Origin of the sequence: uncultured Sphingomonas sp. (assembly GCF_964021865.1) — a bacterium.
GTDB lineage: Bacteria > Pseudomonadota > Alphaproteobacteria > Sphingomonadales > Sphingomonadaceae > Sphingomonas.
On the sequence record NZ_CAXIAM010000020.1, the window covers coordinates 1 to 53,908 of the forward strand.

60 protein-coding genes, 3 tRNA genes and 1 pseudogene (1 of these 64 cut by a window edge) are annotated in these 53,908 nt (G+C 66.5%); 33 read left to right on the forward strand and 31 right to left on the reverse strand.

What is annotated here, in order from left to right:
* Positions 1-2,425, forward strand: a pseudogene (locus AADI75_RS07335) (DNA-directed RNA polymerase subunit beta'); the annotation flags it as partial.
* Positions 2,426-2,646: 221 nt separating this feature from the next.
* Here the strand turns inward: AADI75_RS07335 and AADI75_RS07340 are convergent.
* Genes AADI75_RS07340 through AADI75_RS07355 form a run of 4 tightly spaced genes read right to left on the reverse strand, consistent with a single transcriptional unit; the run spans position 2,647 to position 5,205 of the window.
* The gene (locus AADI75_RS07340; RefSeq protein WP_341208387.1) at positions 2,647-3,372 is read right to left on the reverse strand and encodes a ribonuclease T; all 726 of its coding nucleotides are present in this window, start codon (positions 3,370-3,372) and stop codon (positions 2,647-2,649) included.
* A complete protein-coding gene (locus tag AADI75_RS07345; RefSeq protein WP_341208388.1) occupies positions 3,369-3,872 on the reverse strand; it encodes a hypothetical protein in 504 nt (167 codons plus the stop codon). The genes AADI75_RS07340 and AADI75_RS07345 overlap by 4 nt, the downstream gene beginning before the upstream one ends.
* Entirely contained in the window at positions 3,869-4,714 is an 846-nt protein-coding gene (nadC, locus tag AADI75_RS07350) for a carboxylating nicotinate-nucleotide diphosphorylase (RefSeq protein WP_341208389.1), read from the reverse strand. Before nadC ends, AADI75_RS07345 begins: the two co-directional genes overlap by 4 nt.
* A complete protein-coding gene (locus AADI75_RS07355; protein ID WP_341208390.1) occupies positions 4,711-5,205 on the reverse strand; it encodes an SH3 domain-containing protein in 495 nt (164 codons plus the stop codon). Before AADI75_RS07355 ends, nadC begins: the two co-directional genes overlap by 4 nt.
* 74 nt (positions 5,206-5,279) lie before the next feature.
* Between AADI75_RS07355 and AADI75_RS07360 the strand changes: the two genes are divergently transcribed.
* Complete coding sequence (locus AADI75_RS07360) at positions 5,280-6,278, forward strand: D-glycerate dehydrogenase (RefSeq protein WP_341208391.1); 999 nt, start codon at positions 5,280-5,282, stop codon at positions 6,276-6,278.
* Positions 6,279-6,439: 161 nt separating this feature from the next.
* On the opposite strand, the gene AADI75_RS07365 is transcribed toward AADI75_RS07360, so the two are convergent.
* On the reverse strand, positions 6,440-6,637 hold the full coding sequence (locus AADI75_RS07365) for a hypothetical protein (protein WP_341208392.1): 198 nt from the start codon (positions 6,635-6,637) through the stop codon (positions 6,440-6,442).
* Between the two features lie 185 nt (positions 6,638-6,822).
* Between AADI75_RS07365 and AADI75_RS07370 the strand changes: the two genes are divergently transcribed.
* Both AADI75_RS07370 and AADI75_RS07375 read left to right on the forward strand, forming a co-directional pair.
* Positions 6,823-7,014, forward strand: coding sequence for a hypothetical protein (locus tag AADI75_RS07370; RefSeq protein ID WP_028965436.1), 192 nt, complete (start codon positions 6,823-6,825; stop codon positions 7,012-7,014).
* Between the two features lie 78 nt (positions 7,015-7,092).
* Complete coding sequence (locus AADI75_RS07375; protein WP_341208393.1) at positions 7,093-7,410, forward strand: STY0301 family protein; 318 nt, start codon at positions 7,093-7,095, stop codon at positions 7,408-7,410.
* A 56-nt stretch (positions 7,411-7,466) separates the two neighbouring features.
* On the opposite strand, the gene bla is transcribed toward AADI75_RS07375, so the two are convergent.
* The 4 genes from bla to AADI75_RS07395 all read right to left on the reverse strand — a co-directional run bounded on the left by bla (position 7,467) and on the right by AADI75_RS07395 (position 11,448).
* Positions 7,467-8,327, reverse strand: coding sequence for a class A beta-lactamase (bla, locus tag AADI75_RS07380; protein WP_341208394.1), 861 nt, complete (start codon positions 8,325-8,327; stop codon positions 7,467-7,469).
* A gap of 81 nt (positions 8,328-8,408) precedes the next feature.
* Positions 8,409-8,777, reverse strand: a complete 369-nt coding sequence (locus tag AADI75_RS07385) for a hypothetical protein (protein WP_341208395.1) — start codon at positions 8,775-8,777, stop codon at positions 8,409-8,411.
* Between the two features lie 73 nt (positions 8,778-8,850).
* Positions 8,851-10,254: a nitronate monooxygenase gene (locus AADI75_RS07390; protein ID WP_341208396.1), complete on the reverse strand. Its 1,404-nt coding sequence runs from the start codon at positions 10,252-10,254 to the stop codon at positions 8,851-8,853.
* Positions 10,255-10,329: 75 nt separating this feature from the next.
* Entirely contained in the window at positions 10,330-11,448 is a 1,119-nt protein-coding gene (locus AADI75_RS07395) for a glycosyltransferase (RefSeq protein ID WP_341208397.1), read from the reverse strand.
* Between the two features lie 109 nt (positions 11,449-11,557).
* On the opposite strand from AADI75_RS07395, the gene AADI75_RS07400 reads away from it, so the two are divergent.
* A complete protein-coding gene (locus AADI75_RS07400; protein WP_246346494.1) occupies positions 11,558-11,809 on the forward strand; it encodes a hypothetical protein in 252 nt (83 codons plus the stop codon).
* A 172-nt stretch (positions 11,810-11,981) separates the two neighbouring features.
* On the opposite strand, the gene AADI75_RS07405 is transcribed toward AADI75_RS07400, so the two are convergent.
* From AADI75_RS07405 to AADI75_RS07415, 3 genes are all read right to left on the reverse strand, one after another.
* Positions 11,982-13,112 (reverse strand): glycosidase, encoded by a 1,131-nt coding sequence (locus AADI75_RS07405; RefSeq protein WP_341208398.1) that lies wholly within the window; start codon positions 13,110-13,112, stop codon positions 11,982-11,984.
* Positions 13,112-13,870: an SDR family oxidoreductase gene (locus tag AADI75_RS07410; RefSeq protein WP_341208399.1), complete on the reverse strand. Its 759-nt coding sequence runs from the start codon at positions 13,868-13,870 to the stop codon at positions 13,112-13,114. The genes AADI75_RS07405 and AADI75_RS07410 overlap by 1 nt, the downstream gene beginning before the upstream one ends.
* Positions 13,871-14,051: 181 nt before the next feature.
* Complete coding sequence (locus AADI75_RS07415) at positions 14,052-14,924, reverse strand: alpha/beta hydrolase (protein ID WP_341208400.1); 873 nt, start codon at positions 14,922-14,924, stop codon at positions 14,052-14,054.
* A gap of 38 nt (positions 14,925-14,962) precedes the next feature.
* Here AADI75_RS07415 and AADI75_RS07420 point away from each other — a divergent pair, with 38 nt between their 5' ends.
* The 8 genes from AADI75_RS07420 (at position 14,963) to AADI75_RS07455 (ending at position 22,833) form a co-directional block, all read left to right on the forward strand.
* Positions 14,963-16,321, forward strand: coding sequence for a YdiU family protein (locus AADI75_RS07420; protein ID WP_341208401.1), 1,359 nt, complete (start codon positions 14,963-14,965; stop codon positions 16,319-16,321).
* Positions 16,322-16,368: 47 nt separating this feature from the next.
* A complete protein-coding gene (gene astD / locus AADI75_RS07425) occupies positions 16,369-17,778 on the forward strand; it encodes a succinylglutamate-semialdehyde dehydrogenase (RefSeq protein WP_341208402.1) in 1,410 nt (469 codons plus the stop codon).
* A gap of 23 nt (positions 17,779-17,801) precedes the next feature.
* Positions 17,802-18,716: a DUF808 domain-containing protein gene (locus AADI75_RS07430; RefSeq protein WP_341208403.1), complete on the forward strand. Its 915-nt coding sequence runs from the start codon at positions 17,802-17,804 to the stop codon at positions 18,714-18,716.
* A 145-nt stretch (positions 18,717-18,861) separates the two neighbouring features.
* Positions 18,862-19,650: a uroporphyrinogen-III C-methyltransferase gene (gene cobA, locus AADI75_RS07435; RefSeq protein WP_341208404.1), complete on the forward strand. Its 789-nt coding sequence runs from the start codon at positions 18,862-18,864 to the stop codon at positions 19,648-19,650.
* Entirely contained in the window at positions 19,647-19,943 is a 297-nt protein-coding gene (locus AADI75_RS07440) for a DUF2849 domain-containing protein (RefSeq protein ID WP_341208405.1), read from the forward strand. The genes cobA and AADI75_RS07440 overlap by 4 nt, the downstream gene beginning before the upstream one ends.
* Before the next feature lie 38 nt (positions 19,944-19,981).
* The gene (locus tag AADI75_RS07445; RefSeq protein ID WP_341208406.1) at positions 19,982-21,613 is read left to right on the forward strand and encodes a nitrite/sulfite reductase; all 1,632 of its coding nucleotides are present in this window, start codon (positions 19,982-19,984) and stop codon (positions 21,611-21,613) included.
* Positions 21,606-22,067: a DUF934 domain-containing protein gene (locus AADI75_RS07450; RefSeq protein WP_341208407.1), complete on the forward strand. Its 462-nt coding sequence runs from the start codon at positions 21,606-21,608 to the stop codon at positions 22,065-22,067. The genes AADI75_RS07445 and AADI75_RS07450 overlap by 8 nt, the downstream gene beginning before the upstream one ends.
* On the forward strand, positions 22,060-22,833 hold the full coding sequence (locus tag AADI75_RS07455; RefSeq protein WP_341208408.1) for a phosphoadenylyl-sulfate reductase: 774 nt from the start codon (positions 22,060-22,062) through the stop codon (positions 22,831-22,833). The genes AADI75_RS07450 and AADI75_RS07455 overlap by 8 nt, the downstream gene beginning before the upstream one ends.
* A 130-nt stretch (positions 22,834-22,963) precedes the next feature.
* Here AADI75_RS07455 and AADI75_RS07460 read toward each other — a convergent pair whose 3' ends face one another.
* The 3 genes from AADI75_RS07460 to AADI75_RS07470 are packed head-to-tail and all read right to left on the reverse strand — an operon-like array spanning position 22,964 to position 24,428.
* On the reverse strand, positions 22,964-23,599 hold the full coding sequence (locus tag AADI75_RS07460) for a trimeric intracellular cation channel family protein (protein ID WP_341208409.1): 636 nt from the start codon (positions 23,597-23,599) through the stop codon (positions 22,964-22,966).
* Positions 23,596-23,979, reverse strand: coding sequence for a PaaI family thioesterase (locus AADI75_RS07465; protein WP_341208410.1), 384 nt, complete (start codon positions 23,977-23,979; stop codon positions 23,596-23,598). The genes AADI75_RS07460 and AADI75_RS07465 overlap by 4 nt, the downstream gene beginning before the upstream one ends.
* Complete coding sequence (locus AADI75_RS07470; protein ID WP_341208411.1) at positions 23,976-24,428, reverse strand: PaaI family thioesterase; 453 nt, start codon at positions 24,426-24,428, stop codon at positions 23,976-23,978. The genes AADI75_RS07465 and AADI75_RS07470 overlap by 4 nt, the downstream gene beginning before the upstream one ends.
* Before the next feature lie 464 nt (positions 24,429-24,892).
* On the opposite strand from AADI75_RS07470, the gene AADI75_RS07475 reads away from it, so the two are divergent.
* From AADI75_RS07475 to AADI75_RS07485, 3 genes are all read left to right on the forward strand, one after another.
* Positions 24,893-25,198 (forward strand): glycine zipper 2TM domain-containing protein, encoded by a 306-nt coding sequence (locus AADI75_RS07475; RefSeq protein ID WP_341208412.1) that lies wholly within the window; start codon positions 24,893-24,895, stop codon positions 25,196-25,198.
* Between the two features lie 109 nt (positions 25,199-25,307).
* Complete coding sequence (locus tag AADI75_RS07480) at positions 25,308-25,736, forward strand: OsmC family protein (RefSeq protein ID WP_335310912.1); 429 nt, start codon at positions 25,308-25,310, stop codon at positions 25,734-25,736.
* A 97-nt stretch (positions 25,737-25,833) separates the two neighbouring features.
* Positions 25,834-26,403, forward strand: a complete 570-nt coding sequence (locus tag AADI75_RS07485; RefSeq protein WP_341208413.1) for a glycine zipper 2TM domain-containing protein — start codon at positions 25,834-25,836, stop codon at positions 26,401-26,403.
* 79 nt (positions 26,404-26,482) lie between these two features.
* On the opposite strand, the gene AADI75_RS07490 is transcribed toward AADI75_RS07485, so the two are convergent.
* Complete coding sequence (locus AADI75_RS07490; protein ID WP_335310910.1) at positions 26,483-26,704, reverse strand: hypothetical protein; 222 nt, start codon at positions 26,702-26,704, stop codon at positions 26,483-26,485.
* A gap of 92 nt (positions 26,705-26,796) precedes the next feature.
* Here AADI75_RS07490 and AADI75_RS07495 point away from each other — a divergent pair, with 92 nt between their 5' ends.
* From AADI75_RS07495 to AADI75_RS07505, 3 genes are read left to right on the forward strand one after another with little or no spacing between them, the layout of a single operon-like run.
* Positions 26,797-27,126: a multidrug efflux SMR transporter gene (locus AADI75_RS07495; protein WP_341208414.1), complete on the forward strand. Its 330-nt coding sequence runs from the start codon at positions 26,797-26,799 to the stop codon at positions 27,124-27,126.
* Between the two features lie 36 nt (positions 27,127-27,162).
* Positions 27,163-27,543, forward strand: coding sequence for a fluoride efflux transporter CrcB (crcB, locus tag AADI75_RS07500; protein ID WP_341208415.1), 381 nt, complete (start codon positions 27,163-27,165; stop codon positions 27,541-27,543).
* Positions 27,540-28,628 carry an RluA family pseudouridine synthase gene (locus tag AADI75_RS07505; RefSeq protein ID WP_341208416.1) on the forward strand — a complete coding sequence of 363 codons (1,089 nt, stop codon included), beginning with the start codon at positions 27,540-27,542 and terminating at the stop codon, positions 28,626-28,628. Before crcB ends, AADI75_RS07505 begins: the two co-directional genes overlap by 4 nt.
* A gap of 69 nt (positions 28,629-28,697) precedes the next feature.
* Here the strand turns inward: AADI75_RS07505 and AADI75_RS07510 are convergent, their stop codons facing one another.
* On the reverse strand, positions 28,698-29,411 hold the full coding sequence (locus AADI75_RS07510) for an NAD-dependent deacylase (RefSeq protein WP_341208417.1): 714 nt from the start codon (positions 29,409-29,411) through the stop codon (positions 28,698-28,700).
* A gap of 54 nt (positions 29,412-29,465) precedes the next feature.
* On the opposite strand from AADI75_RS07510, the gene AADI75_RS07515 reads away from it, so the two are divergent.
* Positions 29,466-30,245 (forward strand): TSUP family transporter, encoded by a 780-nt coding sequence (locus AADI75_RS07515; RefSeq protein WP_341208418.1) that lies wholly within the window; start codon positions 29,466-29,468, stop codon positions 30,243-30,245.
* A gap of 4 nt (positions 30,246-30,249) precedes the next feature.
* Here the strand turns inward: AADI75_RS07515 and AADI75_RS07520 are convergent, their stop codons facing one another.
* Positions 30,250-30,825 (reverse strand): L,D-transpeptidase family protein, encoded by a 576-nt coding sequence (locus AADI75_RS07520; protein ID WP_341208419.1) that lies wholly within the window; start codon positions 30,823-30,825, stop codon positions 30,250-30,252.
* Positions 30,826-31,037: 212 nt separating this feature from the next.
* Here AADI75_RS07520 and AADI75_RS07525 point away from each other — a divergent pair, with 212 nt between their 5' ends.
* Positions 31,038-31,778 carry a murein L,D-transpeptidase catalytic domain family protein gene (locus AADI75_RS07525; RefSeq protein ID WP_341208420.1) on the forward strand — a complete coding sequence of 247 codons (741 nt, stop codon included), beginning with the start codon at positions 31,038-31,040 and terminating at the stop codon, positions 31,776-31,778.
* A gap of 158 nt (positions 31,779-31,936) precedes the next feature.
* On the opposite strand, the gene AADI75_RS07530 is transcribed toward AADI75_RS07525, so the two are convergent.
* Positions 31,937-32,239 (reverse strand): chorismate mutase, encoded by a 303-nt coding sequence (locus tag AADI75_RS07530; protein ID WP_341208421.1) that lies wholly within the window; start codon positions 32,237-32,239, stop codon positions 31,937-31,939.
* A 221-nt stretch (positions 32,240-32,460) separates the two neighbouring features.
* Here AADI75_RS07530 and rpsD point away from each other — a divergent pair, with 221 nt between their 5' ends.
* Positions 32,461-33,075 carry a 30S ribosomal protein S4 gene (gene rpsD / locus AADI75_RS07535; protein WP_341208422.1) on the forward strand — a complete coding sequence of 205 codons (615 nt, stop codon included), beginning with the start codon at positions 32,461-32,463 and terminating at the stop codon, positions 33,073-33,075.
* A 114-nt stretch (positions 33,076-33,189) separates the two neighbouring features.
* On the opposite strand, the gene AADI75_RS07540 is transcribed toward rpsD, so the two are convergent.
* Complete coding sequence (locus tag AADI75_RS07540; protein WP_341208423.1) at positions 33,190-34,356, reverse strand: carbohydrate porin; 1,167 nt, start codon at positions 34,354-34,356, stop codon at positions 33,190-33,192.
* Positions 34,357-34,648: 292 nt separating this feature from the next.
* Between AADI75_RS07540 and AADI75_RS07545 the strand changes: the two genes are divergently transcribed.
* Complete coding sequence (locus AADI75_RS07545) at positions 34,649-36,439, forward strand: methyl-accepting chemotaxis protein (protein WP_341208424.1); 1,791 nt, start codon at positions 34,649-34,651, stop codon at positions 36,437-36,439.
* Positions 36,440-36,623: 184 nt separating this feature from the next.
* Here AADI75_RS07545 and AADI75_RS07550 read toward each other — a convergent pair.
* Together AADI75_RS07550 and AADI75_RS07555 are read right to left on the reverse strand one after the other, a co-directional pair.
* A tRNA-Ala gene (locus AADI75_RS07550) sits at positions 36,624-36,699 on the reverse strand.
* Positions 36,700-36,785: 86 nt separating this feature from the next.
* Entirely contained in the window at positions 36,786-37,109 is a 324-nt protein-coding gene (locus AADI75_RS07555; RefSeq protein ID WP_341208442.1) for a TIGR02300 family protein, read from the reverse strand.
* Between the two features lie 99 nt (positions 37,110-37,208).
* Between AADI75_RS07555 and aroA the strand changes: the two genes are divergently transcribed.
* Positions 37,209-38,546, forward strand: coding sequence for a 3-phosphoshikimate 1-carboxyvinyltransferase (gene aroA, locus AADI75_RS07560; protein WP_341208425.1), 1,338 nt, complete (start codon positions 37,209-37,211; stop codon positions 38,544-38,546).
* Positions 38,543-39,166 (forward strand): d(CMP) kinase, encoded by a 624-nt coding sequence (locus AADI75_RS07565; protein ID WP_341208426.1) that lies wholly within the window; start codon positions 38,543-38,545, stop codon positions 39,164-39,166. Before aroA ends, AADI75_RS07565 begins: the two co-directional genes overlap by 4 nt.
* A gap of 265 nt (positions 39,167-39,431) precedes the next feature.
* Here AADI75_RS07565 and AADI75_RS07570 read toward each other — a convergent pair whose 3' ends face one another.
* The gene (locus tag AADI75_RS07570) at positions 39,432-39,737 is read right to left on the reverse strand and encodes a type II toxin-antitoxin system ParD family antitoxin (protein ID WP_341208427.1); all 306 of its coding nucleotides are present in this window, start codon (positions 39,735-39,737) and stop codon (positions 39,432-39,434) included.
* A gap of 232 nt (positions 39,738-39,969) precedes the next feature.
* Here AADI75_RS07570 and rpsA point away from each other — a divergent pair, with 232 nt between their 5' ends.
* From rpsA to AADI75_RS07595, 5 genes are all read left to right on the forward strand, one after another.
* Entirely contained in the window at positions 39,970-41,676 is a 1,707-nt protein-coding gene (gene rpsA / locus AADI75_RS07575; RefSeq protein WP_341208428.1) for a 30S ribosomal protein S1, read from the forward strand.
* Positions 41,677-41,853: 177 nt separating this feature from the next.
* Positions 41,854-42,135 (forward strand): integration host factor subunit beta, encoded by a 282-nt coding sequence (gene ihfB, locus AADI75_RS07580; protein WP_341208429.1) that lies wholly within the window; start codon positions 41,854-41,856, stop codon positions 42,133-42,135.
* 61 nt (positions 42,136-42,196) lie between these two features.
* A tRNA-Leu gene (locus AADI75_RS07585) sits at positions 42,197-42,280 on the forward strand.
* An 83-nt stretch (positions 42,281-42,363) separates the two neighbouring features.
* A complete protein-coding gene (locus AADI75_RS07590; RefSeq protein ID WP_341208430.1) occupies positions 42,364-43,737 on the forward strand; it encodes an ABC transporter substrate-binding protein in 1,374 nt (457 codons plus the stop codon).
* Positions 43,738-43,742: 5 nt separating this feature from the next.
* The gene (locus AADI75_RS07595) at positions 43,743-44,165 is read left to right on the forward strand and encodes a DUF4112 domain-containing protein (RefSeq protein WP_341208431.1); all 423 of its coding nucleotides are present in this window, start codon (positions 43,743-43,745) and stop codon (positions 44,163-44,165) included.
* A gap of 12 nt (positions 44,166-44,177) precedes the next feature.
* On the opposite strand, the gene AADI75_RS07600 is transcribed toward AADI75_RS07595, so the two are convergent.
* The gene (locus AADI75_RS07600) at positions 44,178-45,272 is read right to left on the reverse strand and encodes an anhydro-N-acetylmuramic acid kinase (RefSeq protein ID WP_341208432.1); all 1,095 of its coding nucleotides are present in this window, start codon (positions 45,270-45,272) and stop codon (positions 44,178-44,180) included.
* Positions 45,273-45,366: 94 nt separating this feature from the next.
* Between AADI75_RS07600 and rimO the strand changes: the two genes are divergently transcribed.
* On the forward strand, positions 45,367-46,698 hold the full coding sequence (gene rimO, locus AADI75_RS07605; RefSeq protein ID WP_341208433.1) for a 30S ribosomal protein S12 methylthiotransferase RimO: 1,332 nt from the start codon (positions 45,367-45,369) through the stop codon (positions 46,696-46,698).
* Positions 46,699-46,790: 92 nt separating this feature from the next.
* The gene (locus tag AADI75_RS07610; RefSeq protein WP_341208434.1) at positions 46,791-47,816 is read left to right on the forward strand and encodes a methyl-accepting chemotaxis protein; all 1,026 of its coding nucleotides are present in this window, start codon (positions 46,791-46,793) and stop codon (positions 47,814-47,816) included.
* Positions 47,817-47,833: 17 nt separating this feature from the next.
* Here the strand turns inward: AADI75_RS07610 and AADI75_RS07615 are convergent, their stop codons facing one another.
* The 4 genes from AADI75_RS07615 to AADI75_RS07630 all read right to left on the reverse strand — a co-directional run bounded on the left by AADI75_RS07615 (position 47,834) and on the right by AADI75_RS07630 (position 51,289).
* A complete protein-coding gene (locus tag AADI75_RS07615; RefSeq protein WP_341208435.1) occupies positions 47,834-48,328 on the reverse strand; it encodes a PEPxxWA-CTERM sorting domain-containing protein in 495 nt (164 codons plus the stop codon).
* 126 nt (positions 48,329-48,454) lie between these two features.
* On the reverse strand, positions 48,455-48,958 hold the full coding sequence (locus AADI75_RS07620) for a GAF domain-containing protein (protein ID WP_341208436.1): 504 nt from the start codon (positions 48,956-48,958) through the stop codon (positions 48,455-48,457).
* Between the two features lie 424 nt (positions 48,959-49,382).
* Positions 49,383-49,757, reverse strand: coding sequence for a response regulator (locus AADI75_RS07625; RefSeq protein WP_341208437.1), 375 nt, complete (start codon positions 49,755-49,757; stop codon positions 49,383-49,385).
* Positions 49,754-51,289, reverse strand: coding sequence for a histidine kinase dimerization/phosphoacceptor domain -containing protein (locus AADI75_RS07630; RefSeq protein ID WP_341208438.1), 1,536 nt, complete (start codon positions 51,287-51,289; stop codon positions 49,754-49,756). Before AADI75_RS07630 ends, AADI75_RS07625 begins: the two co-directional genes overlap by 4 nt.
* A 301-nt stretch (positions 51,290-51,590) precedes the next feature.
* Between AADI75_RS07630 and AADI75_RS07635 the strand changes: the two genes are divergently transcribed.
* Positions 51,591-52,217 carry a PAS-domain containing protein gene (locus AADI75_RS07635; protein WP_341208439.1) on the forward strand — a complete coding sequence of 209 codons (627 nt, stop codon included), beginning with the start codon at positions 51,591-51,593 and terminating at the stop codon, positions 52,215-52,217.
* A gap of 319 nt (positions 52,218-52,536) precedes the next feature.
* Here AADI75_RS07635 and AADI75_RS07640 read toward each other — a convergent pair.
* The 3 genes from AADI75_RS07640 to AADI75_RS07650 all read right to left on the reverse strand — a co-directional run.
* A tRNA-Met gene (locus AADI75_RS07640) sits at positions 52,537-52,613 on the reverse strand.
* Positions 52,614-52,672: 59 nt separating this feature from the next.
* Complete coding sequence (locus tag AADI75_RS07645; RefSeq protein WP_341208440.1) at positions 52,673-53,194, reverse strand: 2'-5' RNA ligase family protein; 522 nt, start codon at positions 53,192-53,194, stop codon at positions 52,673-52,675.
* Positions 53,191-53,908: the 3' portion of a potassium transporter Kup gene (locus AADI75_RS07650; RefSeq protein WP_341208441.1), read on the reverse strand. 1,202 nt of this gene lie beyond the right edge of the window; only the last 718 of its 1,920 coding nucleotides appear in the window; the start codon falls outside the window, past its right edge; it ends in the stop codon at positions 53,191-53,193. Before AADI75_RS07650 ends, AADI75_RS07645 begins: the two co-directional genes overlap by 4 nt.

Consider the following 53,908-nt stretch of genomic DNA (forward strand, 5'->3'; position numbering starts at 1 on the left):
GCTGGGCTTCCGTCACGCGTTCCGCGCCGGCATCTCGTTCGGCAAGGACGACATGCTGATCGCGCCGGACAAGGACAAGCTGGTCGACGAGACCCGCGACCTCGTGAAGGACTTCGAGCAGCAATATCAGGACGGCCTGATCACGCAGCAGGAGAAGTACAACAAGGTCATCGACGCCTGGAGCCGTTGCGGCGATCAGGTCGCGAATTCGATGATGAACGAGATCAAGGCGGTGCGCCATTACGAGGACGGCCCGATGGCCGGCCGCGAGCGCGACATCAACTCGATCTACATGATGGCCCACTCGGGTGCGCGTGGGTCCCCTGCGCAGATCAAGCAGCTCGCCGGTATGCGCGGGCTGATGGCCAAGCCGTCGGGCGAGATCATCGAAACGCCGATCATCTCGAACTTCAAGGAAGGTCTGACCGTCCTTGAATACTTCAACTCCACCCACGGCGCGCGTAAGGGCCTCGCGGACACGGCGTTGAAGACCGCCAACTCGGGCTACCTGACCCGCCGTCTCGTCGACGTGTCGCAGGATTGCGTCATCATCGAGGAAGATTGCGGCACCGAGCGCGCGCTGGAGATGAAGGCGATCGTGCAGGGCGGCTCGACGATCGCGTCGCTGGGCGAGCGGATCCTGGGCCGTACCACGGCCGAGGACGTCGTCGATGCGAAGACCGGCAAGGTCGTCATCCCGGTCGGCACGCTGCTCGACGAGCCGATGGTCGCGCAGATCGAGGCGCTGGGCGTGCCGGCGATGAAGATCCGCTCGCCGCTGGTCTGCGAGAGCAAGATCGGCGTCTGCGGCAAGTGCTACGGGCGTGATCTCGCCCGCGGTACGCCGGTCAACATCGGCGAGGCGGTCGGCGTCATCGCGGCGCAGTCGATCGGCGAGCCGGGCACGCAGCTGACGATGCGGACCTTCCACATCGGCGGTGCGGCGCAGCTCAACGAGCAGTCGAACCTCGAGGCGCCCGTCGACGGCACCGTCGAGTTCCGCGACCTGCGCATCATCGAGGACCAGCGCGGTCGTCGCGTGGTGCTCAGCCGCTCGGGCGAGATCGCGATCGTCGACATGGACGGTCGCGAGCTGGCGGTGCACAAGATCCCGTACGGTGCATACGTCATGTTCGATGATGGCCACATCATCAGCAAGGGCGACCGGATGGCCGAATGGGATCCGTTCACCATGCCGGTGATCACCGAAACGGGCGGCACCGTGAAGTTCCAGGATCTGATCGAGGGCAAGACGCTCACCGAGCAGGTCGACGAAGCGACCGGTATCGCACAGCGCGTGGTGATCGAATATCGTGCGACCACCAAGTCGAAGGAGGATCTGCGTCCGCGCATGACCCTGCTCGACGAAGGGTCGGGCGAGGCTGCCCGCTACCTGCTGGCGCCGGGCGCGGTGCTGTCGGTCGAGGACAATGCCACCGTCCATGCCGGTGACGTGCTGGCGCGCGTTGCACGCGAAAGCGCCAAGACCCGCGACATCACCGGCGGTCTGCCGCGCGTCGCCGAACTGTTCGAGGCGCGCATCCCCAAGGAAGCGGCGATCATCGCCAAGATTTCCGGCCGGGTGGTGTTCGGCAAGGACTATAAGGCGAAGCGCAAGATCGGCATCCAGCCCGAGGATGGCGGCGAGGTCGTCGAATATCTGGTGCCGAAGTCGAAGGTGATCGACGTTCAGGAAGGCGACTACGTCAAGCGTGGCGACAACCTGATCGGCGGCAGGCCCGACCCGCACGACATTCTGGAAGTGCTCGGCATCGAGCCGCTGGCCGAATATCTGGTCAGCGAAATCCAGGAAGTCTATCGACTGCAGGGCGTGAAGATCAACGACAAGCACATCGAGACGATCGTTCGTCAGATGCTGCAGAAGGTCGAGATCATCGAGGCCGGCGACACGACGCTGCTGGTCGGCGAGCAGGTCGATCGCGAGGAAATGGACGCGATCAACGAGAAGCTGGAGGACGGTCAGGCACGCGCGGCGGGCAAGCCGATCCTGCTGGGCATCACCAAGGCGTCGCTGCAGACCCGCAGCTTCATCTCGGCGGCGTCGTTCCAGGAGACCACCCGCGTCCTCACCGAGGCAGCGGTCCAGGGCAAGCAGGACACGCTGATGGGCCTGAAGGAAAACGTGATCGTCGGGCGCCTGATCCCGGCGGGCACGGGTGCGGGCATGAACCGTCTGCGCGTGGCGGCCTCGTCGCGCGATGCGGCACTGCGCGTCCAGCAGCGCAAGTTGCAGGAGGCGATGGTGGCCGCGGGTTCGGCCGGCACCGCCGCGCAAACCCGCGCTGCGGAAGAAAAGCGCAGCCCGCGCGAGGACGTCGGCACCGGCAGCGATCCACTCGCCGAGGTCGTCCCTTCGGGCACCGGCACCGACGCCGATGCGGGCGAGTATCTGAACGAGGAGTGATCCTCGCTTCAGGCGCACGCCTGACATGAGAAAGCCGCCGTCCGGGATGCCGGGCGGCGGCTTTTCTCTTTGCGGTGGCTTGGTTTCATGCGGCCGTTCGTGGCGGAACGACTCGCGCGTCCCATCCCGTCGTTCCCGCCGCCGCGGGAAGGACGATTACGCCGAGTTCCAACCGTCAGTGCGAGCGTTGCGAAGCAATGACGGAAACCCGCGGGCTCACATCACCGCAGCGGCGTGATCGTGATCCGCGCCGCCGGGTCCAGCCCGCCCTGATGCCCAGGGCAGCGCACGTAGCGGAACCTTCTGTCGGTGCACAACCACACCTCGTCCAGCGCGCCGTCGCGCGTCCCCGTCACCCGCATCATGTCCGCGCGCATCCCCGGATTGGCGGCGGCGATCTCCGCCGCCAGCCGCCCGGCGGTCAGCGGCGTCTGCGCCAGGCGCGCCATGTCCGGGAAGCGCAGCGCGTGGAACATCGCATTGGATCGGGTGAAATAGCGCTCGGGCGTGTAGCCGGCCATGCACGTCCCGTGCTTGGCCCATTCGTGCTGCATCAACTGCGGCGACGGGGTCGCGCAGACGTGGCGGCGGATCACCTGCCGCGACAGGATCGGCGTTGCGCGGCAATATTGCGGCCAGTCCTTGCCGACCCCGTCCGGCCACAGCCCGTGCAGCACGAAGCCGAAGCGATTGCTGCCCCCGCACTGGAAGCGCGCGGTCGGCCGGTCGCCGCCGGTGCGGCAATATTCGGGGCTCCAGCTGATCGCCAGCGTGTAGCTGCCGATCGGCAGCCGCCGTACCGGCTGGCTGGCGGAAGGCAGATCGGGGCGCGGACGCGGCAGATCGGTCGGGATCGCGCACGACAGCGCCTGCGCCGTCGCGACACCGGGCAGCGCGACGGCGGCCAGCGCGCCCAGCATCATCACCCGCTTCGTCACCATCGTCATGCTTCTTCTTCCTCCGGGTCCAGCCCTTCACCGAACCAAAGCCGCGCATCGGGGCGGAACAGCTGCACCGCCGCGGCGATGCTGAGCGCCAGGATCGCCGCCGACAGCAGCAACGCGGTCACCGGCACCTTGCCGCCCGCCACCACCATCAGGTTAATCGCGAAGCGCACCGCCGCCAGCCCGGTCAGGATCGTCACCACCCACTTCGCGGCAAGGCTGGCGCGCCGCGCGGTGAAATACCAGAGCGTCAGCGTGATCGCACAGCTCAGCACCAACGCGGCGGGCAACAGCCACGTGTAGTTCGCGGTCTTCGGGTCGATCGCCAGCCGGTCGGCGGTCTGCTGCCAGCTGAACGCCCAGCCGATCAGCGAAGCGCCGAACGAGGCCAGATACAGGCGCTCGAACCGCACGATCGACGGCGGCCGGCCGTCCGCCCCGAAATACGCCAGCGGCGACTTCTTCTCCACCGGCGTGGTCGTCTTCTTCTTGCGCTCGCTCATAGCTCTGCAAAGTCCAGCCCGATGTCGGCGGCGGGAGCCGACTGGGTGATCCGCCCGACGCTGACGTAGCGCACGCCGCTGCGCGCAATCGCGCCGATCGTCGCCAGCGTGACCCCGCCCGACGCCTCGGTCGGCACGCGACCGGCGACGATCGTCACCGCCGTTCGCAGCATGTCGGGTCCCATGTTGTCGAGCAAGAGGTGCGTGGCGCCGGCCGCGATCGCCGGCTCGATCTGGTCGAGGCGGTCGACCTCGACGATGATCGTCGCGATCCCGGCCGCCTTCGCCAGCGCCGCCGCGGGCCCGACCCCGCCGGCCACCGCGACGTGATTGTCCTTGATCATCGCCGCGTCCCACAACCCCATGCGATGGTTCTGCGCACCGCCGGTGCGCGTCGCATATTTCTCGAGCCGCCTGAGCCCGGGGATCGTCTTGCGCGTGTCGAGCAGCGTCGCCCCGCTCCCCGCGATCGCATCGACATAGGCGGCGGTCAGCGTCGCGATGCCCGACAGATGCTGGACGGTATTGAGCGCCGAGCGTTCGGCGGTCAGCAGCGCGCGCGCATTGCCCGTGATGCGCATCAGCGCCGTGCCGGGCGCGACCCGGTCGCCGTCCGGCACCAGCATCGTGATCGCCGCGTCGGGATCGAGCCGCCGGAAGAACGCCGCCGCGATCTCCAGCCCGCAGACGGTGATCGCGTCGCGGCTGTCCATCACCGCCTCGAACCGCGCATCGGCCGGGATCACGGCGGCGGAAGTGACGTCACCGCCCTCCCCCAGATCCTCGGCCAGCGTCGCGGCGACGAAGGCGTCCAGATCGAAACCGTCGAGCGTGAACGTCATGGCAGTTGCTCCGTCGGCCCGACGCCCCAGATCCGGTCGGTCTGGATGAACCCCGCCTGCCCCTTCACGTCGAACCGGCACCAGCCGTTGCCGCAGCGTGATACGCGCCCCACCACGCCGGGCTGCACGCGCCAGACGATCGTCGGACCGCCGGGACGGTCGCGCAGCTCGGCCGGCTCGGTCCCGCGCACGATCGCGGTGCGGCGGCTGCTGAGCAGCGCGTTGAGCATCCAGCCTTGCGTCCCGTCCGGGTCCTCGACGCGGCGCCATTCCTTGAACGCCTCCAGCACCCGCACCGGCAAATCGGCGCGGACATAAATCCAGCTCGCCGGAAAGTTGCGCCCCGGTCCTGTGCGCATCCGCGCGCGCGACGCGGCGATCGAGCCGACGAACGGCGGCGTCTTCGCCTCGCCGGCCGCCGCAGCGGGCATGGGGGCGAGCAGCGCCAGCGCCGCCGCGCCCGCCACGATCGTGATAAGGTCCCTGTTCACATCCCCCCTCTAGCCACGGCGACCCTGCCGCATCAACCGTTGACGCATGCGCGCGGCTTCGCCAATCCCGACGCATGGCCGATACGCGACGCTGCGCCCATCCCAAGGTGATCGTGACGCGGGCGCTCCCCAACGTCGTGATGCGGCGGCTGGCCGAATTGTTCGACGTGACGGGCAATGCCGACGACACGCCGCTGTCGCGCGATGCGCTGGCTGCGGCAATGGCCGACTGCGACGTGCTGGTGCCCGCGGTCACCGATACGATCGACGCCGCGCTCATCGCGGGCGCCGGCCCCCGGCTACGGCTGATCGCCAATTTCGGCGCGGGCGTGAACCATATCGACCTGAAGGCGGCGCGCGCGCGCGGGATCATCGTCACCAATACGCCCGGCGTGCTGACCGAGGATACCGCCGACATGACGATGGCGCTGATCGTCTCGGTCCCGCGCCGGCTGGCGGAAGGCGAGAAGCTGGTTCGCTCGGGCGAGTGGAAGGGGTGGAGCCCCGGCGGGATGCTCGGCTATCGTATTGGTGGCAAGGCGCTGGGGATCGTCGGCATGGGCCGCATCGGCCAGGCGGTGGCGCGGCGCGCGCGCGCTTTCGGCCTGTCGATCCACTATCACAACCGCCACCGGCTGCCGAAGGTGGTCGAGGCGGAGCTGAACGCGGTGTGGCACCCGAACCTTGACGAGTTGCTCGGCGCGATCGACATCCTGACGATCCACACCCCGCTCAACGCCGACAGCCGCGACCTGATCGACGCGCGGCGCATCGCGCTGCTGCGCCCGCACGTCTATGTCATCAACGCCAGCCGCGGCGGCATTCTCGACGAGGATGCGCTGGTCGAGGCGCTCGAGAACGGCCGGCTCGCCGGGGCCGGGCTCGACGTGTGGCGGCACGAACCCGAGATCGACCCACGGCTGCTCGCGCTGCCCAACGTCGTGATGACGCCGCACATGGGCTCGGCGACATGGGAGGGACGCGTCGCGTCGGGCGAGAAGGTGATCGCCAACATCCGCATGTGGGCCGACGGCCATCGCCCGCCCGATCAGGTGCTGGAGGGCTGGGCGTAGAGCAAGCCGCTCAACCTAAAATGAACGCCTTGCACCTGATCGCTTGGGTTCCATGAATCGTCATTGCGAGCGTAGCGAAGCAATCCAGGGCGTCCTGATCCGGCTCTGGATTGCTTCGCTGCGCTCGCAATGACGGGGTACGTCGACGTCATCCCGGCCAATCAATCCGGCCCGGCAGGAGACGATCCCACGCTCCTCCCCACCGCGCCGAGGATCAGTGCGGCGATCACGCGTCCGCTGTAGCGCAGGCACAGCTCCTGGTGGATCGCGGCGGCATCGGCACTGGCGGCGCTGATCGCGCGGACGGCTTCGCCGCGGGCGCGGTCGGCGTGGTAGGCGGCATGGCGATCGTGCGGCATCGGGCTCTCCATCATGGCCGCACCGGCGTGCCCCGACGACGTTGCCCGCGCATGTCGATGGCGTTGCCGCGCCGCAATCTGTGTCGCAGCCGAGCAGGCAGCGGAACGTGACGAAGCATGTCCGCACGGAACCGTGCAGCGGTCGCCGCATTGACGCGGCACCCCCCAGCACAGGAACCAAGCTCATGAAAAAGATCGCACTCTCCGCCTTGCTCGTCGCCGCTGCGGTATCGACCTCGGCCTGTTCGACGCTGCGCGGTGCGGCGATCGGTGGCGCCGGCGGCGCGGGTGTCGCGGCGGCGACCGGCGGCAACGTCGAGAAGGGCGCGGCGGTGGGTGGCGTCGGCGGCGCCGTGGTGGGTACCGTGGTGGACTGACGCGCCACCGCCCTTGCGCTATAATGACGGCGCGTCACCCGGCCGGGTGACGCGCCGTTTCGTTACGGGGGAAGAGCGATGATCGGGATCGTGGCGATAGCGGCGGCGGTGACCGCGACCTGTCCGACGCAGCGGCGCGGTGCGCCGCTCCACAGCGTCGATATCTACGACGGCTCGATCACAGACAACGCCGTACTCGCCCCCGATGCGACACGCCGTCTGAACCGAACGACGATGCAGGTGTGGCGGGTCGAGGGCGTCTATCGCGCCGGACGCTCGCTCAACGTGCGGTGCGGCTATGCCGCCGGCGGATCGGTGATGATGCCGGTGACCCGGCCGGTGCGCGAATGCCATCTGTCGCGGCGCGCAGGCGTCCGCACGTTCCACTGCGCCTGATCGCCTTCGGCATCCGTTAATCGCGGCACATCGTATTGCCGCCGATCGAGGCCAGGCTAATCTACACTGCCTGCGGCGATCCGCCCCACATTCGCCAGCACGGCCTCCGCGCTTGCGCCCGTTGCGGATCGAACCGGCTCGAAATAGGCCGCGACGATCACCGGCGCGCGACCGCGCGGGCCGCCGAAGGCGAGATCGACGTAAATCGGCCGCCGCTCGCCGCCACCGGTTCCGGTCTTGTCGCCCGCGTGCCAGCCTTTCGGGAAGCCCGCACGCAGGCGGTTCCGCCCGGTGTCTGCGGCGACCATCCACTCGGTCAGCAACGCGCGGCTTGCGGGACGCAGCACCGTGCCACGCACGAACCCGGCCACGGTCTTCGCCATCGCGGCCGGTGTCGTCGTATCGAGCGCCGTGCCGGGTGGGGTCACGTTCAGCGCGGGTTCGTAGCGGTCGAGCCGGCTGACGCGGTCGCCGCACGCCCGCCAGAACGCCGTCAGCCGCGCCGGCCCGCCGATCTTGCGCAGCAGGACATTGGCCGCGGCATTGTCGCTCGTGACGACGGACGCGCGTGCCAGTTCGCGGATCGGCAAGGTCATGGCGGCGCTCGCGGTCGTGACAGGGCTGTGAGGGAGGATGTCGCCTGCCGACCAGCCGAGCCTGTCGCCCACGGCAAGCCGGCCGTGATCCGCTTCGGCAAGGATCATCGCGGCCAGCGACAGCTTGAACGAGCTGGCGTGGGTAAAGCGCTCATGCTGTCGCCAGCCGACCATCGTTCCGCGGCCCGTATCGATGATACAAACGCCCAGCCGGCCACCTGCGCGATGCTCCAGCGCGGCAAGCGACTGTTCGACCGACGGTCGCGCGGCAGCGCCGCTCAGCGCAAGTGCGCCGCCGACCAGCAGATGACGTCGCGACACGTGGCTGCTCATCACAGATTTACAGCATCGCCGATGGACAATGCGAGCGACACCGTCGGCGACATACTGTCCCGCGCTGCCTCAACATCGGGCTGATCTTGCGACCGAGCGCTCCAGCAACGCCGCCCTGGCAACGTCCTTGTCGCGCCCGAACGCGCGCAGGATCGCGGCCAGCTCATCCCGCGCCGGCACGAACACGCCCGCGACCGCCACCCGCGTGGCCGGCACCACTCGTCGCCAGACGTCAGCGGTGCGCACTTCGAGGTTCGCCATTACCTCGACCGGCAACGCCGCACCGTCCAACCGTGCGAACGGGTGCGATCGGAAGCGGTCGCTGGCGCCACCGATCGTCACCGCGCCCTGCCACGCGTCGAGCAACTGCGCCGCATCGCGCGCACTCGTCAGCACGTCGATATCGGCGACCGACGTCTCGGCTCCGTGCAGCCGCACCGCCGCGCTGCCGACCACGGATCACGCGCGCCGCGCAGCGCCGTCGCTACCTGCGCCAGCGCTGCGTCGAACATCAATCGCCGGTCAGAATGCGATCGACGAGCTGCTTCACGCTCGGCACGAAGCCATTCGAATAGAAGGGATCGCGCTTGAAGTTATACGCGGCGTGCCCCGCGAACATCAGGTTCGCATCGGTGTCGCCGCCGTGCGCGATGTCCTGCAACGTCTTTTGGATGCAGAAGCTGCGCGGATCGGCGAGCCGCCCGGTCGAGTTCGTCTCGGTGTCCGCCCAGCTTGAGAACAGGCACTGGCTGAGGCAGCCCATGCAATCGGCCTGATCCTTGCGGATCTCGCCCTTTTCCGTCGGCGAGACGAACACCAGCGTATTGTCCGGCGTCTTGAGCGCATCGGTGAAGCCCGCGCCGAACCATTCGCGCGCGCGCAGCAGGTCGTTGCGCGTTACCCAGAAGTTCTTGCCCTTCACGCCCACGTCGAGCTGGAAGACATGGTCGCCCGCCTCCTGCGTCGAAAAGGCGATCTGCCGCTCCGACCGCGCCTCCAGCGCGCGCAGGAACGGGTTGCGCACCGCCGACGAATAGAAGCCGGTCGGCGAGAAACGGTGCAGCAGCACCTCGCCTTCCTCTATCTGCGTCAGCTTGGCCTTCCACGCCTCGGGGATCGGGCTTTCCTGCGTCAGCAGCGGGCGCGTGCCGTACTGGAACGCGATCTGCCCGAGTTCGGGATTGTCGATCCACTCGTTCCAGTCGCGCAGGTACCAGACGCCGCCCGCCATCACGATCGGCGTGGTGTCCGGGATGCCGCCCTCGCGCATCGTCTCGCGCAGTGCCTTGACGCGCGGATACGGGTCCTCGGGCTTCAGCGGGTCCTCGGCATTCGACAGGCCATTGTGCCCGCCGGCCAGCCAAGGGTCCTCATAGACGACCGCCGCCAGCCACTCGCTCGCCTTGGAATAAGCGCGCTTCCACAGCGCGCGGAACGCGCGGCCCGAGCTGACGATCGGCAGGTAGTTGACGTTGTACGACGCCGCGATCTCGCTCAGCTTGTACGGCATCCCCGCGCCGCAGGTGACGCCCGCCACCAGCCCGCGCGTCCGCTCCAGCACGCCGTGCAGCACGCGCGGCGCGCCACCCATCTCCCACAACACGTTGATGTTGATCGCGCCCTTGCCGCCCGCGATCTCCCACGCGCGCTGGACCTGCTGCACCGCGCCCTCGATCGCATAGGCGATCAATTCCTCATGCCGCTCGCGCCGGGTCAGCGCGCGATAGATCTGGGGCACGATCTTGCCATCCGGATCGTAGCTGTCCGCATTGACCGCCGAGACCGTGCCGATCCCGCCCGCCGCCGCCCAGGCACCCGCCGAGGCGTGATTGGTGGCGGCAACCCCCTTGCCCCCTTCCACCAGCGGCCAGACCTCGCGGCCCGCATAGACGATCGGCTTCAGCCCCTTGAACACGCGAATTCCCGTTTTCACCAATGATGGAGCCGCCCCGTATAAAGCAATCGGGCCGCAACGCGACCGAAATGCGACTCACCCCAGTAGCGCCGGTCGCCCGAGCGCCGCCGTATAGACCGCGGCCGAGCGCGCGATCATCGCTGCGGCATCATGCGTGGCCAGCGCCTGCGCGCGATTGGCCGCGCCGGTTGCGGCGCGTAGCGTCGCGTCGCTGGCCAACGGCTGGAGCGCATCGCGCAACGCGACCTCCGCGGCATAGGGCGACAGCAACGCACGGTTCTCCGGAGCGAGCAGCACCTCTGTCGCGCCGCCGCGCAACGCCATCACCGGCAACCCCGCCGCCATCGCCTCGACGACGATCGCGGGCGCCGCGCCTGGCCGCATCGGCAGCAACAGCACGTCGACCCCGCCGAGCCACGCCGACGTCGGCGTCAGCGCACCGGGCAGCACCAGCCGGTCGTCGATCCCCATCGCCAGCGCCGCGCGCTCGACCGCCGCGCGCGCCGCGCCGTCACCGACCGCGACGAGCCGGAACCGCGCCGCGAGCCCCGCGACCGCGCGCACCAGCAACGCCAGTTCGTCGTCACTTGCGCCACCCAGCGGCATCCCGATCACCACCTCGGTCGGCTTGCGGCGGAAACCGGCGACGGTCTTCGCATCCGGTCCCCGCGCGAACGCAGACAGGTCGATCCCGTCGGGGATGACGTGCAGCCGCGCTTCCGGCACCTTCCAGCGCGCCGCCGCCGTTTCCGCCGCGGCCTGCCCGCCCACCACCACCCCCGCCGCCGCGCCCAGCGCGATCCGGCGATACAGCCGCGCGCTGCCGCCGCTCGTCGCCGCCGCGGGGTCTTCGTGGTGGACGATCGGCGGCGCATCGCGCGGAAACGCCCGTCGCGCCATCACCGCGTCGATCGCACCCGCGCCAAAACTCAGCACCAGATCGTGACCGCGCATCGCGCGCGCGATCGCCTCATAGCGCGCGACCGACACCGCGCCCGCCAGCGGCGGCGGATTCTGCGCCAGCATGCCCGGCACGCCCTCGGGCAGCGCGGCGCGATAGTCGTCTGCCGCAACGACGTGCCGCGCCGTGTCGCGAAACGCCGTCATCACCTGCACCGCCCGCCGGCTCCCCGGATCGCCGCCCTGCGGATCGAAGACGTCGAACAGGTAAAGAAGGGACAGCGACTGTGACATAGACGCCACATACTACGCCAAATGCTGCCATGCACCATGTTCTGCTTCCCTGCCGCAACGGAACAGGACAAGGCTTTGCCTGTTATCCGCGACTAACAGGAGACGCACCATGAAGATCGCTTCCATGTTCGCCGCTGCCGCTTCGCTTACGCTGGCTGCCGCCCCCGCCCTCGCCGCTCCGGCTGCCAGCCCGGCGGCATCGCTGTCGGTCGCGAAGTCGGCGCGTGCCGCCACCGCGACCAGCGGCAAGAGCAAGCTCGCCGCGCCGGGCGCGATCGTCGGCCTCGTCCTCGCCGCGGCGGTGGTCGCTGCCGGCGTCGTGATCGCCGTCGACGACAACGACGATTCGGACAGCAACTGATCCGAACCGTCGCGCCGCTTCGGCGGCGTGATGATGAAAGGCCCGGGGCGCATGCGCGCTCCGGGCCTTTTCGTGTCCGCCGTCATTGCGAGCGTAGCGAAGCAATCCAGGGCCGGACCAGGACGCCCTGGATTGCTTCGCTACGCTCGCAATGACGGATGACAGACGACGATTACCCGATCCGGTGCTTTGGCACATGCGTGATCCGGCACGCGAGATCGGCCTCGCCGCTCGCCACCACCCAGTGATCGCCGCCGTCCGCGATCCCGGTCGTGAACACCACGTCGGTCACATACAGCAGATCCTCCAGCGGCTTGAGCAGCGCCGGCACCGGCTCCAGCAGCGGCGCATGATCGGTCGCCAGCGTGCGGGACGGATCGTCGCGATCAAGCAACGTCCAATACGTCCGGTAGATGCCGACCACGCCCGACGGCTCGACCCCGTGCCACAGCGACAACCAGCCCTGCTGTCCGCCGACCTCTGTCAGCACCGGCGGCGCACCGCCGCCCATCCGCGCGGTCGCCATCGTCTGCGCGTGCGGGCGGATGCCGGGCTTGTCGTACGGCTTCCAGTGCAAGGCATCAGGTGAGGTCGCGAGATTGATCGACGGCCCCGCGCGCCATTCGGAGTCGGGCGGATAGGCGAAATACAGGTCGCCGAGCGGCCGCGTCTGCGCACAGAACTTGTCCGCGATCTTCCCCTCGAAGATCAGCATGTCCTTGTTCTGATGGTCCAGAACGATCCCCTCCAGCGTCCAGTCGAGCGCGTCGTCGCTGGTGTAGAGCGTCGTCGAATGCCGCTCGGGGCTGACCGAGCATGTCGTCATGTAATAGCGCCCTTCGACGCGGGTGATCCGCGCATCCTCGACGCCATAACATTGGTAATCGGTACGCGGCGCGATCGCGCGATCGTAATGGATCGCCACCACGTTGCGCCCCTCGGCGTCCAGCTCGACCGGCAACAGCCACGACAGGGAGGTCAGCGCCATCACCTTCCACCCAGCTCCGCGCATCATGAATTTGCGCGGGTCGGAGGTGTCGACCAGCGACAGCGGCCAGGCGTCGAGCACATAGCCGCCGTCGTGCCAGCGGATCGCATGAACCTGCTGTTCGCGGATCGGATGACGCAGCGCCTCGGCCACGCGCACCATCAGCAACAGATTGCCGTTCGGCAGCCGCGTCATGCCGGGATTGAATGCGCCGAGCACATAGGTTTCGGCGTCGATCTTCCCGGCCAGCGGCGAGCGCGACAGATCGATGTCGTGCGGCGTCAGCACCAGTGCGTCATGGGGCCAGTCCGCCATCATTCCTCCTCCTGCACGCGCGGGCTGATCGTCAGCCGCTGGATCACGGTGCGGCGCGGCTGGGTCAGCAGATAGTGGACGCCGACCGCGATGTCCTCGGCGCGCAGCATCGTCCCCGCCTCGCTCTGTTCGCGCTGCGCCTCGGGGCTGATGTCGGGCATCTGCATGTCGGACCCGGTCTTGCCCGGCTCGACCAAAGCGACGCGTATGTCCTTGCCGCCCAGCTCGCGGCGCAACGCGATCGAGAAGCCCTGCAATCCGTATTTGATCGCCGCATAGACGGTCGAATGCGGCCCGAGCACATAAGCGCTGGTCGAGCCGATCATCACGATATCGCCGCCGGGCGCCATCGTCGCGGCGGCGCGGTGCGCGAGCAGCAGATAATGCGTAAAATTGAGCGAGATCGCGTGGCGCACCGCTGCTTCGTCCATCTCGGTCAGCCCCGACGCCGCCTCCGCCGCATTGGCAACGACGATATCATAGCCACCCAGCGCCGCGTCGGCCGCGGACAGGAACGCCCCGACATTGTCGGGATCGGACAGATCGTGCAGCGCGCCCTCGCACGCGCCGACCGCACGGATATCGGTCAGCGCCTCGTCGAGATGCGCCTGATCGGTGCCGCCGATGAACACCGTCGCGCCTTCGGCCGCGAGCAGACGCGCGATCGCACGACCGATCCCGGTCGTCCCGCCGGTGATCGCCGCGCGGCGGCCCGTCAAGGGCAATACCGCGGTATGAGCATCCCGAACACCAGTCATGCGAGCGCTCCATGATTGGGCCGCTCGACCCCCACATGATATGTCGCCCCGGACGTGATCCGAGGCCCCGCTTCTTCTCGGTCGGCGCAAAAGCGGGATCCCGGATCACGTCCGGGGTGACGGAAAGAATTGATCATGCCGGGCTCTCCAAAGGCACGCCGTGAGGCCCGCCGACAGCGCCTCAGTCCACCACGCGGTTCCCCGTCCGCGCCAGCCAGTGCATCAACGCAGGGTGCACTACCGGCTCATCCAGCATCGGCGCATGGCCGACCCCCGGCACCGTCACCAGCGTGGCGTCGGGAAGTGCCGCCACCATCCGCTCGGCGGTGGTGGCGGACAGGATATCGCTCAGCGCGCCGCGCACCACCAGCACCGGCACGCCCGCCAGCGCGGCCAGCGCGCGCCACATGTCCGGCCCCGCCTCGTTGCCGGGCAGGCGGAACGGCTCGGCGATCTTCATGTCGTAGTCGAGCACGATCCGCCCGGCGGAGTTGACGCGGTACAGCCGCTTGGCCATCGCCAGCCATTGCTCGATCCCCCAATCGGGATACGCGCCGGCGTTCGTCTCCTGCACCCCGCGCGCCGCGTGCATCCACGTCGGATAGGTGCTCGGCTTGCCGACATAGCCGCGGATGCGCGCCAGCCCGGCCGGCTCGATCTCCGGCCCGACGTCGTTGAGCAACGCGCCCGCCAGCCGCCCGGGCGCCAGCCCGGCGAGCAGCATCGTCACGATCCCGCCCAGCGACGTGCCGATCGTCACGAACCGGTCGATCTTCTGATCGTCGAGCAATGCGACCACGTCCTGCGCATAGGTCAGCGGAACATAGCTCATCGGGTCCTTGGCGTAGCCGCTTTCGCCGCGCCCGCGGAACTCGACCGCGATCACGCGGCGCGCCGGTGCGATCGCCTGCGCGACCTCGGCGAAGTCGCGCGCGTTGCGGGTCAGGCCGGGCAAGCACAGCACCGGCGGCGCATCCTGCGCCCCCGGATAATCGCGCGCATGGAGCCGCAGCCCGTCGCTCGACCACCAATAGATGTCCCGAAACTCCGCCATCGCTTGCGCCCCCTGCCGACCGCCCCCCATATCGCGGCATGGCCGTCGACCCGCAAGCATACCGCCCCGAGCGTACCCTCACCACGCTCGGCGATCCCTTTTACGACGAAGTCGCCGCCGCGCGCTTTCCGCAGGCGACCTTACGCTTCCGCAACGATCGCGCTGCCGCGCAGGTCGGGCTCGACACACTCGACGATGCCGAATGGGTTGCGCATTTCGGCCGCTTTCAGGCGCTACCCGGCACGCTCGAACAGCCGCTCGCGCTGCGCTACCACGGGCATCAGTTTCGCGTGTACAATCCCGATATCGGCGACGGGCGCGGTTTTACCTTTGCGCAGCTCCGCGACGATCGCGGGCGGCTGCTCGATCTCGGCACCAAGGGATCGGGGCAAACGCCGTGGAGCCGCTTCGGCGACGGCCGGCTCACGCTGAAGGGCGGCGTGCGCGAGGTGCTGGCGACCGAGATGCTGGAGGCGCTGAACGTCCCCACCTCGCGCAGCTTCTCGCTGATCGAGACCGGCGAGGCGCTGGAGCGCAACGACGAACCCTCGCCGACGCGCGGCGGCGTGCTGGTGCGGCTCAGCCATTCGCACATCCGCATCGGGACGTTCCAGCGGCTCGCCTATCACCGCGACGAGGACGCGCTGCGCCGGCTGACCGGCTATGTGCTGCGCGAACTCTATGGCGAGGACAGCGACGATCCCGTCCGGCTGCTGGAGCTGGTCGTCGCGCGCACCGCGACGCTCGCCGCGCGCTACATGGCGGCCGGGTTCGTCCACGGCGTGCTCAATTCCGACAATATCAACGTCACCGGCGAGAGCTTCGATTATGGCCCGTGGCGGTTCGCACCGGTCTGGGACCCGGCGTTCGTCGCGGCGTACTTCGATCACGCCGGGCTCTACGCCTTCGGCCGCCAGCCCGAGGCGATCCTGTGGGACGTGATGCAGCTCGCCTCCTCGCTCCGCCAGATCGCCGAATCCGAACCGCTGATCGCCGCGCTCGACGCGTTCGCCGGCCATTATCAGCCCGCGATCGCCGAGGCGGTGCTGTGGCGGCTCGGCCGGCTGCCCCGCGCACCGGAGGAAAATCGCGCGCTCGTCCAGGCGGTCGAACGTGCGTTGCGTGCAACGCTCACGCCGGTCGACCAGTTCTTCTTCGACGCCTTTGCGCAACCGCTACCGCAAACTTACGGGACCGCGTGGGACGAGGTCCGCCAACATCTACAGCCCTTTTCGCCCCGCCGCGCGCGCGATCATGCCTATTGGCAGGGGCAGCCGTGCTCGATGCTGATCGACCGGGTCGAGGCGATCTGGTCGCCGATCGCCGATGCCGACGATTGGGGGCCGTTTGGCGCAACCATCGCCAACATCCGTGCGATGGGCGACGCGCTGCGCTGACGATCCCCCCTTCCGCCCTGATGAAAGTTACGGCTAAGACCAGCGGCATGGCTGAGCTGATCTCCTTCGAACCCGCCACCGGCGCGGAATTGTGGCGTGCGGAGACGAGCGACGTCGATGCCGAGGTCGCGGCGGCGCGCGCCGGCTTCGTGCCGTGGGCGGCCAAGTCCTTGTCGTTCCGCATCGAAACCTTGCGCCGCTTCGCCAACGTCGTTCGCCAGCGCGCCGATGCGTTCGCCGACCTGATCGCGCGCGAGACCGGCAAGCCCTTGTGGGAAGCGCGCACCGAGGTCGACACCGTCGCTGCCAAGGTCGACATCTCGGTCAGCGCCTATGCCGAGCGTACCGCCCAGCGCCGGCTCGACGCGCCGATGAACACGCGCATGGCGCTTCGCCACAAGCCGCATGGCGTGCTCGCCGTGCTCGGCCCCTATAATTTCCCGGCACATCTGCCCAACGGCCACATCGTCCCCGCGCTGATTGCGGGCAACGCCATCGTCTTCAAACCGTCCGAGAAAACCCCGGCGACCGGCGCGTTTCTGGTTGATTGCTTCCACGCCGCCGGGGTGCCCGCCGAAACGCTGCGGCTGGTGATCGGCGGCCCCGACGAAGGCCGCGCGCTGGCCGCGCATGACGGGATCGACGGTCTGCTGTTCACCGGCTCGGCACGCACCGGGATCGCGCTCAACCGCGCCTTCGCCGAAAAGCCCGAGAAGATCCTCGCTCTGGAGATGGGCGGCAACAACCCGATCCTGGTGTGGGACACGCCCGACCTGCACGCCGCCGCGGTATTGATCGTCCAGTCCGCCTTCACCACCGCCGGGCAGCGCTGCACCGCCGCGCGGCGGCTGATCGTGCAGGAATCGTTGGCAGAACCGCTGCTTGCCGAGCTGGCGTCGCTCACCCGCCGGCTGATCGTCGGTGCGCCGCACGACGATCCGCAGCCGTTCATGGGCCCGGTGATCGACAACGACACCGCCGACGGCCTGACCGAGAGCTTCCTCGCGCTGATGATGAAAGGCGGTCGCCCGATCCAGCATATGGCGCGCCCGGTCGAGGATCGGCCGTTCGTGACGCCCGGCATCATCGACGTCACCGATGTTGGCGACCGTCCCGATATCGAGCTGTTCGGCCCCTTGCTGCAGGTGATCCGCGCCGACGACTTCGACGGCGCGATCGCGGAGGCGAACAACACCCGCTACGGCCTCTCGGCCTCGCTGATCAGCCAGACCCCGGCGCTGTTCGACCGCTTCTGGGCGGGCGCGCGCGCCGGGATCGTCAACTGGAACCGCCCGACCAACGGCGCATCCTCGTCGGCTCCGTTCGGCGGAATCGGCTGGTCGGGCAATCATCGCCCCAGCGCCTATTACGCCGCCGATTATTGCGCCTACCCGGTCGTCTCGAACGAGGCCGAGGCGGCGCGCGCGACGATCGGCATCGGCCTCGCCGACGCCTGACCCCGAATAAGGATCGAGAAACAATGGCAAGCGGACTGGTCGCGCTGCTCGACGACATCGCCGGACTGACCCGGCTGGCCGCGGCGTCGCTCGACGACGTCGGCGCGGCCGCCGCCAAGGCCGGCACGAAGGCGGCGGGTGTGGTGATCGACGATACCGCGGTCACCCCGCGCTATGTCGTTGGCCTGTCGCCGAAGCGCGAGCTGCCGATCATCGGCAAGATCGCGCTCGGCTCGATCCGCAACAAGCTGCTGTTCTTGCTGCCGGCCGCGTTGATCCTGAGCGCGATCGCGCCCTGGGCGCTCGCGCCGTTGCTGATGCTGGGCGGCGCGTTCCTGTGCTTCGAGGGCGCGGAAAAGGTGATCGAGGCGGTGTCCGGCGGGCATGGCGCGGACGAAGAAGCGGTGTTGACCGACCCCGTCGCGCTGGAAAAGCAGAAGGTGTCGGGCGCGATCCGTACCGACTTCATCCTGTCGGCGGAGATCATGGTGATCGCGCTGCGCGAGGTGTCCGACCAGCCGCTGCTGACGCAGGCAGTGACGCTGGCGCTCGTCGCGGTCCTGATCACCGCGGGCGTGTACGGCGTCGTGGCGCTGATCGTGAAGGCGGACGACGTCGGCCTGTATCTGGCGCGGCGACCGTCCGCGGCGGCGCAGGCGATCGGGCGCGGGCTGGTGAAGGGCGTACCGGTGCTGATACAGGTGCTGACCGTGGTTGGCACTGCAGCAATGCTGTGGGTCGGCGGCGATTTGCTGATCCACAATGCCGCCGACGTCGGCGTCCCGGCTCCCGCCGAGTTCGTCCACCATCTCGCCGAAGGCGCCGGCGGCGGGGCGCTCGGCTGGCTGGTCAGCGCGGGGATCGCGGGGGTGGTCGGACTGGTCGTCGGCGGCGTGATCGCGCTGGTGATGCATAAGGTTCATGCGGCGAGGCATTAAAGCGCCAGTTCGTCAGGCCCGCGCAGGCGGGAATGACAAAGGGGCTTGGCTCGCCCGGCACAATCACCACAAAACCAATCCTACGCCACCGCCAAGCATCGCTCGATTGCACCGTCTGCTCCCCTGCCCCATGTGCGATGCCATCATGGCGACGCTTCTTGATCCCGACGCGCGCGGCCGCGTCATCCTCGTGGGGGCCGGCCCCGGCGACCCCGGCCTGCTCACGGTCCGTGCAGTAGAGGCACTGCGCTGCGCCGATGTGGTTGTCCACGACGGGCTGATCGACCCACGCGTCCTCGAGCTCGCCCCGGCCTCGGCGCATCGCATCTCGGTCGCCAAGCGCCGCGCGCGCCACACTCTGCCGCAGGAGGCGATCAACGCCCTGATCGTCGCGCATGTGATGGCCGGCAGCGTGGTCGTCCGGCTGAAGGGCGGCGATCCGTTCATCTTCGGGCGCGGCGGCGAAGAGGTCGAGGCGGTGCGCGCCGCCGGGCTGGCGGTCGAGGTGATCCCGGGCGTGTCGGCCGCGCTCGGCTGCGCCGCCGAGGCGATGCTGCCGCTGACGCATCGCGACCACAGCTCGGCGGTCACCTTCGTCGCCGGCCAGTGCAAGGGGCTGACCGATCAGGACTGGTCGGGGCTCGCCGGGCAGGGCCGCACCTTGGTGATCTACATGGGCGTCGCGACCGCCGAGGCGATCGCCGACAAATTGATGGCCGATGGCGTCGCGCCCGACATGCCGGTCGCGGTGCTCGAAAAGGGCACGCTGCCCGGCCATCGCGCGCTTCGCACGTTGCTTGCCGATCTGGGGGCGATGGTCACGCGCGAGCGGGTGGCGAGCCCGGCGATCATCGTCGTCGGCGAAGTGGTGGAATTGTCCGACGCCGAGAACCGGCTGGCGGGCTATGCGAAGGTGGCGGAGACGATGGCATGAGGCTGGTGACCGGCAACGATCTGGCGAGCGGCGACGTGGTCTGGTGGACCGGCCGCGACTGGTCGCGCCACATCGCCGATGCCGTCGACGCCGGCGAGCGCGCCGAGGCGATCGCGCGTGAGGAAGAAGCCGCGCTGCGCGTCAACGTCCCCTATGTGATCGAGGCGAGCGAAACCCCCGACGGTCCGCGCCCCGCGCATATCAAGGACCGGATCCGCGCGCTCGGCCCGACGGTCCGCCTCGACCTGACGCGCAAGCCCGCCGATGCCGACGTCGGCAGCTGGGTGATCTGAACCCTCCCCGCCGCCGCGCGGGGATCGAGGAAGAAACGATGTACAAGTACGACGAATATGATCAGTCGATCGTCGACGCCCGCGTCGAGGAATTCCGCGATCAATGCCGACGGCGGCTGTCGGGCGAGCTGAGCGAGGATCAGTTCAAGCCGCTGCGGCTGATGAACGGGCTCTATCTCCAGCTCCACGCCTATATGCTGCGCGTTGCTGTGCCGTACGGGACGCTCAACAGCGGGCAGATGCGGATGCTGGCGCATGTCGCGCGCAAGTACGACCGTGGCTACGGCCATTTCACCACCCGTCAGAACATCCAGTATAATTGGATCAAGCTGGAGGACGCCGCCGACATTCTGGCCGAGCTGGCGACGGTCGAGATGCACGCGATCCAGACCAGCGGCAATTGCATCCGCAACATCAGCTCGGACCAGTTCGCGGGCGCTGCCGCCGACGAAGTCACCGATCCGCGCCCGTTCGCGGAATTGCTGCGCCAGTGGAGCACCTTCCACCCAGAATTCACGTACCTGCCACGCAAGTTCAAGATCGCAGTGATCGCGGCCGACGAGGACCGCGCGGCGATGCGGCTCCATGATATCGGGCTGCAATTGCTCGAGCGTGACGGCGTGCTGGGGGCAAAGGTGTTCGTCGGCGGCGGGATGGGCCGTACCCCCATGATCGCGCCGGAGATCAAGGAGTTCATCCCCGCCGATCAACTCATGAGCTATCTGGAAGCGTGCCTGCGCGTCTACAATCGCTACGGCCGGCGCGACAATATCTACAAGGCGCGGATCAAGATCCTGATCCACGAACTCGGCGCGGATCGATATCGCGCCGAAGTGGAGGAGGAGTTCGCGCAGGTCCGCCAGCTCGGCATCGATCCGCCCGCCGCCGAACTGGCGCGGATCAGCGCGATGTTCGCCGCGCCTGCGTTCGCGGCCGATGATGGCGTGATTGCGGATCGCAGCGATCCGGACTTCGCAGTGTGGCTCGACCAGAACGTGCGCCCCCATAAGCAGCCCGGTCATGCGATCGTCACCATCTCGCTCAAGCCGATCGGCGGCATCCCCGGCGACGCTACCGCCGAGCAGATCGATGTCATGGCCGATCTCGCCGAGCGCTACAGCTTCGACGAGTTGCGCGTGACCCATGCGCAGAACATCGTCCTGCCGCACGTCCGCATCGCCGATTTGAAGGCGGTGTGGGAAGCGTTGACCGAGGCCGGACTGGCAGACGCGAACCTCGACCTGATCAGCGACATCATCGCCTGCCCGGGGCTCGATTATTGCGCACTCGCCAACGCGCGCTCGATCCCGCTGGCGCAGAAAATCGGGCAGCGCTTCGCCGATCTCGGCCGCCAGCGCGATCTGGGCGAGCTGAAGCTGAAGATCAGCGGCTGCATCAACGCCTGTGGCCACCATCACGCCGGGCACATCGGCATTCTCGGCGTCGACCGGAAGGGCACCGAGAATTACCAGCTCCTGCTCGGCGGCTCGGGCGCGGAGGACGTGTCGCTCGGCAAGATCACCGGCCCCGGCTTCGACGAGGACGGCGTGGTCGATGCGATCGAGCGCGTTACCGACACCTATGTCCGCATCCGCGAAACCGGCGAGCGGTTCGTCGACACCTATCGCCGCGTCGGCATGCAGCCGTTCAAGGAGGCAATTTATGGTTGATGCGTTCGAGGTCGACCTGATCGACGACCGCGCGCATTTGCGCTTCCGCGACGGTGCCACGCATGAAGAGCCGGCGGTGACGCTTGACGCCTTCCTCGCCGGACAGTCGAATGCGACGGCGGTGCGGATCGAGCCCGGCGACGATGCGCGCGCGCTAATCCCGCATCTCGGCCGGATCGCGCTGGTCGAGGTATCGTTCCCGACCTTTCGCGACGGGCGCGGCTATTCGGTCGCGCGGATCCTGCGTGAGGCGGGCTATACCGGCGAGCTGCGCGCCGAGGGCGACGTGCTGGTCGACCAGATCCCGCTGATGCGCCGCTGCGGCTTCGACGCCTTTGCGCCGCATGCCGCCGTCGATCCGGTCGTGCTTAAACGCTCGCTGGAGCGCTACGATCACGTGTACCAGAAGGCTGCCGACGCGACCGTCCCGGTGTGGAAATTGCGTCATGGGTGAGCCCGCCCACGATCTTCCCCTGCACGATCTCGACGTCATCGATGTCCGTCCCGCCTTCACGGCCGCCGATGCCGCGGCCATGCAGGAGCGGTTCGAGGGCGTTCCCGCGCCCGACATGCTGCGCGAGTTGCTAACCGGCGAACTGGCGGGCCGGATCGCCGCAGTATCGTCGTTCGGTGCCGAATCGGCGGTGCTCCTGCACATGATCGCGGCGGTCGACCGCGACGTGCCGGTGATCTTCACCAACACGCAGAAGATGTTCGGCGAGACCCTGGCCTATCGCGACGAACTGTCCGAGCGGCTCGGGCTGACCGACCTGCGCGTGTTCCGACCGGATCCACGGCTGCTGCGGCTGAAGGACGAGAAGGGGCTGCGCTGGTCCTACGATCCCGACGGCTGCTGCGAGCTGCGCAAGGTCGAGCCGCTGCGCCGTGCGCTGCTGCCGTTCCCGTCGTGGATATCGGGGCGCAAGGGCTTCCAGGCGAAGACCCGCAAGGCACTGCCGAGATTCGAGGAGGATGAAGGCCGGTTGAAGATCAATCCGCTCGCCGACTGGTCGAAAGACATGCTCGACGGCTATTTCGCCGAACACGATCTACCGCGTCATCCGCTGGAGGCGCAGGGCTATTTGTCGATCGGCTGCGCGCCGTGCACGTCGAAGGTCCGCCCGGGCGAAGACCCGCGCGCCGGGCGCTGGCGCGGGTGGGACAAGGTCGAGTGCGGCATCCACGTCGCGGAAAAGCCGGGCGAAGAACCGGCGTTCTGAGCGCCTGATTGTTCCGACTACGTTGCGTCGCCTGCGCAGGCCGGGGGCCATCGCTTTTCGCACCTTGTGACAGATGGTGCATCAGTACGGTAAAGATATGGGCACCTGCCTACGCAGGCACGACACGTGTCTACCCCTCCCCATAGGCCGGCAACGCCAGCTTGAAGCGGATCGCCGCAGCGCGCAATGCGAACCCGGCGACCGCCGCGATTACTGCCGCATGCCACGGCACCATCCCCAGCTCGCGCAGCCCCACGTAGCAGCCCGCCGCCAGCGCCGCGGCAGTCACGTACAATTCGGGGCGCATCAGGATCGACGGCTCGCCCGCCAGCACGTCGCGGATGATCCCGCCGACGCACCCGGTCACCACCCCCATCAGCGCCGCCGGCAGCGGCGGCACGCCATAACTCAGCGCCTTGGCCGCGCCGTAAACCGCATAGGCCGCCAGTCCGACGGCATCGAACCAGTCCAGCGCCGCTCCGCGCCACCAGCGCTCGGGCGTGATCCAGATCACCCCGGCCATCAACAGGCACACCGCCGCCACCCGCGAGTCATGGACCCAGAACACCGGCGCGCCGATCAAAAGGTCGCGCACCGTCCCGCCGCCTACCCCGGTAATCAGCGCGAAAAACGCCAGCGTCACGGGCGTCTGCGCGCGCCGCGCCGCTGCCAGCGCACCCGATGCGGCGAAGACCGCCAGTCCCGCCACGTCCAGCCACGGCGCGAATGCCGGCAGGAGCACGACCGGATCGATCGGCGGCGTCATCCGCCGGCGCGCTCGATCAGATAGTTCATCCGCGCGCTCGCGATCGGCCGCGCGCGATCGTCCTGCCATGCGACCGCGGTGACGGTGGCGACGCGCGAACCGAGCCGCGTGATCTCGCCCGCCGCGCGCGTCACGTGGTCGCGCCCGCCGCGCACGAAATCGACCGTTCCGTTAATCGGCTTGATCCGCGTCGTCTCGCCGGCCAGCGCGTGCCGCAGCGCCGCCACCGACGCGACCTCCAGCAATCCGGCGATCGCTCCGCCCTGCAGAAAGCCGGGCCGCCCGACCACATGCCGACCGAACGGCATCACGATCTCGGGCAGGTCGTCGACCAGCTCCAGCGTCACGCCGAGCAACCGGGCGTAAGGCGGCAGGCTCATGACCCGACCCGCGGATAATGGCCGGCGGTCGCCATGAACGTGGCCGCGACATGCGCGACCGGGTCGTCCGGGTCGCCATCATGCGCGATCCCGCGCGTGAACGCGATCGAGCGCGTGATGCGCAGACACTCGCCGCGCCCGATCACGATCCGATGCGGGCGCGCCGGGCGCAGATAGTCGATGCGCAGGTCGAGCGTGGCATGCGCGACGAAGCCGCGGACGCGGTGCCACACCGCCAGGCTGGTCGCGATGTCCATGAGCGCAATGATCGGACCGGACGCGATCACCCCGCTCTCCTCGTCACCGACCAGATCGGCGTGCCACGGCTGCGCGACCTCGACCCAATCATCGCCATGCGCGTGATAGCGCTGGCCAAGCCGCCCGCCGTGCCCGGCCACCGCGGGCGTTTCCAGCAGATAGCGCGTGATCGTGGTCGGGTCCCAATCCATCGCTCGCCCTCTACACGCCCGCTGCGGGTGCGCAATGTCACATCCCTTCAACTAAGCGCCAGCGTCGAAATACCGACTTTCATCCACCGAGTTTCACGCTACGCCGGTCGACACACCGCCAGGCGCAATGAGCTGCTCCCGCGCGACTCTGCGCTTCTCGACATGCTGGCGCAGCATTGCAACCGGGCCGTCGCCCGACCGCAGCGTCATCAGGCACTGTTTGGTTTGCGTTCCGATCCAGGCGCCAACGTGCTGACATTGCAACTTTTACGGCTGCGTGCTGCGCTGGAACGGGAGGTTCGAACACCGATGTTGCTTACCGCTAGAGGACGCGGCTATCGCCGTGTCCGGGACTGGCCGTCAGTTGTCCCGGGATGAATGCGATGTTGTTACAGGTTCATGCAACTGCGCTAAAAGAGGGACGTTTCGGTTGCATCACGATTGAATGAACGGGCGAATGTTACATGCGTAAGCTCATGCTCGCTTTCGGCGCCGCGGCGATGGTCGCCCCTACCCTGATGGCCACGACGGTCGATGCCGATGCGCAGCGCCGCTACAAGTATCGCGAATGGCGCGGAAACGATGGCCGCCTGCGCTGCCGCAAGCCCGACGGCACCACCGGGCTGGTGGTCGGCGCGGTCGCGGGTGGCTTGCTGGGCCGCACGATCGACACGCGCGGCGACCGGACGCTGGGTACCGTGCTGGGCGGCGTCGGCGGTGCGCTGGCGGGTCGCGAAATCGAGCGTAGCGGCAAGCGCCAGTGCCGCTGATGATCCGAAAATAGCACAGTCGGTGCGCCTTTATGCGCCGATGGACGTTTGTGGGGCGCGATCCGGGACACGGATCGCGCCCATTTTCGTGTGACAAGGAGAGCAGGACATGCCCACCCGCAGCGGATCGGCGCGCTACGAAGGTTTCGGCAAGGACGGCAACGGCTGGACCTCGACCCAGTCGGGCGTGCTGAAGGACACGCGCTATGGCTTCGGATCGCGGTTCGAGGACGGGCCGGGCACCAACCCGGAGGAACTGATCGCCGCGGCACACGCCAGCTGCTTCACGATGGCGCTCAGCTTTGCACTGGCCGGCGCCGGCTATAACGACGGCACGCTGGAAACCAACGCGCGCGTCACCGTCGACAAGGATGGCGACGGCTTCACGATCACCTCGTCGAAGCTCGACCTGAAGGCGAAGGTGCCCGGCATCGAGCAGGAAGAGTTCGCCCGGATCGCCGAAGAGGCCAAGGCGAACTGCCCGGTGTCGAAGTTGCTGAACACCGAGATCAGCCTGACGCACCAGCTGGAGCAATAATGTCCTGAAAGTGAACGCCAAGTAGTCCTGGGTTCACGCAACCGCCGCACTCCGCCGTCGTTCAGACCCAACTCTGATCAAGCGAAAGAGAGATGTGATGCGTATCATCATGGCGGCAGTGCTCGGGGCTACTGCGCTGACGTCGCTGTCGGTCACCCCGGCAGCGGCGCAACGCCCGCGCGAAGCAAACCGGGAATATCGCGAGGACGTCCGCGACGCGCGGCAGGAATATCGCGAAGACCTGCGCGATGCGGACTCGCGTCGCGAGGTGCGCGATGCTCGCCGCGAATATCGCGACAACGTCCGCGATGCGCGTCGCGATCGCAACGACCGGCTGCGCGACTGGCGCCAGTCAGGGCGCTACGATTACAACCGGCTCGAGCCCGGCCAGCGCCGCTATTACGCCGATCGCTACTATCGCGACGGGCGTTATTATCGGCAGCGCGCGCTGACGCGCAACGACCGTATCTACCGCGGCAACGACGGGCGCTACTATTGCCGCCGCAACGACGGCACGACCGGGCTGATCGTCGGTGGTCTGGCCGGGGGCGCGCTCGGCAATATCATCGCTGGCGGTGGGTCTCGACTGCTCGGCACGCTGATCGGCGCGGGCGGCGGCGCGTTGCTCGGTCAGCAGGTCGATCGCGGGCAGGTGGTCTGCCGCTAAGCGAGGGCGCCCGGCTGCGTGCCGGGCGCTCCGCCTGAAACCGTCATTGCTTCGCTACGCTTGCAGTGACGGGCGGCAATCAGATCAGCCCACCACCCAGCATCAGGCGAAGCCCGAAGATCAGGATCAGCACGAGGTTCAGATTTCGCCCGCTATTGTGCGACGACAGCGCACCGATCGCCGCGCCGACCACTGCGATCGGGATCACGAACCAATAGCCCCAGGCGAGAAACGGCAGGAACGGCACGATCCCGAGCAGGAGCGCGACCAGGCCGATGGCGATCGAAATCAGGTTCAGCATGGCGCGAACATGGCCCCTCACCCGGTGTCCTGCAAGAGCAAGACACGCATAGCGGCTCGCCAAGCCCTACGTAACCCGCGACAAGGCCGCACATGGCCTATCTTCTCCTGCTGGTCGCGATCATCGCCGAAGTCACCGCCACGTCGGCGCTGAAAGAGTCGGACGGGTTCACGCGGCCGTTACCGACGCTGGTGACGGTCGTCGGGTACGGTATCGCCTTCTATTTTCTGTCGTTGACGCTACGGACGCTGCCGACCGGCATCGCTTATGCGATCTGGTCCGGGGTCGGGATCATCCTCGTCACCACGGTGGCGTGGCTGTGGCATGGACAGCAACTCGACACCGCGGCGCTCGTCGGAATGGCACTGATCGTCACCGGGGTGCTGGTGATGAACCTGTTCTCGACCAGCGCACACGGCTGATTTCCCTTGCGCGCCGAAACACGATAGGGCGCGGCGATGAACTCCCTGTTTCTTGTCATGGCGGGCGGCGCGATCGGCTCCGGCGCACGCTTTCTGACCGGACGCGCGATGACGCACGCGCTCGGTTCCGGTTGGCCGTGGGGCACGCTGACCGTCAATATCGTCGGCGGGCTGCTGATGGGCCTGCTCGTCGGCGTGCTGGCGCGCAACGCCAGCGCGAGTGGTGAGACGTGGCGGCTGTTGCTCGGCATCGGCGTACTCGGCGGCTTCACCACCTTTTCCTCGTTCGCGCTCGACGTTGTCGGCATGATCGAGCGTGGCGCGCTGGCAACCGCGCTTTCCTACGTCCTGCTATCGGTGGCCGGTGCGATCGTCGCGCTGTTCGCCGGACTTGCCATCGCACGGGTGCCGGCATGAACGACGCCGTCCGCCAGTTCACCGTCGGCTATGACGACGACGGCATCCGCGTCGACCGCTGGTTCAAGCGGCATCTGCCCGACACCAGCTTTACGACCGTCGCCAAATGGGCGCGCACCGGCCAGTTGCGTGTCGATGGCGCGCGCGTCGGCCCGGGCGACCGTATCCAGGCCGGGCAAGTGCTGCGCGTTCCGCCGCCCGAGCCCGAGCGTGCCGAGGAACGCCCGAAGCGCGAGCGTCCGCCGCTCAGCGAGGACGAGGCGGCGTTCGCGCGCGAGCTGGTGATCCACAAGGACGCTGCCGCTTTGGTGCTCAACAAGCCGCCGGGCCTCGCGACGCAGGGCGGCACCAAGACCGTCCAGCATGTCGACGGGCTGCTCGACGCACTGCAATATGAGGCGGAGGGTCGGCCGAAGCTGGTCCATCGACTCGACAAGGATACGTCGGGCGCGCTGCTGGTGGCGCGCAGCGCACGCGCTGCCGCGGCGTTCGCAAAGAGCTTTTCGAGCCGCACCGCCAAGAAGATCTATTGGGCCCTGGTGGTCGACGTCCCGTCGATCGACGACGGGATGATCGAGCTGCCGATCGCCAAGCAACCCGGCACCGGCGGCGAGAAGATGCACGTCGACGAGGAGAACGGTCAGCCGGCGCGGACCCGCTATCGCGTGATCGAGCGCGCCGGCAATCGCGCCTGCTGGGTCGAGTTGCAGCCGTTCACCGGGCGCACGCACCAATTGCGCGTCCATATGGCCGCGATCGGGCATCCGATCGTCGGAGACGGCAAATATGGTGGCCCGGCGGCATTTTTGACCGGCAATATCAGCCGCAAGATGCATCTCCATGCGCGCCGCATCCGCGTCGATCACCCCGATGGCGGCGAGATCGACGTCACCGCAGAGCTGCCCACGCACTTCAGCGAGAGCCTCGCGAGCCTCGGCTTCGAAGTGATGGCGGGGGACATGATGCCGCTCGACGTCAAGCTGCCGCCGACCCGTGAGGAAAAAAAGGCGCGCGCGCGGGCACATGCGAAAACGGTTCGCAAGGAACGCCGCGGCGAGCGGCGCGGACGCGGCGCATCGAAATAGTTACGTCGTCAAAGACTTGATCCGAGTTCCCGCTTTCCGCCGAGCGCCGGCGAGAAGCAGTGTGCCGGATCAAGTCCGGGAAGACGCCAGGTCGGCTGACAGCATTTCATCGACCCACGCCGGCACCAGCGTGCCCGCCGGCCCGAGCCGCGTGTCATCGAACCACGCACTGCCCTCCGAAGGATCGAGGTTCAGCTCCAGCGTCGCCGCACCGTATCGCCGGGCCAGCTGGACGAAGCCCGCCGCCGGATAGACCGCGCCCGACGTTCCGATCGACACGAACAGATCGGCGCGCGACAAAGCGTCGTCGATCCGCTCCATCTCGTACGGCATTTCGCCGAAGAACACGATGTCGGGGCGCAGCGCTGCGGCCCCGCACGCCGGACAGACGGTGCCCGGCGGCAGCGCGTCGCTCCAAGAGAAGCGCGCTCCACACGCCGCGCAGAGCGCCGAGCGCAATTCGCCATGCATATGCAGCATTCGCTGCGCCCCTGCGCGCTCGTGCAGGTCATCGACATTTTGCGTGACGATCAACAGCTCCCCTCTCCACTCACGATCGAGCCGCGCCAGCGCCTCATGCGCACGATTGGGTATGACTTTGGACAGCGCCGCGCGCCGCAGATCGTAGAAGCGGTGGACCAGCGCCGGATCGCGCGCGAGCGCCGCGGGCGTGCACACATCCTCGACCCGGTGCCCTTCCCACAGCCCGCCTGGGCCGCGGAAGGTGGCGATACCGCTTTCGGCGGAGATGCCTGCGCCGGTGAGAATGACGATGTTCCGCATGAGCCTGGTCTAGCGGGCTGGCGATGCGCGGCAAAGCCGCATAGGTCGGCGGCGATGCACCTCGCCCCCGATATCTTCGCTTTCCTCGTCCTCGTCGCGTTCGTCGCCGGAACGATCGATGCGCTGGCCGGCGGCGGCGGGTTGCTGACGATTCCGGCGCTGCTCGCCGCGGGCGTCCCGCCGGTTTCTGCGTTGGCGACCAACAAGTTGCAGAGTGCGGTCGGCACCGGGTCGGCGTTTCTCACCTTCTGGCGCGCCGGCCATGTCGATCTGCGCCGCTTCGCCCTGCCCGCAACAGGTGCGTTCGGGGGCTCGGTCGCGGGTGCGGTGGCGGTACAGCATGTCGATCCACGCTTTCTGGCCGCGTTCGTGCCGGTGCTGCTGATCGCGATGGCGCTGTATTTCCTGCTCGCACCACCGATGAGCGAGTCCGATCGTCATGCGCGGCTGGGACGCACCGGGCTGACCGGGGTGACCACAATGCTGGGATTTTACGACGGCTTTTTCGGGCCCGGGACCGGATCGTTCCTGACGACCGCGCTGGTTGCGCTGGGCGGGCTCGGGCTGGTGCGCGCGATCGCCAATACCAAGTTCCTCAATCTGGCGACGAACATCGCCGCGCTGGCCGCAATGATCGCGGGCGGGAAGGTGCTGTGGCTACTTGGCGGCGCGATGGCCGCGGCGAACGTCGCGGGCAATCAGTGCGGCGCGTGGGCGGCGCTGCGCTTCGGCGGCAAGGGCGTGCGGCTGCTGCTGGTCGTCATGTCCATCGCGCTGACGATCAAATTGCTGTCGGACCCGGCCAATCCTTTATGGACGTGGCTGCGGCGGTGACCGCCTAGCGGCTGGCATATTCGTTGGCACGGGCGGTGTCCTCTGCGTCGCCGCTCGGCAGGAACGCCCCGGCGACATAGGCTTCGTCGGTGACCTCGACCGTGGCGCCGAGCTGCGTCACGGTGAACAACTTCTTCGCGAAGGCGGTCGGCAGTCGAATGCAGCCGTGCGAGGCGGGAAAGCCGGGATTGCGCCCGGCATGCAGGGCAACGCCGTCCCACGTCAGCCGCTGCATGAACGGCATCGGCGCATCGTCGTACAGGTTCGAGCGATGCTGCGCCTTCTTCTGCAGGATCGTGAAAGTGCCGGTCGGGGTCGGCCGATCGTCGGCGCCGGTCGACACCGACGAGGCGGCGACGAGTTGCTGCCCGCGGAACACATAGGCGCGCTGGTCGGGGATCGAGATCAGCACGCTGACCCGCCCCGGCCCATCCGCCGCCGCGGTCCAGACGAAGCGATTGGGCGGCAGGGTCGCCGCCGCCTCGGTGATCGCCAGCGCCTCCGCCCCATCGGCATGCGCCGACGTGGCAGCGCCGGTCGTCAGCAGTGCAGCGAGAAGAAATGGAGCGATTCGGCGCATGGCGATGGCTTTCAGACTTTCATTGTGGCAGCCGGCCGATCCGGCACCCGTCGATCAATCAACGCAGCGAAACCGTTTCGGTGCCGGGCGACGAAGCGTTCGACATCTGCGGCAAATGCACCTCTGCGCGGTACAAACAGCGGTTAACGTTGACGATAATTAACTCGTTCCATGCTACATCGCTGGGACTGGGTTGGGGATTTACGTTACTCATGATGCAGTCGCAGGATACGGTCGCGTCGCGCCGTGCTTTGCTGAAGACCGGCGGATTGTTCGTCGGCGCCTTGATGATCCCGGGGGCGGTCTCGGCCGGCATGCGCGACCGCGCACGTCGCGGCACGCCTGAATCGCTGATCCCGGACGATTTCTTCCACCCATCGGCCACGCCGGTCACGCAGCCTGCGGTGGCGACCGCCACGGTGCCGCCGGCGATCGATGCACCGGGGGTCAACCCGCGACTGCTCAAGCGGGCGCTGGCGGCGCTTGAGCAGCATGGCAGCCGCATCGCCAAGCGCGACCGGATCGCGGTGGCGGATTTCTCGACGGGGTCGAGCGCGCCGCGCTTCCACCTGATTAATCTGGAGGACGGGCGCACCGTGTCGAAGCTGGTCGCGCATGGCAGCGGCTCCGACCCGGCGCACACCGGCTATCTGCAGCGTTTCTCGAACGCCAACGGCTCCAATGCGTCGTGCGAAGGCGCGTTCGCGACCGCCGATTATTATGTCGGCAAGCACGGGCGCTCGCAGCGGCTGCTCGGGCTGGACGCGACCAACAACAATGCGCTGGACCGCGCGATCGTCGTCCATGCGGCGTGGTACGCCAACCCGGACATGATCCGCGAGCGCGGGATGCTTGGGCGTAGTCAGGGTTGCTTCGCAGTTGGCGAGAACGAGTTGACCGAAGTGTTCGAACGGCTCGGGCCGGGGCGGATGATCTACGCCGCGAAGGTTTGAGCCAATCGTCGTCGTAAGGTCGTGATGGCGCGAGCGTTTTTCGCCATTGCGCGTGCGGCAAGGCAATTTAGCGCCTGATCAGGACGCCCTGGATTGCTTCGCTACGCTCGCAATGACGGACGATCATCAAGACCAAGGGCATCGCGCCCTCATTCTGCTCACCGCGCGTCGAACGCCGCGAGTTCGTATGCGATCGATGCCTCGACCAGCGTCTCCCACATCGCCGCGATCGCATCGCCGGGCAGGCGCAGCCGCTCGGCCTCGTCGCGCGCCTGCGCGATCACCTGCGCCTTGCGCGCTTCGTCGCGCACCGCGCCGCGCTCGGGCTTGATGCGGGCGGCGGCGTCCATATAGTCGAACCGCCGCCGCAACAGCGCCACCAGTTCGCGGTCGAGCGCGTCGACGCCGGCGCGGACCTCGCTCATCGTGGTGCAATGCTGGCCGGGCAGGATCTCGCTCATGCCCGCTGCTTGGCGACCGGCGCGGCGTCTGTCCAGCTTGACTTGCGCGCCCTGCCCGGCTAGGCGCGCCGCTTCGCAATCGCCCCCGCATCCCGGTGAAGCGGCGGGCCTGCACCTTGATTCGGGGTGTGGCGCGAGACCGGGAACAACCCTGCCCTCCCCGAACGAGGTTCGGATCAGGAAGGCGGAAAACGTCGTTCGCCTATTGCAAAGGTAATTACATGTCGAAGCGCCATAGCGCCAAGTACAAGCTCGACCGTCGTCTCGGCGAGAACATCTGGGGCCGTCCGAAGAGCCCGGTCAACAAGCGCGAGTATGGCCCCGGCCAGCACGGTCAGCGTCGCAAGGGCAAGGTGTCGGACTTCGGCATCCAGCTGCGCGCCAAGCAGAAGCTCAAGGGCTATTATGGCGACGTGACCGAGAAGCAGTTCCGTCACGCCTATGAGGAAGCGTCGCGCATGAAGGGCGACACCTCGCAGAACCTGATCGGCCTGCTGGAGCGTCGCCTCGACGCGATCGTCTACCGCGCGAAGTTCGCCCCGACCATCTGGGCGGCGCGTCAGCTCGTCAGCCACGGCCACATCCGCGTCAACGGCGTGAAGTGCAACGTCGCGTCGCGTCGCTGCGCGGTCAACGACGAGATCTCGCTGGGCAGCAAGGCGCAGGAAATGGCGCTGGTCATGGAAGCGCAGAACCTCGCCGAGCGCGAAGTCCCCGATTATGTCGCGCAGGACGGCAACACCAAGGTGACGCTGGTCCGCGTGCCCACGCTGGACGAAGTGCCCTATCCGGTGAAGATGGAGCCGAACCTGGTCGTCGAGTTCTACTCGCGCTGATCGGACTTGGCCGGTGGCAGCGATGCCACCGGCGAGCGGATACGAAAAAGGGCGGTCCCGCGCGGGGCCGCCCTTTTTCGTATCCGGCAACAGCCGGCTGCTCGTTTTCGCCGTTTACGGGTGGTTCGACCAACCGATCGTCAACCGCACGCCCAGCACCAGCGCGTTTCGGATCGTCGGGTCGGCGGACGGATGGATGACATACTGGACGTCCGGCTGGATCGACACGCCCTTGACGATCTCGTCGCTATAGGTCGCCTCGATGATCGTTTCGGCGTCGCGCAGCGGCGGCAGATCGGCGGGATTGCTCAGCCTATAGTTGCGCGACAGCACCCCGCTACCCGCGCCGATGGAGAAGGCGCTCGCCGGGCGGCTCTTGAGCGGGCGCTTGAGCAGCAGCCCGCCCTGCCAACCGCCGCGGAACGGTGTGGTCGTACCATCCGACACGCCAAGGCGCAGGAAGCCGACCAGATAGCGGCTTGCGTCCTCGTCCTTTCCCGCCAGCCCTTGCTCGGCGAGCAGGTACAGTCCTTGCGAGTAATGATGGTCTTCGGTGGGTGTCAGCCCGGGCGGGATGATCGTCGGCTGCTTGCGCGTATAATGCCAAGCGCCGATCGCCAGCTTGCCGCGGCCCGTCCATCCCGCCTCGCCGATCAGCAGCGCCCCATCGTGTCCCGACAGATCGATGCCGTGTTCGTCGCACAGCGTGCCGGCCCGCGCGTTGATGATCGCAACCGAGGCATAGGTACGGTCGGTCGCGGCCTTCAGGCGCAGCGCCAGCGCGGTCGAGGGAAATATCGCCGGGCCGTTCGTGCCCGTCGCCGCCAGTTCCGATCCGACGCCGAACATCGGCGAGATCAGCAGGCCGGCGGCATCGTTCTGATAGAACTCGCTGTTGACGTCATACAGGCCGGCGCGCAGCGTGACATGCGCGCCGAACCCCTTTTCGATCCACGCCTCGTACAGTTTGAATCGCGCCTTCGCGACTTCGATGTTGTCGATGCCCTGGATCGACCCCGACAGATCGTTTGGCCGCCCCCCTAAGTTGTTGAGCAGCGATACGTGCGCGACGGTCTGCTTCCAGCCCGCCGCCTTCTCGAGATCCGCCTCGCCGACCACATCCAGATTGTCGAGGTAACGCGCGCCTCGTGCCACCCCGCCTGACGCGACGCCCGTGACGTCGGCCTTGAAGGTGATGTCGAGCGAGAAGGCATTATCGGTGGCGACAGCCTCCTGGGCCAGCGCGGGCTGTCCGAAAAGGCAGCCGGCCAGTGCCAGCACGGCAAGCGCGATGCGTATCCGATTCGGTGTCACGAGCGATCGACCCATGATGTTGACGATCAATCATCATGTACCGTGTGATCGTGCAGCCTCCGTTCAGCGACGTGGTAAACCCGCAATACACCCGCATGTGCTTCAGCCATCAGCAAATGTTTGGCAGCGCAGCATAATCCTTCAACTTCGCGCCTGCTTGCCAAACATCTGTTCCGCTAACCCGATATTATGATGTGCGAGGTTATTACGTCGGCACGTTCACCGCGCGGGGGTTAAGGTGCAGTCGATTAATCGAATGATGACGATCACGATCGCCGCAATCGCCTTGCTGGTCGTTTTGTCGTGCGCCGCCAGCGTCTGGTCGAATGCTCGTCAGGCCGACGCGCGCAACGATGCCAGCGCCGCCTCCGCATTGCTGCGCAACCACATGACGGCCGATATGATGCACGATGCGGTGCGCGGCGACATCTTGTCGATCCTGCGCGCAACCAGTGTCGGCGATTTGAGCGTCGCCGAGAATCGCACGTCGCTGAACGATGACATCGCGCTGCTGCGCAAGACGATCCGGATCGACGCCGCGGCCCCCCAGGTCGCGGCGCAAACGCAACAGATTCAGGCGCAGGTCGACACCTATATCGCCACCGCACAGCAGATCGCGACCGCCGCGGCGAACGACCCGGCGCGCGCGTCCGCGCTGCTGCCGACGTTCCTGGCCGCGTTCGAGAAACTCGAAGGCGGGATGAGCCACCTGTCCGACGCGATCGAGTTGCACGTCCGCACCGTCAACGCCCGCGCCGACGAGGCCGCTGCGATCGCCCGCATCCTGCTGGCGATCACCACGATCACGACCCTGGCGGTCGTCATCGCCGCGGGCATCCTGATGCGACGCTTCCTCATCGCGCCGTTGCTGGCGCTGGTCGATGTGCTCAAGCGCATGACGTCGGGTCAAATGGACGCGGCGATCCCGGCGACCGGGCGCCGCGATGAACTGGGGCAACTGGCGCAGGCGACCGCGGCCTTGCGCGACCAGCTGACCGCGGCGGAACGGGCCAAGGAGGCGCAGACGACGCTGATCGTCGACGGGCTGGGCGCGGCGCTCACCCGGCTGGCGGAGGGTGATCTGGTGGCGCGCGTCGAGGCGGATCTCACCGGGCCGTTCGCGCGCATCAAGCACGATTTCAACAATGCCGTCGCGGCGCTGCAAGCGACGTTGGCGCATGTCGTGCGATCGGCGAGCAGCATCAACAACGGCGCTAGCGACATCCGTCAGGCATCCGACGACCTGTCGCAACGCACCGAGCAGCAAGCGGCGTCGCTCGAGGAAACCGCCGCGGCGATGGACGAGATCACCAGCACGGTGCGCACCACCGCCGCACGTGCCGACCGCGCGAACGCCGCGGTTGCCAGCGCCAGCGACGAGGCACGCCGCTCGGGTGTGGTCGTACGCAATGCCGTGGAGGCGATGGGCGGGATCGAGCGGACCTCGGCGGAGATTTCGGAGATCATCTCGGTCATCGACGGTATTGCCTTTCAAACCAACCTGCTGGCGCTCAACGCCGGCGTCGAGGCGGCGCGAGCGGGCGACGCCGGCAAGGGCTTTGCGGTGGTGGCGTCCGAGGTGCGGGCGCTGGCGCAACGCTCGGCCGATGCGGCGAAGGACGTGAAGATGCGCATCACCGCCTCCGGCGATCAGGTGCAGGAGGGCGTGCGGCTGGTCGGCGAAACCGGCACGGCACTCACGCGGATCATCGAACGGATCGCGGAGATCGACTCGCTGGTCGCCGACATCGCCGCTTCCGCCGAACAACAGGCAACCGGCCTGCAGCAGGTGAATACCGCGGTCGCGGAGATGGACGGCGTGACGCAGCAGAACGCCGCGATGGTCGAGCAGTCGACCGCCGCCGCGCGCAGCCTCGCCTCCGATGCCGATGAAATGGCGCGTCAGATCGCCCGCTTCCGGATCGGCACCGCCGACACGCCGGTCAGGGCCGCTCCGGCTCCGGTCGGGATCACGCGCCGCCGCATGGCGCCGCAAACGGCCGGCAACGCCGCACTGGCGGTGCAGGATAACGACTGGGCCGCATTCTGACGCCAACGTGATCGCCTAACGCGGGCGTCGCGCTGCGATGCAGGGTCAGACCAGAATACGCTGAATTGCATCGCGCGTGGGCGGAAAGGCGCACCGCGATAGCACTACGGAAACAGCCAGCTGCTTGCGCGCATATACCAGGTTTTTGTGATGTGAGCGGCTACGGCGCCGTTCGGGACGGAGATGGTGGAGCCGAGGGGGATCGAACCCCTGACCTTCGCAATGCCATTGCGACGCTCTCCCAGCTGAGCTACGGCCCCATTCCGCTGTGGAGGCAGCCCAGTAGCGGGGCCGCCGGGGCTCGGCAAGCACTTTTTTCAAGCGCCTGCCGAACCCCGTCAGACGATCAGTGCTCGTCTTCCTCGCTGGACGTTTCCACGCCCAGATCGTCGTCGCCACCCAGATCGACTTCATCGTCGGGCGAGGGTTCTTCGTCCTCACCGGTGATGTCCAGATCTTCGTCGTCACCGCCCGCCAGATCGCTGTCGGCTTCCTTGTTCTCGGGCTTGTTCTGCTCGAAGGGCAGAGGCTGCTTCGACTTCAGGATGGGTTCGGGCTCCCACTGCGTCCCGCAATTGATGCAGGTGACGGGGTCGTCCTTTTCGAGGTCGTAGAAACGCGTCGCGCATTTCGGGCACGTACGCTTCGTGCCCCATTCCGGCTGGATCATGCCGTGAAAAGCCTTTCGGATGGGTGGATCAAACAGGTCGCCCTGTGAAGTGGCGCGTGCCTTGCCATAGCGCAAGGCGGCTGGCAAGGCGCGGCGCGCATGGCGCATTCCTCCTCCCCCACTCCGTTCACCGTTCCCTCGCCCGCGCGGCTGACGGGACGGATCCGCGTTCCCGGCGACAAGTCGATCAGCCACCGTTCGCTGATGCTGTCCGCGCTGGCGGTCGGCGAAAGCCGCGTCGAGGGGCTGCTGGAAGGCGAGGATGTGCTCGCCACCGCCGCGGCGATGCGCGCGATGGGCGCGTCGATCGAGCGCGGTGACGATGCGATCTGGCGGATCCACGGCGTCGGAGTCGGCGGGCTGCTGCAGCCGACAAAGGCACTGGAGATGGGCAATTCCGGCACCTCCACGCGGCTGCTGATGGGGCTGGTCGCGAGCCACCCGATCACCGCGACCTTTACCGGCGACGCCTCGCTGTCGTCGCGCCCGATGGCGCGGGTCACGGTGCCGCTGGCGCAGATGGGCGCATCGATCGAGGCGTCGCCGGGGACCAGGCTGCCGCTGATGGTGCGCGGCGCCTGTCCGGCGGTGCCAATCGAATATGAGCTGCCAGTCGCCTCGGCACAGGTGAAGTCGGCGGTGCTGCTCGCCGCGCTCAACACGCCGGGCATCACGCGCGTGATCGAGCCGGTGCCGACGCGCGATCACAGCGAGCGAATGCTTGCCGGGTTCGGCGCGCACCTGACCGTCGAACAGGGCCCGCGCGGACGCGTGATCTCGCTGACCGGCGAGGCGGAGCTGAAGCCGCAGTCGATCGTCGTGCCGGGAGATCCCTCGTCCGCCGCCTTCTGGATGGTCGCCGCGTCGATCGTGCCGGGCAGCGACGTGGTGATCGAGAATGTCGGGCTCAACCCGACCCGCGCCGGGCTGCTGACCGCGCTGCGCATGATGGGCGCGGACATCACCGAATGCGATCCGCGCGTGGTGGGTGGCGAGCCGGTCGCCGACCTGCGCGTCCGTCATGCGGCGCTCGCCGGGATCGTCGTTCCGCACGATCTGGCGCCGGCGATGATCGACGAATATCCGGCGCTGTTCGTCGCGGCCGCCTTCGCCGAAGGCGCGACGGTGGCGCGCGGCGCAGAGGAACTGCGCGTCAAAGAAAGCGACCGGATCGCGGCGATGCGCGCCGCGCTGTCGGCCAACGGCGTCGCCACCGACGAGCATGAGGACGGGTTGACCGTGTATGGCTCGGGCGGCGAGAAGATTGCGGGCGGCGGCACCGTCGCGACCCAGCTCGATCACCGGATCGCGATGAGCATGACGGTCGCCGGGCTGCACGCACGCGATGCGGTGACGATCGACGACGTCGCGCCGGTCGCGACCAGTTACCCGGCCTTTTATCAGCAGCTCGCGCACCTGTCGGGGGCCGGCGCATGATCATCGCGGTCGACGGCCCGGCAGCATCCGGCAAGGGCACGATCGCGCGCGCGATTGCGCGTCACTACGGCATCCCGCATCTCGACACCGGTTTGCTCTATCGTGCGGTGGCGACGCAGGTAACGCGGCTCGATCTCGATCCTGCGATCGAGGCGGATGCGGTGGCGGCCTGCGACTTCGACGATCACCTGCTGGCGGACCCGATCCTGCGCGACGATGCCACCGGGCAGGTGGCGTCGATCGTGTCGGCCCATCCACTGGTGCGCGCGGCGCTGCTGCAGCGGCAGCGGCGCTTCGCGCACCAGCCCGGCGGCGCGGTGCTGGATGGCCGCGACATCGGCACGGTGATCGCGCCCGATGCCGATGCGAAGCTGTTCGTGCGCGCAACTCCGACGATCCGCGCGCGACGCCGCCACGACGAACTTCATAAGCGCGGCAGCGCGATCAGCTACGATCAGGTGCTGGCCGACATCCGGACGCGCGACGACCGCGACAGTTCGCGCTCCACCGCGCCGCTGGTGGCCGCCGAGGACGCGATGGAGCTGGACACCAGCTTTCTGTCGATCGACGCAGCGGTGTCGCGCGCGATCGCGCTGGTGGATTCGCGGGTGCAAGGCTGATCAGGCGTTATGCTGCCAGTCCTCTCGGGCGTGGCGAATGCGAGGAACCTCGATGCCTTCATCACGAACGTCGTAGACGATCAGATGCGCGCGATAGGGGTACGCTCTGACCGGTGGCTCGAGTCCATGCCGCAATCGAGCGGCGTGCGGAAATTGGCTCGGAAATTCTACCGTTCACCAGAATCCGGCAGCATAATTGTCCGCCTGTTCGGCACCATATCGCTCCACCCCGCTGAGATAAATCGCCTGGAAATCGAGTGATGCCCTACGCCTTACCCTGAACCGAGACAGAGCCCGCCTCCATCGCCTTGGCGCGCACGTCGGCCATAATCTCATCGACCGACCGTGAATCAATCCCACTCGCCCGCGCCTCATCCACCAAGCGCTGCAGGTTCGCGATCTTCTCCGCGCGCACCTGTTCGCGGCGGATCAGGTCGCGGACGACGTCGCTGGAATTGCTGTAGCGACCGGTCGCCGCTTGCTGCTCGACCCACTCCTTCATGGCATCGGGGAGGGAGATGTTCATCGTAGCCATGACGCGAAAATGCGGCTCATTGGCAAAGATTGTCAACCTTGCTTGTCGGTCGCTTTTCGGCTAGGGCGCGCGGGTCCGGCGGGCTGTGGCTCGCGGAGGCGCGGCGCGATGGCTTGCCCTTCGCGCCTTTTCGCACATCCGCGAATAGCCCCCGCCGCTCCCCAGGTCGAACGGATGTCGCGCGCGGCACGGGGCCGGTGCGACAGTGATGGCCAAGACCGGCGGACCCAACCGCCTGGCCGGAAAACGACATAGGACAGTTTCTTTTATGGCCTCAGTGGCAACTCCCTCGCGTGACGAATTCGCGGCGATGCTCGATGACATGTTCGGCGGTGCCGACAGCTTCGAGGGCCGCGTGGTGCTGGGCACCGTTACCGCCATCGAGAACGACCTGGTCGTCATCGACGTCGGCCTGAAGAGCGAAGGCCGCGTGCCGCTGCGCGAATTCGCGCCCGCGCCGGGCCAGAAGGCCGACCTGAAGGTCGGTGACGAAGTCGAGGTCTACGTCGACCGCGTCGAGAACATGCACGGCGAAGCGATGCTGTCGCGCGATCGTGCGCGCCGCGAAGCCGCCTGGGACAAGCTGGAGCTGGAATTCGCCAAGACCGCGCGCGTCGAGGGCGTGATCTTCGGCCGCGTGAAGGGCGGCTTCACCGTCGACCTGAACGGCGCGGTGGCGTTCCTGCCGGGTTCGCAGGTCGACATTCGCCCGGTGCGCGACGTCACCCCGCTGATGGACATTCCGCAGCCGTTCCAGATCCTGAAGATGGACCGCAAGCGCGGCAATATCGTCGTCAGCCGCCGCGCGGTGCTGGAAGAAACCCGCGCCGAGCAGCGTTCGGGCCTGATCCAGTCGCTGCATGAAGGCCAGATCATCGACGGCGTCGTCAAGAACATCACCGACTACGGTGCGTTCGTCGACCTGGGCGGCATCGACGGCCTGCTGCACGTCACCGACCTGAGCTACAAGCGCGTCGGCCACCCGAGCGAGATGATCAACATCGGCGACACCGTGAAGGTGCAGATCATCCGCATCAACAAGGACACGCAGCGCATCTCGCTGGGCATGAAGCAGCTCGAGAGCGATCCGTGGGATGGCGCGGCGGCAAAGTATCCGGTCGGTGCGAAGCTGTCGGGCCGCGTCACGAACATCACCGAATATGGTGCGTTCGTCGAGCTGGAGCCGGGCATCGAAGGCCTGGTCCACGTGTCCGAAATGTCCTGGACCAAGAAGAACGTCCATCCGGGCAAGATCGTCTCGACCTCGCAGGAAGTCGATGTCGTGGTCTTGGAAGTCGATCAGGAAAAGCGCCGCATCAGCCTCGGCCTCAAGCAGGCTCAGGCCAATCCGTGGGAAGCGTTCGCCGCTGCCCATCCGATCGGCTCGACCGTCGAGGGCGAAGTCAAGAACGCGACCGAGTTCGGCCTGTTCATCGGCCTCGACAACGACGTCGACGGCATGGTCCATATGTCCGACATCGCCTGGGGCGTGTCGGGTGAGGACGCGCTGAACCTGCACCGCAAGGGTGAGATGGTTCAGGCCGTGGTGCTCGACATCGATCCGGAGAAGGAGCGCATCTCCCTCGGCATGAAGCAGCTTGAGCGCGGCGGTCCGGTCGCGGCGGGCGCGGGCGATCGCCTGGGCAAGAACCAGGTGGTCACCGTCACTGTCCTCGAAGTCCGCGACGCAGGCCTGGAAGTCCAGGCGGGCGACGATGGGGCGACCGGCTTCATCAAGCGCACCGATCTCGGCCGCGATCGCGACGAGCAGCGTCCGGAGCGCTTCCAGGTCGGGCAGAAGTTCGATGCGATGGTGACCGGCTTTGACCGTTCCAAGAAGCCGACGTTCTCGGTCAAGGCGATGCAGATCGCCGAAGAGAAGCAGGCGGTGGCGCAGTACGGCTCGTCCGACTCGGGTGCATCGCTCGGCGACATCCTGGGCGAGGCGCTCAAGGCGCGCGACACCAAGAAGTAAGCGAACGTGCCTTACGGCATGGAAGGGGATCGGCCGCTGGCCGGTCCCCTTTTCATTTGCCGGACATTTGGGTGACCCACTTTGCGCAATCGCTTCCAGATCGGTGCTACCGAGGGTGCAAACTTACCTGTATCAGACCGCGGTGAACATAATCCTAGCCCTAAGGAAACGCGGACGATGATTAGGTCGGAGTTGGTGCAGGCATTGTTGAAAGACAATCCCGGCCTGTCCCAGCGTGATGTCGAGGCAATAGTTTCGACCTTCTTCGATGAAATCACCGAGCGGCTGGCTGCGAATGGTCGCGTCGAATTGCGTGGTTTCGGCGCGTTCTCTACACGCGCTCGTGATGCACGCGTTGGTCGTAATCCGCGCACTGGCGAGATGGTCGAGGTCGACGCGAAGCGTGTGCCGTTCTTCAAGCCCGGCAAGGAAATGCGCGTTCGCCTCAATGTCTCCTGACATCCAGGTTGGCGCAACGGCTTGACGCGGCGCCCCGCAACCGCTTCGTGGCCGATGATGCGCGGGCGTGGCGGAATCGGTAGACGCTGGGGACTTAAAATCCTCTGCCATTGGCGTGCGGGTTCGAGTCCCGCCGCCCGCACCAGCATCGTTCGTCTGGGTGTGGTCTGCCTTCTGGCGCTCGCGGCGACATCGTGCGGACGCCGCGCCGACGTCGGCGCCGTCGTGGTGAGCGTGATCGGCGCCGAACCGAAGCTCGCCGACAGCAATCGCCGCGCGCTACAGATTGGTGACCGCTTGCTCACCGACTCGCTCGCCGAGGGTCTGGTCCGCTTCGATGCGGTCGGACAAATCGAAGCCGGGGTGGCCGAGCGCTGGATCGTCATCGACGACGGACGCAGCTACATCTTTCGCCTGCGCAATGCCGAATGGGCCGATGGCACGCCCGTGCGCGCGCGCGATGTCGTTCCGCTGCTCCGCCGACAGATCGCGCGTGCCGCCGACAATCGCATCGCGCCCTATCTGACCGCGGTCGCGTCGATCGTCGAGATGACGCCGGAAGTGATCGAGATCGAGCTGGCACGGCCCCGTCCCGATCTGCTCAAATTGTTCGCGCAGCCGGAGATGGCATTGGTACGGTCCGGCAAAGCCGGCGGTGCCGGGCCCTTCCGACGACGCGACGGCACACGCGACGGTATTCTGCTGACACCCGCGCTCGACCCGGATCGTGACCCCGATGAGGAGCGACCGACCCCCGAACAGAATGTCCTGCTGCGCGGCGAACATGCGGCACTCGCCATCTTACGCTTCGTCGAACGTCATTCCGACCTCGTCACCGGCGGGACGATCGACGACTGGCCGACGCTACAGGCCGCCAATCCCGCCCCCGCCAACGTGCGGATCGATCCCGCCGCCGGCCTGTTCGGGCTCGCGATCGTCCGACGCGAAGGCTTTCTGGCCGACGCTGCCAATCGCGGCGCGGTTGCGCAGGCGATCGACCGGGCGGACCTGACAGGAACCGTGTCGAGCGACTGGCCAGCGCGCGAGACGATCCTGCCCGAGCAGCTCGACTCGGGTGCGCCGCCGATGGTGCCGGTCTGGGCGACGCTGCCGCCCGAACAACGGCCCGCTGCGGCTCGTTCGCGGGTTATGGCGTGGCGCGCGGCACAAGGCAGCGGGCCGGTGCTGCGGATCGCCCTGCCCCACGGTCCGGGCGGCACGCTCCTGTGGGCGCATCTGGCGCGCGATCTTTATGCAATCGGGATCAAGCCGCTGCGTGTCACCAGCGACGATCCGGCCGCGGACCTGCGGCTGGTCGATCTGGTCGCGCCCTATGACAATGCTCGCTGGTATCTGGCCGAGGCGTGCATCGCCTGCTCACCCGAGGCACATGCCGCGATCGAGGCAGCGCGGCTGGCCGACACATTGTCGCAGCGCGCCGAGGCCGCGGCGCTTGCCGACCGGTTGCTGACGCAGGATGTGGCGTTCGTTCCTTTGTCGCGCCCGTTCCGCTGGTCGCTGGTCGCGCTACGTCTGCGGCAATGGCAACCCAATCCGCGGGCGTGGCACCCATTGAACCGCCTGCGCGCCGACACCAACTAATAGCGATGAACGCACGCCCCACCCCGCTGAATGCCGGTCTGTTCGACGCGCTTCCGGTCGGCCGTGATCCCGTAGCGGTGCGCCGCCGCGTGGAGGCCGTCGAACGGTTGCTGGAGGGGCTATATGTTATCCCGGGCATCAACCGCCGTGTCGGACTTGATTCCATCGTTGGGCTGGTGCCGGTGGTCGGCGACCTCTTCGCCGGCGCAATGGGCATGTGGCTCGTGTGGGAAGCGCGCAACCTGGGCATGGGCCGGCTGGGGCTGCTCGGGATGACGGCACGGGTCGGGTTCGACACCGCATTGGGGATGATCCCGTTTGTCGGAGATGCCGCGGATTTCTTCTACCGTTCGAACACGCGCAATCTGAAGAGAATCAAGAAGCATCTGGATCGCCACCATCCCGCGACCGTGACGCTGGATCGATAGGCGCGGCGGGCGTCAGCCTGCCCTTGGGATGAACATCGTACCGCCTGGCATCGCATGGGGCACGCCGGTCGTACCCGGGAAGCTGATCGGTAATCCCGCGAGCGTCCGCACCGCCATATAGGCGAAGCCCTCTGCCTCCAGCCCGTCGCCGTGCCAGCCGAGCGCGTCGACGGGTTCCGGCGTCAGCCCCGTTCTCTCGGCAATCATGCGCAGCATCGCGGGATTGTGGCGTCCGCCGCCCGCCACCAGCAGGCGCCGTGGCCGGATCGGCAGCAGCGTCAGCGCCTCAGCGACCGTGGCGGCGGTAAAGGCCGTCAACGTTGCGGCACCATCCGCCGCCGACAGGCCACGCGCCGGTTGTATCGTGAAATCGTTGCGATCGAGCGACTTCGGATAGGGTGCGTCGAAGAACGGATGGTCGAGCATCGCGGTCAGGACGGTTTCGTCGACCCGACCCGCAGCGGCGAGCGCACCATCCTTGTCGAAGCGCGCCCCGCTTTCCTGTTCCACCCAGCTGTCGATCAAGCCGTTCGCCGGCCCGGTGTCGAACGCCGCGATCGCCGCGCCGCCATCGATCAGCGTGATGTTCGCCACCCCGCCCAGGTTGAGGATCGCGACCGGCCCTTCGAGCCCGGCGGCAAGCGCTGCGTGATAGACCGGAAGCAGCGGCGCCCCCTGCCCGCCCGCCGCGACGTCGGCGCTGCGGAAATCGGCGACCGTGCGGATCCCGGTGGCGTCGGCCAGCACCTGACCGTCGCCGATCTGCCACGTCCAGCGCCGGTCGGGGCGATGCGCGACCGTCTGCCCATGAAAACCGATCACGTCGACGTCGCCCGCCGCGACACCGGCATCGCGGAGCAACTTCTGCACCGCCAGCGCGTGCGTCCGCGTGATCAGCGCCGCCGCCTCGACCAGTGGGGGGCTGGGGCGCGGGCGGGGATAGGTGAGCGCGATCGCGGTCGCCTCCGCCAATTGCGCGCGCGCGGCGTCCGAATACGGCTCGCCGCGAAACGCGATGTGACGGACAGCCTGCTGCCCGTCGGTTTCGATCAGCGCGGCGTCGATCCCGTCCAGCGACGTGCCCGACATCAATCCGATCGCCAGCATCCGCGCGTCCTCCCGTCCCGAAACAGTCGCCGCTATCGCGTGTGCCGCCGCCACTGGCAAATCGCGTCGTCCCGCATTATGTGCGGACGATCCCATGGCAACGCAAATCCCCTTACCGCCCCGCGTGGGCATGGTCTCGCTCGGCTGTCCCAAGAACCTGGTCGACAGCGAACGGATCCTGACCCAGCTCCGCGCCGACGGCTATCAGATGTCGGCCGATTATGCCGGCGCCGACGTCGTGCTGGTCAACACCTGCGGCTTCCTCGATTCCGCCAAGGAGGAATCGCTGGAGGCGATCGGTGAGGCGATCGCAGAGAACGGCCGCGTGATCGTCACCGGCTGCATGGGCAAGGAAGCCGAGACGATCCGCGCGCGGTTCCCGGATGTGCTCGCGATCACCGGCGCGCATGAATACGAACAGGTGGTTGAGGCGGTCCATGCCGCCGCGCCTGCGTCGCTGAGCCCGTTTGTCGACCTGATCCCCGATGCGGGGCTGAAGCTGACGCCGCGTCATTACAGCTATCTGAAAATTTCGGAGGGCTGCAATCACCGCTGCTCCTTCTGCATCATCCCGTCGCTGCGCGGCGACCTGGTCAGCCGCCGCCCCGACGCGATCCTGCGCGAGGCGGAGAAGCTGGTCGCCGCCGGCACGCAGGAATTGCTGGTCATCAGCCAGGACACCTCCGCCTACGGCATCGACATTCGCGACCAGTCGCGGATGTGGAAGGGGGCGGAGGTGCGTCCGCACATGACCGATCTGGCGCGTGAACTGGGCAAGATCGCGCCGTGGGTGCGGCTGCACTATGTTTATCCCTATCCGCACGTCGATCAGGTGATCCCGCTGATGGCGGAGGGTCTGGTGTTGCCGTACCTCGACATTCCGTTCCAGCACGCCGCGCCGGCGGTGCTGCGCCGGATGAAGCGTCCGGCCAATGACGCCAAGGTGCTGGGCCGGATCAAGGCGTGGCGCGACATCTGCCCGGACATTGCGATCCGCTCGACCTTCGTGGTCGGCTTTCCCGGCGAGACCGAGGAGGATTTCCAGTATTTGCTCGACTGGCTGGACGAGGCGCAGCTCGACCGGGTCGGCGCGTTCCGGTTCGAGCCCGTCGAGGGTGCCTCGGCCAATGCGCTCCCCGATCCGGTGCCGGAAGCCGTCAAGGAAGAACGCTATGCCCGGATCATGGCGAAGACCGCCGCCATCTCGGCCGCGAAGCTCGCCGCCAAGGTCGGGCGCACGCTGGAGGTGATCGTCGACGCCGTCGATGCCGAGACAGGCGGCGCGTCCGGCCGTTCGATGGCCGATGCGCCAGAGATCGACGGCGAGGTGCACCTGCGCGATGGCGGCCATTTGTCGCCCGGCGACATCCTGCGCGTCGTGATCGAGGATGCGGACGAGCACGACCTGTTCGGCGTGCCGGCCTAACCGGTTGATCGGCGTTAAACGCTAAAGGCCGTTTTCCATACGGTTGGTTAACCCGGCGCTTTTAAGCCGGCACGATCGTCGATGGAGATGTCATGCCGCGCCGTATCCGGTCCCTGCTGTCAATGCTGAGCGCCGAGGTCGCCGCGCATGCCGATCGGTCGGAAGCGATTGCGGGACAGACGCGGCTGCTGGCGCTGAACGCCGCGATCGAAGCCGCGCGGTCGGGCGAGGCCGGGCGTGGTTTCGGGGTCGTGGCGCAAGAGGTGAAGACGCTGGCGGCGCAGGCGAGCAATTCCTCGCGCGCTTTCCGCGAGGATTTGCTCGGCCGGCTTCATCAAGGCAGCGAAATCGCCGCCGATCTGGTTCGCGAGCTGGAAGGCGGGCGGCTGGGCGAGCTGGCGCAGTCGATCGCCGACGCCCTGTCGCGGACGTTGTTCGACCGCACGATCGACGTGCGCGTGCTGGCGAGCGACCATGCGGTGCGCGAAAGCCTGTTGCTGCCCGGCGATGCCCGCGCCGAAGCGCGCGCGCTGGAGCGGATGCGGTCGCTGCTGGGCTTCTCTCCCTATTTCCTCAATGCGTTCGTTGTCGCGGCCGACGGGCAAGTCGGGGTCTGCGCGCATGACAATGCCTCCGTGCGAACCGTTCGTTTCGAGAATTACGGCCAATTCCGGGCCGCGATGGATGGACCGATGCCGAACGGCTGGGCGACCGACGAGGTGTGGTCCAATCCCTGGTCGCACGATCGCAAGGTGTTGATCTTCGTCGCCCCGGTCGTCGTCGAGGGGGTGACGGTGGGCGTCTGCTATCTCGAATATGATTTCGAGGGGCAGGTTGCGCGACTGATCGACGTCATGAACCGCTCGTCACGGCGCGCGACGATCTCGATCGTCGATAGCGAAGGCCGGGTGGTCGCGACGACGGGAACGCGGCGTTTCCATGAGCGCCATTCGCATGCCACTGAGATGCGCGGCACCCGGGTCCAGTCGCTCGATCGACTGGTGGTGGCGCAGGCTTCGGTGCCCAGCGACCACGGCGTTCCCGGGCTCGACTTCCGCTGCGTGATCGAGGATCACGTCGCCTCCGAAACCGACGTCATGGCTGCGATGGCCGCCTGAGCCACCGCCCGCCAACGTCAAGTAAAGCGAAGGATCGTTCGGCGACGCAGGGCGAAGCCGATCAGGCCGAAGCCCAGCAGCATCGTCAGCCAGGTGCCGGGTTCGGGCACCGCGGGCGTGAGCGACCGCGACACCGTCAGCGTGGCGGCAGTCGACGTGTTCTTCGACTGATAGGAACCAGCCTCCGCAAAGGCACCGTCGTTGAAATAGCGATAGACGACCGTCGAACCGAAGCCGGTGCTCGCGACGATGCTGACCTGATCGCAGGCACTTGTGCCGCCGCCGTCCGGACAGGTCGCCTCGAAGCGTACACGCTGTATAGCGGTGGACGCGTTCTTCAGCGCCGCCCGCTGGATCCACTCCTCTCCAACGAACGCGTCGGTTTCGACCGTGAATTCGAGAGCGCCGCCCGCGAACGGCTCGGTCGTGGCGAACGTGTACGTAACGGCCGCGCTGGCACCCGTCGGTGCCACGATTGCCGCTGCCGCCGCGACAAAGGCCCATACTCTCATCGAAGTTCCCCGCCGCACGCCGCTGCCCCTTTCGCCGTCGTGCGTACTTGCCCGGTTAGCAGTGCGTCCCTTGCCTGTTAAGCAATCCGCGGCACATCAATCGGCGAATTGTCCCATTTCAGGAGTTCATGGGGTAGCGAATACGCGTGAGGCAAGTAACCGCATCGCATTGGCTTGGCTGTCGTCGATGGCTTGGCGCGGGGTTCGGCTTGAGACGCACAAGACGCCGAGCGCTAGACCCGCCTTGTTGACGAGCGGCGCAGCGACAAAAAAACGGATCAGTCCCACTCGCACGAACGGATTCGAGCCGAACGCCTCTGCCGCTCTCGCGTCCGGAACACAGAAAACCTGCTCTGGCGAGAGGATCGCATGCGCCGACATGGAGCGCGCCCGCTCGTAGCGACCGATCTGGCCGCCGGAGGATGCGATCACGATCTGCACGTCATCAACGATCAAGGCAACGCCCGCCCAATCGCCGTGCAAGAGTTCTTTGGCCTGTTTCGCGATCGCGTTAAGGGTCGGATCGTTCATCCGATCGAGCAGCCCCGAGGCGTAAACAGCGGCGTTTCGCACCGCTTCGTCCGGTGGGATCGGCGCCGGGGAATAGAAAGTCACCGACACGCGATACATTCCCCCTTTTCCCGATATCGTTTCGAACGGGCGCCATGACTATTCGATTGCGAACCGACACGCCTGTTTCACATCTACCAATATGTCAGTAATGATAAATTTAGGCTTTCGATCCAGGCGCCTTGGATCAATTTGTCTCAAATTGAGACAGTCCTCGCCGGGGAGACGCTAACGACCGGTTGAAATCGCGAACATGCAAGTTCGCGTCCTGCTGCCCGCCCCTTTTAATAAACAAGCGCAGCTACAGACGCCGTGGCCGCATCGAGTCATGCTCGAAGGCATAAAGGTATGACCCGGCATCGCACCACGCGACAATCCCTATTTACCAACCTTCTTCTCTGCCGTCACCCAGCGACGACCGTCATCCTCTGGCTATAACCAATGAGCCTAGCCCCTGGAGCATCTACGTTTCGCTTTTGAGCACTCAATCCTCCATTGCGCTCTTCACTGCGGCTTCAAGCTGTCGATAAGAAACCGGCTTGAACAAGATTGCCCATGGATGATCGAGATTTATCCGCTCCACCGTTGTTGGTTCTTTGGAGCCAGTCACGAAAATTACGCGCGAGCCGACGCTGTGGTGGATAGCTAGTGCAGCGTCTACCCCGTCTTCTTCACCCCGCAGACGCATATCCATCAAGACGAGTTTGGGACGACAGGCGATCGCCTGATCAACAGCCTCTTTAGCAGTCGCGGCGGTTCCACAAACTACGAATCCAAGATCTTCAATCTGGCACCGGAATGCCATCGCAATCATCTCCTCATCATCCACGATCAGGATCTGGTTTCGGAGATTGCTCATCTTACCGGCGGCCCCTTTAAAAGCACCTCAACGATCGTTCCATTTTGTATTTTGTATGATATACTTCCCTGCAACTGGCGAACCATGCCATCAATGATGCTTTTACCTAAACCATTTCGTTTTGCTGCACTTTCTGAAGCAACAGTCGCGCTCCCACAGCCATCGTCTTTGACAATCAGCGTGACGTTGCCGTCTCCTACTTGCATCACCCTGACTGTGACGCTTCCTTCACCCGAGGGGAAAGCATGCTTTATCGCATTAGTGACCAGTTCTGTGACAAGCAGACCAAAAGGGATGGCGAAGTCCAGCCCAACCGTCATGGGCTCAGCATCAACAGATACCGCTATTTCACTTGACGCCGATCCCTCAACGATGTTTTCCACCAGCTCTTGCAGAAATGGTGCAAGGTCGAATGTTGAAAAATCTTCCGCCGACATCAATTGGTGATGAACCAAGCCAAGAGCATACACACGTCCACGCATATTATTAAGTGCACCGCGTGCGTCAGCATCATCTATTGTTCGAATTTGCATCACGAGTAAGCTGTCGATAATTTGTAGATTATTCTTTACTCTATGATATACTTCACGGATAAGCATATCCCGCTGCTGTAAAGCTTTCGTCTTTTCCGCCAGCGCATGTTCGATATGCTGGCGCGCCTCAGCCTCGGCCTTTTTCCTGTCGGTGATATCGATCGACACGCCCACGATGCCACTTGTTCCGCCCGCATCATCACTGAGCGGAACTTTCGTCGACAGAAACGTCCGCAAATTGCCATCAGGAAGGGTGATGACCTCTTCCATTTCCTGCGTCGTGTTGGTGCTCATGACCAACTGGTCATTCGCCATGATGGCCCTCGCCTGCTTTACATCGTACAGGAATTGATCGTCTGATCGCCCTGCAACGACGGCCCATGGTTGGCCGATAAAGCGTAGCGCGCTCCTATTGGCGATGAGCATCCGGCTCATCCTGTCTTTCGCGTAGATAGCGCCCGGCACCGCCTCGATGACCGTCTTCAGAAGCTTGTCCGAGTCGGCGTGATCCTGCCGGGCTTGCCTCAACTCGGATTCGGTCAGGTCCACGCGCAGGGCAAGCGCCGCACGCGCCGCGTTCAATTCAAGAAAGGTGGATTGATGCTCGTCGATTTCCTCCTGCAATGCCTTCATGGAGGGCAGGCGCAACAGTTTCGGAACGAGCGTAAGGGCGAACACCGCGGTCGCAATCGACGCAACGGCAGTTATCGCCTTCAACCATCCTTCGGTTACGTAGAAGGGGTACCATAGGACCATAATGCTGGCGACGTGAGTTACGCCGCATAGGCCGATGAACGCCGCAAATAGAAGAGCTAGATAACGGTGCCCCTGATCCAGATCAGTGCGCCCCGCGACAAACCGGGCAATCCCGAACGGGATGGCGAAATAGGCAAGCGCAATCAGCGCATCTGACCCGATGTGCAGGATCATCAGCTCCGGGCGCCACAACAGGCACATGCCATGAGGCATGAAGGTTTGTAGCTGATCGAACCAGTTCATTCCCCCGATCTCCCCCCGCGACCTCCATTCCCCTATTACCAGGACGGTGCCATATTATTTTGGGAATACAAGATGCTTACCGGGCAAGCCTTAGGTCAGCCGACAGCGCTTGTCGGCTGAGCGGAGCCGCCATTAACCAGCGACCTCTGGAAAGAGTCAAAGCTTCCCGATCGGTCGCTCTGATCGCTGCTCACCGGAAGCATCTGTTGTCGGGCTTGTTCACAAGCGCCGACCGAGCAGGTTATCGCGTTAACGAACACGCAACACCTCACTTATAACGCAGGTTATAAGAGGTGTAGCGTTGTCGAAGTTGGATGATCCGTCAAGACAACTAGAGATTCTCATGGAGCATATGCGTCATGGGATCATAATCTACGACGCGGAAGAACGAATTCGCCTGATCAATCGACATGTGGCTCGTCTTCTTTCATTCGCGCCAGAGGCAGTCGCGGCCGGTCACCTGTTACCCTCCTTCATCAACTGCGTGGGAGAAGCCGTCGGCTGGTCGGCTCATCGCAGGCAGCTGATCCTGAACAACCATCGCAGATGGATGGCGGAGGGCTGCGCCAGAACCTTCGATCACCATTATGACGACGGCAAGGTGCTCGAGATCTGCTTCAGTCCACTGCCACCAGGCGGGGCGGTCTTGACGTTCGTCGACGTCACGCATGAGCGGAATTTGCGCTCAGTTAGCGAAAAGCGCGTCGTGCTCACCCGCGAAGCCAGATCGATGCTGGAGCGGGTGGGGAAAATCGCCAGCGACACCCGCCTCGTCGCGTTGAACGCCAGGATCGAGGCGGCGCGCCTGGGCAGTGACGGCCGGGCCTTCGCGGTTGTTGCCGATGAAGTCCGCGGCTTGTCTCGCCAGACGTCCGAGGTGCTGATCGAGATCGAGCGGATCAACGAGGCCTCCCTAAACCTCTCGTAATCCGTGCAGCGTCAATCAACAGCCCGAGAAGCCAACCACTCCATCACTCATCATTAGGCGGGCATTTGCGCATCCTTGGGCAAGGCGGCCCACCGAAATGTAGGATAATGCCATCCGCCAGCGGCCTTGGCGCGGCGGTGCCTTGCCCGATGCCGCACTTGTTCCAACCCACGAGAGCACATGACGGCGAGCTCAAGACCCTCGACGACATACGGAACTGGAGGGGTCGAACGCGCATCCAGACGACCGGCGCGCGTGGACCACCACCAGCAAGCGCAATCCGGAAGCGTCAAATCAATGGCTTGGAAGCACGAACGCTTGGTAGCGGAGGAGGGACTTGAACCCCCGACACGCGGATTATGATTCCGCTGCTCTAACCAGCTGAGCTACTCCGCCCCGTTTCCGAGGGAACCAGCGCTCGTGAGGCGCGGGCTATAACAGCCGTTCCGACGCGGTCAACCCGCGAACGAATGCTTCGACAACATTTCCCAGGGACCGCCCCGATACCAATAGGCGGCCAGTCCGGCGATCGTGACCGGCCGCGGGCGAAATCCGGCGCGCAGTTCCGTCAGCAACGCCTTGGCGACCGCCGGCTCGACCTTATTCTGCACCGTGACGTGCGCACGCCAACCGCCGGCATCCTGCGGTGTCAGCAGTCCGGCGAACGCTTCAGCGAGACGCGCACGGATCGCGGCCAGCTCGTCGCAATCGATGCGGTATGCGACGCCGCGCCCGAGCGAGATGACATCGGCGATCCGCGCGCGCGGCGCGGGGACGCCGCGCGTCTCAGCGATCAGCCGCTGCTTCACCTCGGACGCGATTGATGGCGGGAGATGGTGGAACATCGTCAGATGCGCCGCGAGCTGGTTGCGCTCGGGTGGGAAATACGTGCTGCGCTCGGCATCGAAGAACGCCTGATCGCCGCGCCCGAACAGCGCGGTGACAATAATCGGGGCAGGGTCGAACGACGCGGTCAAATCTCGATCTGGCTGCCCAGCTCCACGACGCGATTGGTGGGCAGGCGGAAGAACTCCATCGCGCTTTCGGCGTTGCGCAGCATCCAGCTGAACAGCTTTTCGCGCCAGATCGCCATCCCGGGCCGCTCGGAGGCCAGCAACGTCTGACGACTGAGGAAGAAGCTGGTGTCCATCATCCGGAACGCCGCGCCGCAGCCGTCGAAGGTCTTGAGATGCGCGGGCACATCAGGCTCTTCCATGAAGCCATAGCGCAGGATGACGCGGTGGAAGCCCTGCCCGAGATCTTCGTGGAGGAAGCGATCCTCCTCGGGGAAATACGGCATATCGGTGACGCGAACCGTCAGCAGGATCACCCGTTCGTGCAAGACACGGTTATGCTTGAGGTTGTGGAGCAACGCGTGCGGCACGCCCTCCGGCGTCGAGGTCATGAATACCGCGGTGCCTGACACGCGCGTCGCCGAAGTCGCGGCCGAATCGATGAAGATCTTGATGGGCATCGCCGCCTCGCGCATCCGCTCGATCATCAGCTTGCGCCCTTGCGACCACGTGGTGAGCAACACGAAGACGATCACCGCGACCAGCAGCGGGAACCAGCCGCCGTCGGGCACCTTGGTCAGGTTCGATGCGAAATACAGGCCGTCGATCGACAGGAAGACAATTTCGAACAACGCCGTCGCCCAGAGTGGCCAATGCCATACGCGGCGGATCAACACG

What these genes read in the sequence shown, in the direction of transcription:
- rpsA (WP_341208428.1), top strand. Translation starts at nt 39,970, where the DNA reads ATGGCCTCAGTGGCAACTCCCTCGCGTGACGAATTCGCGGCGATGCTC.
- AADI75_RS07565 (WP_341208426.1), top strand. Translation starts at nt 38,543, where the DNA reads ATGATCATCGCGGTCGACGGCCCGGCAGCATCCGGCAAGGGCACGATC.
- AADI75_RS07490 (WP_335310910.1), bottom strand. Translation starts at nt 26,704, where the DNA reads ATGCTGAACCTGATTTCGATCGCCATCGGCCTGGTCGCGCTCCTGCTC.
- AADI75_RS07410 (WP_341208399.1), bottom strand. Translation starts at nt 13,870, where the DNA reads ATGACTGGTGTTCGGGATGCTCATACCGCGGTATTGCCCTTGACGGGC.
- AADI75_RS07520 (WP_341208419.1), bottom strand. Translation starts at nt 30,825, where the DNA reads ATGCGCCGAATCGCTCCATTTCTTCTCGCTGCACTGCTGACGACCGGC.
- AADI75_RS07340 (WP_341208387.1), bottom strand. Translation starts at nt 3,372, where the DNA reads ATGACGATGGTGACGAAGCGGGTGATGATGCTGGGCGCGCTGGCCGCC.
- AADI75_RS07545 (WP_341208424.1), top strand. Translation starts at nt 34,649, where the DNA reads ATGACGATCACGATCGCCGCAATCGCCTTGCTGGTCGTTTTGTCGTGC.
- crcB (WP_341208415.1), top strand. Translation starts at nt 27,163, where the DNA reads ATGAACTCCCTGTTTCTTGTCATGGCGGGCGGCGCGATCGGCTCCGGC.
- AADI75_RS07515 (WP_341208418.1), top strand. Translation starts at nt 29,466, where the DNA reads ATGCACCTCGCCCCCGATATCTTCGCTTTCCTCGTCCTCGTCGCGTTC.
- AADI75_RS07415 (WP_341208400.1), bottom strand. Translation starts at nt 14,924, where the DNA reads ATGGCGGAGTTTCGGGACATCTATTGGTGGTCGAGCGACGGGCTGCGG.
- ihfB (WP_341208429.1), top strand. Translation starts at nt 41,854, where the DNA reads ATGATTAGGTCGGAGTTGGTGCAGGCATTGTTGAAAGACAATCCCGGC.
- AADI75_RS07480 (WP_335310912.1), top strand. Translation starts at nt 25,308, where the DNA reads ATGCCCACCCGCAGCGGATCGGCGCGCTACGAAGGTTTCGGCAAGGAC.
- AADI75_RS07615 (WP_341208435.1), bottom strand. Translation starts at nt 48,328, where the DNA reads ATGAGAGTATGGGCCTTTGTCGCGGCGGCAGCGGCAATCGTGGCACCG.
- AADI75_RS07360 (WP_341208391.1), top strand. Translation starts at nt 5,280, where the DNA reads ATGGCCGATACGCGACGCTGCGCCCATCCCAAGGTGATCGTGACGCGG.
- astD (WP_341208402.1), top strand. Translation starts at nt 16,369, where the DNA reads ATGGCTGAGCTGATCTCCTTCGAACCCGCCACCGGCGCGGAATTGTGG.
- cobA (WP_341208404.1), top strand. Translation starts at nt 18,862, where the DNA reads ATGGCGACGCTTCTTGATCCCGACGCGCGCGGCCGCGTCATCCTCGTG.
- AADI75_RS07445 (WP_341208406.1), top strand. Translation starts at nt 19,982, where the DNA reads ATGTACAAGTACGACGAATATGATCAGTCGATCGTCGACGCCCGCGTC.
- rimO (WP_341208433.1), top strand. Translation starts at nt 45,367, where the DNA reads ATGGCAACGCAAATCCCCTTACCGCCCCGCGTGGGCATGGTCTCGCTC.
- AADI75_RS07505 (WP_341208416.1), top strand. Translation starts at nt 27,540, where the DNA reads ATGAACGACGCCGTCCGCCAGTTCACCGTCGGCTATGACGACGACGGC.
- AADI75_RS07375 (WP_341208393.1), top strand. Translation starts at nt 7,093, where the DNA reads ATGATCGGGATCGTGGCGATAGCGGCGGCGGTGACCGCGACCTGTCCG.
- AADI75_RS07625 (WP_341208437.1), bottom strand. Translation starts at nt 49,757, where the DNA reads ATGAGCAATCTCCGAAACCAGATCCTGATCGTGGATGATGAGGAGATG.
- AADI75_RS07470 (WP_341208411.1), bottom strand. Translation starts at nt 24,428, where the DNA reads ATGGATTGGGACCCGACCACGATCACGCGCTATCTGCTGGAAACGCCC.
- AADI75_RS07595 (WP_341208431.1), top strand. Translation starts at nt 43,743, where the DNA reads ATGAACGCACGCCCCACCCCGCTGAATGCCGGTCTGTTCGACGCGCTT.
- AADI75_RS07495 (WP_341208414.1), top strand. Translation starts at nt 26,797, where the DNA reads ATGGCCTATCTTCTCCTGCTGGTCGCGATCATCGCCGAAGTCACCGCC.
- AADI75_RS07510 (WP_341208417.1), bottom strand. Translation starts at nt 29,411, where the DNA reads ATGCGGAACATCGTCATTCTCACCGGCGCAGGCATCTCCGCCGAAAGC.
- rpsD (WP_341208422.1), top strand. Translation starts at nt 32,461, where the DNA reads ATGTCGAAGCGCCATAGCGCCAAGTACAAGCTCGACCGTCGTCTCGGC.
- AADI75_RS07485 (WP_341208413.1), top strand. Translation starts at nt 25,834, where the DNA reads ATGCGTATCATCATGGCGGCAGTGCTCGGGGCTACTGCGCTGACGTCG.
- AADI75_RS07345 (WP_341208388.1), bottom strand. Translation starts at nt 3,872, where the DNA reads ATGAGCGAGCGCAAGAAGAAGACGACCACGCCGGTGGAGAAGAAGTCG.
- nadC (WP_341208389.1), bottom strand. Translation starts at nt 4,714, where the DNA reads ATGACGTTCACGCTCGACGGTTTCGATCTGGACGCCTTCGTCGCCGCG.
- AADI75_RS07530 (WP_341208421.1), bottom strand. Translation starts at nt 32,239, where the DNA reads ATGAGCGAGATCCTGCCCGGCCAGCATTGCACCACGATGAGCGAGGTC.
- aroA (WP_341208425.1), top strand. Translation starts at nt 37,209, where the DNA reads ATGGCGCATTCCTCCTCCCCCACTCCGTTCACCGTTCCCTCGCCCGCG.
- AADI75_RS07600 (WP_341208432.1), bottom strand. Translation starts at nt 45,272, where the DNA reads ATGCTGGCGATCGGATTGATGTCGGGCACGTCGCTGGACGGGATCGAC.
- AADI75_RS07365 (WP_341208392.1), bottom strand. Translation starts at nt 6,637, where the DNA reads ATGCCGCACGATCGCCATGCCGCCTACCACGCCGACCGCGCCCGCGGC.
- AADI75_RS07460 (WP_341208409.1), bottom strand. Translation starts at nt 23,599, where the DNA reads ATGACGCCGCCGATCGATCCGGTCGTGCTCCTGCCGGCATTCGCGCCG.
- AADI75_RS07405 (WP_341208398.1), bottom strand. Translation starts at nt 13,112, where the DNA reads ATGGCGGACTGGCCCCATGACGCACTGGTGCTGACGCCGCACGACATC.
- AADI75_RS07475 (WP_341208412.1), top strand. Translation starts at nt 24,893, where the DNA reads ATGCGTAAGCTCATGCTCGCTTTCGGCGCCGCGGCGATGGTCGCCCCT.
- AADI75_RS07400 (WP_246346494.1), top strand. Translation starts at nt 11,558, where the DNA reads ATGAAGATCGCTTCCATGTTCGCCGCTGCCGCTTCGCTTACGCTGGCT.
- AADI75_RS07610 (WP_341208434.1), top strand. Translation starts at nt 46,791, where the DNA reads ATGCCGCGCCGTATCCGGTCCCTGCTGTCAATGCTGAGCGCCGAGGTC.
- AADI75_RS07370 (WP_028965436.1), top strand. Translation starts at nt 6,823, where the DNA reads ATGAAAAAGATCGCACTCTCCGCCTTGCTCGTCGCCGCTGCGGTATCG.
- AADI75_RS07430 (WP_341208403.1), top strand. Translation starts at nt 17,802, where the DNA reads ATGGCAAGCGGACTGGTCGCGCTGCTCGACGACATCGCCGGACTGACC.
- AADI75_RS07630 (WP_341208438.1), bottom strand. Translation starts at nt 51,289, where the DNA reads ATGAACTGGTTCGATCAGCTACAAACCTTCATGCCTCATGGCATGTGC.
- AADI75_RS07465 (WP_341208410.1), bottom strand. Translation starts at nt 23,979, where the DNA reads ATGAGCCTGCCGCCTTACGCCCGGTTGCTCGGCGTGACGCTGGAGCTG.
- AADI75_RS07555 (WP_341208442.1), bottom strand. Translation starts at nt 37,109, where the DNA reads ATGATCCAGCCGGAATGGGGCACGAAGCGTACGTGCCCGAAATGCGCG.
- AADI75_RS07440 (WP_341208405.1), top strand. Translation starts at nt 19,647, where the DNA reads ATGAGGCTGGTGACCGGCAACGATCTGGCGAGCGGCGACGTGGTCTGG.
- AADI75_RS07455 (WP_341208408.1), top strand. Translation starts at nt 22,060, where the DNA reads ATGGGTGAGCCCGCCCACGATCTTCCCCTGCACGATCTCGACGTCATC.
- AADI75_RS07525 (WP_341208420.1), top strand. Translation starts at nt 31,038, where the DNA reads ATGATGCAGTCGCAGGATACGGTCGCGTCGCGCCGTGCTTTGCTGAAG.
- AADI75_RS07620 (WP_341208436.1), bottom strand. Translation starts at nt 48,958, where the DNA reads ATGTATCGCGTGTCGGTGACTTTCTATTCCCCGGCGCCGATCCCACCG.
- AADI75_RS07395 (WP_341208397.1), bottom strand. Translation starts at nt 11,448, where the DNA reads ATGTCACAGTCGCTGTCCCTTCTTTACCTGTTCGACGTCTTCGATCCG.
- AADI75_RS07420 (WP_341208401.1), top strand. Translation starts at nt 14,963, where the DNA reads ATGGCCGTCGACCCGCAAGCATACCGCCCCGAGCGTACCCTCACCACG.
- AADI75_RS07450 (WP_341208407.1), top strand. Translation starts at nt 21,606, where the DNA reads ATGGTTGATGCGTTCGAGGTCGACCTGATCGACGACCGCGCGCATTTG.